Origin of the sequence: Vibrio sp. B7 (assembly GCF_963888765.1) — a bacterium.
Taxonomy (GTDB): domain Bacteria; phylum Pseudomonadota; class Gammaproteobacteria; order Enterobacterales; family Vibrionaceae; genus Vibrio; species Vibrio anguillarum.
The window spans coordinates 112663-159821 of record NZ_CAWPKR010000002.1; the positions used below are offsets into that span (position 1 = coordinate 112663).

Annotated in this window: 45 protein-coding genes and 1 riboswitch (1 of these 46 running past the window's edge); of the genes, 20 read left to right on the top strand and 25 right to left on the bottom strand. The window is 46.7% G+C overall.

Annotated features, from left to right (window positions below; genetic code table 11):
* The 3 genes in view from tamA to AACV32_RS01480 are tightly spaced (at most 10 nt apart) and all read left to right on the top strand, a layout consistent with a single transcriptional unit that may run on beyond the window.
* Positions 1–1422: the 3' portion of an autotransporter assembly complex protein TamA gene (tamA, locus tag AACV32_RS01470; RefSeq protein WP_013855954.1), read on the top strand. The gene continues 291 nt to the left of window position 1, outside the view; 1422 of the gene's 1713 nt are visible here — the last part of the coding sequence; the start codon falls outside the window, past its left edge; it ends in the stop codon at positions 1420–1422.
* A complete protein-coding gene (gene tamB, locus AACV32_RS01475; protein WP_170895591.1) occupies positions 1419–5216 on the top strand; it encodes an autotransporter assembly complex protein TamB in 3798 nt (1265 codons plus the stop codon). The genes tamA and tamB overlap by 4 nt, the downstream gene beginning before the upstream one ends.
* Before the next feature lie 10 nt (positions 5217–5226).
* Positions 5227–5574 (top strand): gamma-glutamylcyclotransferase family protein, encoded by a 348-nt coding sequence (locus AACV32_RS01480; protein WP_170895592.1) that lies wholly within the window; start codon positions 5227–5229, stop codon positions 5572–5574.
* 234 nt (positions 5575–5808) lie between these two features.
* Here AACV32_RS01480 and ppa read toward each other — a convergent pair whose 3' ends face one another.
* Together ppa and fbp are read right to left on the bottom strand one after the other, a co-directional pair.
* Entirely contained in the window at positions 5809–6336 is a 528-nt protein-coding gene (ppa, locus tag AACV32_RS01485) for an inorganic diphosphatase (RefSeq protein ID WP_010318803.1), read from the bottom strand.
* A 177-nt stretch (positions 6337–6513) separates the two neighbouring features.
* Entirely contained in the window at positions 6514–7524 is a 1011-nt protein-coding gene (gene fbp / locus AACV32_RS01490; protein WP_013855958.1) for a class 1 fructose-bisphosphatase, read from the bottom strand.
* A gap of 272 nt (positions 7525–7796) precedes the next feature.
* Between fbp and mpl the strand changes: the two genes are divergently transcribed.
* The 5 genes from mpl to thiQ all read left to right on the top strand — a co-directional run bounded on the left by mpl (position 7797) and on the right by thiQ (position 13329).
* Positions 7797–9155 carry a UDP-N-acetylmuramate:L-alanyl-gamma-D-glutamyl-meso-diaminopimelate ligase gene (mpl, locus tag AACV32_RS01495; RefSeq protein WP_047690476.1) on the top strand — a complete coding sequence of 453 codons (1359 nt, stop codon included), beginning with the start codon at positions 7797–7799 and terminating at the stop codon, positions 9153–9155.
* A gap of 29 nt (positions 9156–9184) precedes the next feature.
* Entirely contained in the window at positions 9185–9814 is a 630-nt protein-coding gene (locus AACV32_RS01500; protein ID WP_170895593.1) for a flavin prenyltransferase UbiX, read from the top strand.
* Between the two features lie 29 nt (positions 9815–9843).
* Positions 9844–9963, top strand: a riboswitch (TPP riboswitch).
* Positions 9964–10029: 66 nt separating this feature from the next.
* Positions 10030–11022, top strand: coding sequence for a thiamine ABC transporter substrate binding subunit (gene thiB / locus AACV32_RS01505; RefSeq protein WP_026028552.1), 993 nt, complete (start codon positions 10030–10032; stop codon positions 11020–11022).
* 13 nt (positions 11023–11035) lie between these two features.
* The gene (gene thiP, locus AACV32_RS01510) at positions 11036–12631 is read left to right on the top strand and encodes a thiamine/thiamine pyrophosphate ABC transporter permease ThiP (RefSeq protein ID WP_017049792.1); all 1596 of its coding nucleotides are present in this window, start codon (positions 11036–11038) and stop codon (positions 12629–12631) included.
* The gene (gene thiQ / locus AACV32_RS01515) at positions 12625–13329 is read left to right on the top strand and encodes a thiamine ABC transporter ATP-binding protein (RefSeq protein WP_013855963.1); all 705 of its coding nucleotides are present in this window, start codon (positions 12625–12627) and stop codon (positions 13327–13329) included. The genes thiP and thiQ overlap by 7 nt, the downstream gene beginning before the upstream one ends.
* Positions 13330–13384: 55 nt before the next feature.
* Here the strand turns inward: thiQ and yjgA are convergent, their stop codons facing one another.
* Positions 13385–13912 (bottom strand): ribosome biogenesis factor YjgA, encoded by a 528-nt coding sequence (yjgA, locus tag AACV32_RS01520; protein ID WP_010318810.1) that lies wholly within the window; start codon positions 13910–13912, stop codon positions 13385–13387.
* A 108-nt stretch (positions 13913–14020) separates the two neighbouring features.
* Between yjgA and pmbA the strand changes: the two genes are divergently transcribed.
* Positions 14021–15364: a metalloprotease PmbA gene (pmbA, locus tag AACV32_RS01525; protein ID WP_017049794.1), complete on the top strand. Its 1344-nt coding sequence runs from the start codon at positions 14021–14023 to the stop codon at positions 15362–15364.
* Between the two features lie 97 nt (positions 15365–15461).
* On the opposite strand, the gene mgtE is transcribed toward pmbA, so the two are convergent.
* The 12 genes from mgtE to AACV32_RS01585 all read right to left on the bottom strand — a co-directional run bounded on the left by mgtE (position 15462) and on the right by AACV32_RS01585 (position 24688).
* A complete protein-coding gene (mgtE, locus tag AACV32_RS01530) occupies positions 15462–16817 on the bottom strand; it encodes a magnesium transporter (RefSeq protein WP_013855966.1) in 1356 nt (451 codons plus the stop codon).
* Positions 16818–16968: 151 nt separating this feature from the next.
* On the bottom strand, positions 16969–17247 hold the full coding sequence (locus AACV32_RS01535) for an HPr family phosphocarrier protein (protein WP_013855967.1): 279 nt from the start codon (positions 17245–17247) through the stop codon (positions 16969–16971).
* 10 nt (positions 17248–17257) lie between these two features.
* Positions 17258–18115 carry an RNase adapter RapZ gene (gene rapZ, locus AACV32_RS01540; protein ID WP_010318814.1) on the bottom strand — a complete coding sequence of 286 codons (858 nt, stop codon included), beginning with the start codon at positions 18113–18115 and terminating at the stop codon, positions 17258–17260.
* 16 nt (positions 18116–18131) lie between these two features.
* Positions 18132–18578, bottom strand: a complete 447-nt coding sequence (ptsN, locus tag AACV32_RS01545; RefSeq protein WP_013855968.1) for a PTS IIA-like nitrogen regulatory protein PtsN — start codon at positions 18576–18578, stop codon at positions 18132–18134.
* A 2-nt stretch (positions 18579–18580) separates the two neighbouring features.
* Complete coding sequence (gene hpf / locus AACV32_RS01550) at positions 18581–18868, bottom strand: ribosome hibernation promoting factor (protein WP_013855969.1); 288 nt, start codon at positions 18866–18868, stop codon at positions 18581–18583.
* Positions 18869–18893: 25 nt separating this feature from the next.
* Positions 18894–20354, bottom strand: a complete 1461-nt coding sequence (locus AACV32_RS01555; protein ID WP_170895594.1) for an RNA polymerase factor sigma-54 — start codon at positions 20352–20354, stop codon at positions 18894–18896.
* A 51-nt stretch (positions 20355–20405) separates the two neighbouring features.
* Positions 20406–21131 carry an LPS export ABC transporter ATP-binding protein gene (gene lptB, locus AACV32_RS01560; protein ID WP_013855971.1) on the bottom strand — a complete coding sequence of 242 codons (726 nt, stop codon included), beginning with the start codon at positions 21129–21131 and terminating at the stop codon, positions 20406–20408.
* 2 nt (positions 21132–21133) lie between these two features.
* On the bottom strand, positions 21134–21634 hold the full coding sequence (lptA, locus tag AACV32_RS01565; protein WP_013855972.1) for a lipopolysaccharide transport periplasmic protein LptA: 501 nt from the start codon (positions 21632–21634) through the stop codon (positions 21134–21136).
* Entirely contained in the window at positions 21615–22178 is a 564-nt protein-coding gene (gene lptC, locus AACV32_RS01570) for an LPS export ABC transporter periplasmic protein LptC (protein ID WP_013855973.1), read from the bottom strand. Before lptC ends, lptA begins: the two co-directional genes overlap by 20 nt.
* Positions 22175–22732, bottom strand: coding sequence for a 3-deoxy-manno-octulosonate-8-phosphatase KdsC (gene kdsC / locus AACV32_RS01575; protein WP_013855974.1), 558 nt, complete (start codon positions 22730–22732; stop codon positions 22175–22177). The genes lptC and kdsC overlap by 4 nt, the downstream gene beginning before the upstream one ends.
* Positions 22729–23703 (bottom strand): arabinose-5-phosphate isomerase KdsD, encoded by a 975-nt coding sequence (kdsD, locus tag AACV32_RS01580; RefSeq protein ID WP_094164836.1) that lies wholly within the window; start codon positions 23701–23703, stop codon positions 22729–22731. Before kdsD ends, kdsC begins: the two co-directional genes overlap by 4 nt.
* A 19-nt stretch (positions 23704–23722) precedes the next feature.
* Positions 23723–24688, bottom strand: a complete 966-nt coding sequence (locus AACV32_RS01585; RefSeq protein WP_170895595.1) for a calcium/sodium antiporter — start codon at positions 24686–24688, stop codon at positions 23723–23725.
* A gap of 271 nt (positions 24689–24959) precedes the next feature.
* Between AACV32_RS01585 and mlaF the strand changes: the two genes are divergently transcribed.
* From mlaF to AACV32_RS01625, 8 genes are all read left to right on the top strand, one after another.
* Positions 24960–25757 carry a phospholipid ABC transporter ATP-binding protein MlaF gene (mlaF, locus tag AACV32_RS01590; RefSeq protein WP_026029128.1) on the top strand — a complete coding sequence of 266 codons (798 nt, stop codon included), beginning with the start codon at positions 24960–24962 and terminating at the stop codon, positions 25755–25757.
* Positions 25754–26545 (top strand): lipid asymmetry maintenance ABC transporter permease subunit MlaE, encoded by a 792-nt coding sequence (gene mlaE, locus AACV32_RS01595; protein WP_013855979.1) that lies wholly within the window; start codon positions 25754–25756, stop codon positions 26543–26545. The genes mlaF and mlaE overlap by 4 nt, the downstream gene beginning before the upstream one ends.
* Positions 26546–26547: 2 nt before the next feature.
* On the top strand, positions 26548–27039 hold the full coding sequence (gene mlaD, locus AACV32_RS01600) for an outer membrane lipid asymmetry maintenance protein MlaD (protein WP_010318826.1): 492 nt from the start codon (positions 26548–26550) through the stop codon (positions 27037–27039).
* A 35-nt stretch (positions 27040–27074) separates the two neighbouring features.
* A complete protein-coding gene (mlaC, locus tag AACV32_RS01605; RefSeq protein ID WP_029190030.1) occupies positions 27075–27713 on the top strand; it encodes a phospholipid-binding protein MlaC in 639 nt (212 codons plus the stop codon).
* Positions 27710–28018 (top strand): STAS domain-containing protein, encoded by a 309-nt coding sequence (locus tag AACV32_RS01610; protein WP_010318828.1) that lies wholly within the window; start codon positions 27710–27712, stop codon positions 28016–28018. Before mlaC ends, AACV32_RS01610 begins: the two co-directional genes overlap by 4 nt.
* Before the next feature lie 13 nt (positions 28019–28031).
* Positions 28032–28286: a BolA family iron metabolism protein IbaG gene (ibaG, locus tag AACV32_RS01615; RefSeq protein WP_013855981.1), complete on the top strand. Its 255-nt coding sequence runs from the start codon at positions 28032–28034 to the stop codon at positions 28284–28286.
* 9 nt (positions 28287–28295) lie between these two features.
* The gene (gene murA / locus AACV32_RS01620) at positions 28296–29561 is read left to right on the top strand and encodes a UDP-N-acetylglucosamine 1-carboxyvinyltransferase (protein ID WP_026029130.1); all 1266 of its coding nucleotides are present in this window, start codon (positions 28296–28298) and stop codon (positions 29559–29561) included.
* Between the two features lie 89 nt (positions 29562–29650).
* On the top strand, positions 29651–30397 hold the full coding sequence (locus AACV32_RS01625; protein WP_013855983.1) for a 1-acylglycerol-3-phosphate O-acyltransferase: 747 nt from the start codon (positions 29651–29653) through the stop codon (positions 30395–30397).
* 8 nt (positions 30398–30405) lie between these two features.
* Here AACV32_RS01625 and AACV32_RS01630 read toward each other — a convergent pair whose 3' ends face one another.
* From AACV32_RS01630 to AACV32_RS01660, 7 genes are all read right to left on the bottom strand, one after another.
* Positions 30406–31353, bottom strand: a complete 948-nt coding sequence (locus tag AACV32_RS01630; RefSeq protein WP_170895596.1) for a sensor histidine kinase — start codon at positions 31351–31353, stop codon at positions 30406–30408.
* Positions 31346–31897 (bottom strand): heme NO-binding domain-containing protein, encoded by a 552-nt coding sequence (locus AACV32_RS01635; RefSeq protein WP_094144715.1) that lies wholly within the window; start codon positions 31895–31897, stop codon positions 31346–31348. The genes AACV32_RS01630 and AACV32_RS01635 overlap by 8 nt, the downstream gene beginning before the upstream one ends.
* 190 nt (positions 31898–32087) lie before the next feature.
* Entirely contained in the window at positions 32088–32477 is a 390-nt protein-coding gene (locus tag AACV32_RS01640) for a RidA family protein (protein ID WP_013855986.1), read from the bottom strand.
* Positions 32478–32596: 119 nt separating this feature from the next.
* Entirely contained in the window at positions 32597–33064 is a 468-nt protein-coding gene (gene pyrI / locus AACV32_RS01645) for an aspartate carbamoyltransferase regulatory subunit (RefSeq protein WP_010318833.1), read from the bottom strand.
* A 16-nt stretch (positions 33065–33080) separates the two neighbouring features.
* Positions 33081–34010 carry an aspartate carbamoyltransferase gene (gene pyrB, locus AACV32_RS01650; protein ID WP_170895597.1) on the bottom strand — a complete coding sequence of 310 codons (930 nt, stop codon included), beginning with the start codon at positions 34008–34010 and terminating at the stop codon, positions 33081–33083.
* Positions 34011–34346: 336 nt separating this feature from the next.
* A complete protein-coding gene (gene argF, locus AACV32_RS01655; RefSeq protein ID WP_017049801.1) occupies positions 34347–35351 on the bottom strand; it encodes an ornithine carbamoyltransferase in 1005 nt (334 codons plus the stop codon).
* A 116-nt stretch (positions 35352–35467) separates the two neighbouring features.
* Positions 35468–36844 (bottom strand): PhoH family protein, encoded by a 1377-nt coding sequence (locus AACV32_RS01660; RefSeq protein ID WP_026028555.1) that lies wholly within the window; start codon positions 36842–36844, stop codon positions 35468–35470.
* A 434-nt stretch (positions 36845–37278) separates the two neighbouring features.
* Between AACV32_RS01660 and rapA the strand changes: the two genes are divergently transcribed.
* On the top strand, positions 37279–40188 hold the full coding sequence (gene rapA, locus AACV32_RS01665; RefSeq protein ID WP_013855992.1) for an RNA polymerase-associated protein RapA: 2910 nt from the start codon (positions 37279–37281) through the stop codon (positions 40186–40188).
* 76 nt (positions 40189–40264) lie between these two features.
* On the opposite strand, the gene AACV32_RS01670 is transcribed toward rapA, so the two are convergent.
* Entirely contained in the window at positions 40265–41536 is a 1272-nt protein-coding gene (locus AACV32_RS01670; RefSeq protein ID WP_170895598.1) for an NRAMP family divalent metal transporter, read from the bottom strand.
* A 248-nt stretch (positions 41537–41784) separates the two neighbouring features.
* Between AACV32_RS01670 and AACV32_RS01675 the strand changes: the two genes are divergently transcribed.
* Both AACV32_RS01675 and AACV32_RS01680 read left to right on the top strand, forming a co-directional pair.
* Entirely contained in the window at positions 41785–42522 is a 738-nt protein-coding gene (locus AACV32_RS01675; RefSeq protein ID WP_064625906.1) for an RluA family pseudouridine synthase, read from the top strand.
* Positions 42523–42551: 29 nt separating this feature from the next.
* Positions 42552–43514 (top strand): D-2-hydroxyacid dehydrogenase, encoded by a 963-nt coding sequence (locus AACV32_RS01680; protein ID WP_170895599.1) that lies wholly within the window; start codon positions 42552–42554, stop codon positions 43512–43514.
* A 66-nt stretch (positions 43515–43580) separates the two neighbouring features.
* Here AACV32_RS01680 and AACV32_RS01685 read toward each other — a convergent pair whose 3' ends face one another.
* Together AACV32_RS01685 and AACV32_RS01690 are read right to left on the bottom strand one after the other, a co-directional pair.
* Positions 43581–46442 (bottom strand): valine--tRNA ligase, encoded by a 2862-nt coding sequence (locus tag AACV32_RS01685; protein WP_170895600.1) that lies wholly within the window; start codon positions 46440–46442, stop codon positions 43581–43583.
* 94 nt (positions 46443–46536) lie between these two features.
* Complete coding sequence (locus AACV32_RS01690) at positions 46537–46986, bottom strand: DNA polymerase III subunit chi (protein WP_017043380.1); 450 nt, start codon at positions 46984–46986, stop codon at positions 46537–46539.
* Positions 46987–47159: the final 173 nt, after the last annotated feature.

Here is a 47159-nt window from a genome sequence, read left to right on the forward strand (position 1 = left end):
CTAACAACCATTAAAGAGATGGATGTGGTGATCAGCGGGGAAGCTGAATCTGATGCTGATTTTGCCAATCTCATTAACCGCAATGCCCTTAAAGTGGGCGCGGCCGTTAATCATGGCCAGTACGATGCTTTGAAATCGGGTATCCGTAACTTAGCGTTGCAAAAAGGTTATTTTAACGGGAATTTTGAATTAAGCCGTCTGGAAGTTGCGCCAGAGTTGAATGAAGCTTTCGTACGCCTTCATTTTAACAGTGGTATTCGTTACCATTTTGGTCCCTCGCTCATTACTGGCAGCCAAATTGAAGATCAGCGAGTTCGCTCACTTCAGCCCTATAAAACCAATGATCCTTACCTTGTTTCCAAGGTAGGGGAATATAACCAAAACTTATCCAATACCGATTGGTTTTCCTCTGTTTTTGTTGAACCCGATCTTAGCCAACTGGAGAACGGTCGCGAACTGCCGATGAAGGTTTCCCTTGCACCGCAAGCTCGAAATCAGCTTGAAACCGGTTTAGGTTACTCAACGGATGTGGGAGTGCGTGGTTCATTCAAGTGGAAGAAACCTTGGGTTAACAGCCTCGGCCACAGTTTTGATAGCAGTTTCTCCCTTTCTGCCCCAGAGCAGACTATTACCGCCGGCTACAAAATACCGCTAGAAGATGTGCGGCGTGAATATTATCGAATTCAGTATGGAATGAAGAATGTCGATAACCGTGATACGAAGAGTTTGGAGTCTAACTTATCGTTTGAACGCCACTGGCTGCGTGATGGTGGTTGGCATCGAACCCTATTCGTTCGTTATTTGATAGAAAACTACGAACAAGGTTTGCAAAGCGATGTCGGCCAGTTTGTATTACCGGGAGCGACCTATTCTCGTACGCGTGTTCGTGGTGGTTCAATGCCGATGTGGGGCGATAAACAGAGCATCACACTTGAGTATGGCGATCCTAATTTCGTCTCTGAAACGCGTGTGGTGCGGTTGTTGGCGGGCACTGCTTGGATACGCAGCGCTGGGCAAAACCACCGTGGTTTATTGCGTTTAGACGGCGGCGCAAACTTCAGTGAAGAGTTTGACAAACTCTCGCCTTCTCTGCGCTTCTTTGCTGGTGGCGATAACAATTTACGAGGGTATAGCTATCAATCTATCTCACCTAAAGATGCCAGCGGCGCACTGACTGGGGCCAAATACATCGCCACCAGTTCGTTGGAGTATCAATATCGCTTGGTTGGAAATTGGTGGGGCGCACTGTTTGTCGATTATGGCGATGCCTTTAATGACTCGCCGGATTGGAAAACTGGTGTGGGGGCTGGGATTCGCTGGGCTTCTCCGGTTGGACCGATCCGCTTAGATTTTGCATGGGGGCTTGACGCTAATCCCGGCGATGAATTTCAGCTGCATTTCACCTTGGGGCCTGAACTATGACCAAAGTGATGTTGAAGATAACCAAATGGGCATCGGCGATTTTATTCACCTTGTTGGGCGCGGTATTTATTGCACTCGCAGCCTTGTTGTTTACCAATACAGGGCTTAACGGTCTGTTGTGGGGAGCACAAAAAGCACTGCCACAACTGCAGGTTGCCAGCGCTCAAGGTGCAATTTTTCCACGTTTCACGCTCAACCAAGTCACCTTTTCCGATGAAGCATTAAAGCTCGATCTCGATGTGCAGCGCGTGACATTAGCCATAAGTGCTAGCTGCTTATTGGAGCCTTCAATTTGCTTAAATGAACTTGCGATCAGTGGATTAAGGCTGGCACTGCCAGAGCTTCCTCCTTCGACGCAAGGTGAGTCTTCGTCTGCCTCTGATCCCATTACGTCAATCTCTACACCGGTGCCAATTAAGGTTGGCCGTGTGGAGCTCAATGATATTCAGCTGGATATTTTGGGTAATACGCTGGCATGGAAGCAATTTTCTACTCATGCCTCATTTCAAGGTAATCGCTTACGAATTGGCAAAACCAGTTGGAGCGATATTCAACTGAAGCTTGCGACCAATGAAGATGTCGATTCAGCCTCAAGCGCACAATCCAAATCCACTCCATCCACAACCGTATCATCGACGGCGGCACCTGCGGTGAAAACGCCCATCACCTTGCCAGAGGTGATCATTCCGCTGCAATTGGAAGTGGAGCGTTTTGATATCAATCAGTTTACTCTTCAGCAAGCTGAGCCTTTGGTTGTCAAGCATCTTGGTTTGGTCGCCAATGCTTATCAGAGCAGTGTTTCATTAAAATCACTTGAGCTTGAGCTGCCACAATTGATTGCTAACCTAAAAGCTGATGCGCAGTTGAAGGGAGACTATCCGCTCAATCTCTCTTTAAAAAGCACGCTCAAAATGGCCGAAGCTCAGGGGCAAACACTGGCACTAGAGGCTTCGGGTAGCTTGGGTGATTTAACGCTCAACGCGAAACTGGGCGGGCTTGCGCAAGCAAACTTAAATGCGCAATTGGCGCTACTGCAACCTGAGATCCCGTTTGATATTTCGTTGGATGATGTTCAAGCACAGTGGCCATTGATTGGGCAAGGAGACTATTTTGTTCGCGTGCCGAGTTTAAAAACTCAAGGCTCACTCGACGGATATAGCGTGGCGCTCAATGGCCAACTGCAAGGTAAAGATCTGCCCGATGTGACGCTGGATGTTGCTGGTAAAGGCACTTTACAGCAAATCAACTTAGATTCTTTGCTCATCGATACCTTAGGGGGGCAAATTGCTGGCCAAGTGATGGCCAACTGGCAAGCCCCAATTCACTGGCAAGCGGCGCTGAATTTAGAGCAGATTCAGCCGGGATTACAGTGGCCGCAAGCCGAAGGCGTGATCAGCGGTAAGCTCGAAACTACGGGTGAGCTGACCGAGCAGGGCGGTTGGAACGTTGCGCTACCTATTTTGGATATTGAGGGTGTGTTGCGTGGCTACCCACTGAATATTGAAGGTCAATTAAACGCATCAGATATGACAGGGAAAGGCGCTTTTACTGTGTCGACCAGCGGCTTAACGTTAGCCCATGGACCCAACCAGATTACGGCCAAAGGTGAGCTGGATAAAGAGTGGCGTATGGGCTTATCGGTTGATTTTACGGATCTGGTGAAAAGTGTTCCTGATTTGCACGGCAAAGTGATTGGCGATATTTATCTGCGTGGTGATTTGCAGCAGCCACAAATCAAGCTGCGCCTCAATGCAAATGATCTTGCTTGGCAGCAACAAGCGACCTTAAAGCAGGTGACTTTAACTGGTGATGTTACGCCACTTCCTGTGCCACAAGCCGAAGTGAAATTGCAGGCGAGCCAGTTGGGCTACCAGCAGCAGTTAGTTGATAGTGTGGACTTGCGTTTTTCAGGTACGCAGGCGCAGCATCAACTGAGCTTAGACGTCATTTCAAATCTGATTTCAACCAGCTTGGCGATCAGCGGATCTTTTGAAGATAAGCCGACGATGCAGTGGCAAGGTGCGCTGGAACGAGTACAACTGTCCACAGAACAAGGGCCGTGGCTATTAAACCAAGCGACACCTGTTGCGGTTAATATCGAGAAACAACAAGCCACGATTGCCGCGCATTGTTGGCAGCAAGAGGGAGCATCGCTCTGCTTAGATAAAGACGCGACTGTGGGGCAAAGTGGTGCGGCCGAGCTCTCTCTCAATCATTTTGATTTTCAGCAAATCGCAATGTTTTTACCGCAAGAGACTCAACTTAAAGGCCAAGCCGATGTCAGTCTCACAGCTCAATGGGCGCCCAATGCCGCGCCTCAAGCGAAAGTGTCACTCAGCTTAAGCCAAGGTGCAGTCACGCAGCACATCGACCAAGCCATTACTTTAGGTTGGGATAGCGTCACTATTGAAAGTACGCTTGAACAGAACAAGCTGTTTGCTCGTTGGCTAGTGGATGTGACCGATAATGGCGATCTGTCGGGGCAAATCACCATTGCGGATCTAATGGCAAAAGAAAAAATGATGGATGGCGCATTAACGCTTTCCACTTTTAATATTGATTTTCTACAGCCGCTGCTTGGGGATTATAGCCAAGCGAAATCGAAGATTAGCAGTCAACTTGCCTTCAGTGGGCCGATGTTGCACCCGAAAGTGATGGGCAGCGTGGTGGTGGATGACATTGTCGTCAAAGGCGATATTTCGCCGCTTGATGTTACCTCGGGCCGAGTGGCGATGGACTTTAATGGTTACCAAGCCTTGCTCAATGCAGCGATTCAAACTGCGGATGGCGAGTTGAGTATCAAGGGGGATGCCGACTGGCAGAAAATGGAGCAGTGGCGTGCCAACCTGCGCGTGTTGGCCGATGAGCTATTGGTGGATCTGCCGCCTATCGTCAAGATTAAAGTTATCCCAGATATGAGCATCACACTAGAACCTCAACTGGCCACTGTGACAGGGAATATTAACCTGCCTTGGGGACGTATCGTGGTAGAAGAGTTGCCTCCGAGCGCGATTGGTGTCTCCAAAGATCAAGTGATATTGGACGCTGCTTTACAGCCTGTGAGCGAGCAAAGCGTCATGCCATTTAACGTTGAAACGAATGTAAACATCTCGATTGGTGATGATTTCCGGCTCAGTGCCTTTGGTTTGCAAGGCGGCTTGATTGGCCGCCTCAATGTGGCGCAAAAGGATAAAGGCCCTTTTATTACTGGAGAAGTAAATATCCAAAATGGTTCGTATCGATCCTTTGGACAAGATTTGCTGATCCAAGAAGGCAAAATTTTAATGAATGGACCGGTTGATCAACCTTATGTTTCGATTAAAGCGGTGCGCAACCCAGATAACACACAAGATGGCGTGATTGCAGGGGTAAAAGTGACCGGCTCTGCCGATGAACCCGCAGTCTCCATTTTTTCAGAACCCGCGATGCCACAAGCCAATGCACTTTCTTACCTACTTCGTGGTCAGAATATTGATGGCGAGGCGGGTGGCAATGCGATGACCACTGCACTGATTGGTTTGAGCTTGGCACAAAGCGGTAAGGTGGTGGGCGAAATTGGTCAAGCCTTCGGCGTGCAAGATCTGCAATTGGATACGGCTGGTTCCGGTGATGATTCACAAGTGACGGTAAGCGGCTATATTTTACCGGGGCTACAAGTGAAATATGGTGTTGGTATTTTCAGCTCGGTGGGCGAATTTACCGTGCGTTACCGCTTGATGAGGGATTTGTACGTTGAAGCGGTATCCGGCTTAGATAGCGCGGTGGATCTTTTGTATCAGTTTGAATTTAACTAGGGACAGTTATATGCAACATCTGGTTTTTGTCTACGGCACATTACGCCGTGGTGAAAGTAATGCGCATCTACTCGAAAAAAGCGAAATGTTAAGATCGTTCTACACGCCGGCTGACTACGCGCTGTATGATCTAGGTCCATATCCTGGCTTGGCTCAGGGACAGCAATCGATAGTCGGTGAGGTATATCGAGTGGATGAGCAGACACTAGCAAAACTCGATCTTTTAGAAGATATTCCCATCGAATATCGCCGTGAAACGATCGAAACCCCATTTGGCCGTGCGTGGATTTATCTCTATCAAGATCACAGCCGTCTTACTGCTGTGATTAATTCTGGAGACTGGTGCCAACGGGTTTAACGAACGGCGTTGAAAATGGAAATAAAAAAGCCACACCGCATATTAGCAGGATGTGGCTTTTTATTTATAACGACACTTATCCCCTTCCTACTTGAAGCTGCAGCGGTGTTGGCTACGTTCGTTCACCCCAATCACACAGTTTGCCTATGCTCATGGGGACTCACTCACTTGCCGCCTACCTGCAACTCCAAGTTGTTTGGGTATATAACTATCGTGACTGTTTAATGATGGTGACTACTTTTGAGCACGTTCAAATGAAGTCAGGATTTCAGCTCGCGCGGCAGCGGCATCTTCCCATCCATCGACTTTGACCCATTTGCCCGCTTCAAGCTCTTTATAGCGTTCAAAGAACTGTGTAATTTGCGCCTTCAGTAGTGCTGGCAGGTCATTTACGTCTTGAATGTGGTCGTACTCTTTGGTGAGCTTGGAGTGAGGAACCGCCACCACTTTGGCATCTTCACCAGACTCATCGGTCATCTTCAATACGCCAACTGGGCGGCAGCGAATCACCGAGCCTGGCATGAGCGGATAAGGCGTGGGCACCAACACATCGACAGGATCGCCATCGAGCGATAAGGTGTGATTCACATAACCGTAGTTGCATGGGTAGAACATAGGTGAAGACATGAAACGGTCCACAAATACCGCGCCAGATTCTTTGTCGACTTCGTATTTGATTGGGTCGGCGTTGGCTGGAATTTCAATCACCACGTAAATATCATCAGGCAGTGATTTTCCTGCCGGAACGTTGTTTAAGCTCATTTAGCATTTCCTTTTTCGTCGCTGGACTTGAATTGTTTTGGGTTGATTAACAGAACGTAAACGCTTGTGTTGCAACTTTAGCGGTAAATAGGAAACGGTGTAAACCGTAAAAAGAGAGTCTTGCCTCATATTTATCGATAAAAAAAGCGCCTAGAGTTAGGCGCTCATTGAGCTGATTTAATCGCGATTGAGTTCCAAGAACTCTTCCAATTTATGGACCATATTTTTTGAACCGCAGAAGAATGGCACACGTTGATGCAGTTCTGTCGGCTTAATATCCAACACGCGATTGACACCGTCAGAAGCAATACCGCCTGCTTGTTCAATCAAAAACGCCATAGGATTGCATTCATACAATAGACGCAGCTTGCCGTTTGGATGGCTTTGCGTGCTTGGGTATAGATAGATCCCACCTTTGAGCAGGTTACGGTGAAAATCCGCCACTAGCGAACCAATGTAACGTGAGGTGTAAGGGCGATTATCTTCAGGCACATTCTCTTGGCAGTATTTAATGTATTTTTTGACGCCAGTTGGGAAGCGGATGTAGTTACCTTCATTGATGGAGTAAATTTTACCATCATCGAAGGTCATCATATTGGGGTGTGAAAGATAGAAGGTGCCGAGTGACGGATCATAAGTAAAGCCATTCACGCCGTTGCCAGTGGTATACACCAACATGGTTGAAGAGCCGTAAATAACATAACCAGCCGCAACCTGTTTATTACCGGGTTGTAAGAAGTCTTCTTGTGTTGGTGGCGTGCCGACTGGCGATACGCGGCGATAAATAGAAAAAATCGTGCCGACAGAGACATTGACATCGATGTTGGATGAGCCGTCCAGCGGGTCCATCAACACCACGTATTTTGCGTTTTTGTTGAGCTCTTTGCTAAACGCAACCGCTTCATCTTCTTCTTCACTGGCGACACCACACACTTGATCGCGCGCTTCAAGCGCCGCTTTAAATTTTTCGTTGGCGTAGACATCGAGTTTTTGTTGTTCTTCGCCTTGAATATTATCCGTACCAACTGCACCGGTAATATCAGCAAGGCCTGCTTTGTTGATTTCTCTATTAACAATCTTTGCAGCAAGACGAATAGAGGACAACAGAGATGAAAGATCACCGCTTGCGTGGGGGAAGTCATGTTGTTTCTCAACAATAAACTCGCCAAGAGTGCGAATCTCAGACATGTTATTTCCTTAACATAGCTATATAGGGGGGAGTGATTGTTTCACAACGCATCCTCTTGTTGGGATGTCGGCCGAAACGAGTGACCCATTTGATAACGTTTGGGTAACACTGCGATTTTAGGGCTTAGATCTTTTTAATGGTAATGAAGTAACAGATTGAGATCTCAATTTGTTTGTCGACTTTTTAGAAGTTGCAAACATGCTCGCTTTTCTTAAATGGATGGTGATAATGGAGGCAATCACTCACAACGCCATGTGCGAGGCTAGGATTTATGCATATTCACATTCTTGGGATTTGCGGTACGTTTATGGGCGGTGTTGCCGTTTTAGCGCGGCAATTAGGTCATAAAGTTACCGGCAGCGACGCCAACGTTTACCCACCGATGAGTACGTTATTGGAGTCTCAAGGGATCGAGATTATCGAAGGTTTTGACCCTGCTCAATTAGAGCCCAAGCCTGATTTGGTGGTGATTGGCAACGCCATGAGTCGCGGCAATCCGTGTGTTGAATATGTGCTGAACCACAACTTGCGTTACACCTCTGGCCCGCAATGGTTGCAAGAGTTCCTGTTGCATGACCGCTGGGTTCTTGCGGTGGCTGGTACACACGGTAAAACCACCACGTCGAGCATGTTGGCGTGGATCTTAGAAGATTGCGGTTACCAACCGGGCTTTTTGGTGGGAGGCGTACTTGGCAACTTTGGCATTTCTGCGCGTTTGGGCGAAAGCATGTTTTTTGTGGTTGAAGCCGATGAATATGACAGTGCTTTTTTCGATAAGCGTTCTAAGTTTGTCCATTATCATCCACGCACTTTAGTGTTGAATAATTTAGAGTTTGATCATGCGGACATTTTTGACGATCTTGAAGCGATTAAGCGCCAATTTCATCATCTAGTGCGTACTGTTCCGGGCAATGGTCGTATTTTTGCTCCGCAAAAAGAGCGCGCATTAGCGGATGTTCTCGCACGTGGCTGCTGGAGCGAAACCGAGTTTACCGGCGAGCAAGTGCAGTGGAAAGCTGAAAAAATCACGCGTGATGGTTCGCAATTTGATGTGTTCTTTGACAATGAACGCGTGGGGCGCGTGACTTGGGATTTGGTTGGCGATCATAATGTCGATAACGCCTTAATGGCGATTGGCGCGGCGCGTCACGTGGGGGTCACACCAGATTTAGCCTGTCAAGCTTTGGGCAAATTTATCAATACCAAACGTCGTTTAGAGCTCAAAGGCGAAGTGAACGGTATTACGTTGTATGACGATTTTGCTCATCATCCAACGGCCATTGAACTTACTTTGGGTGGTTTACGTAACAAGGTAGGCGATCAGAAAATTATCGCGGTTTTAGAGCCTCGTTCGGCTACGATGAAGTTGGGCGTACATAAGCAAACTTTAGCGGCGTCATTACAGCAAGCCGATTCAGTTTATCTCTATCAGCCTAACAATCTTGCTTGGTCGGTGCAGGATGTAGCTGATCAATGCTCACAACCAGCGCAAGTGAATGATGATATTGATGCTTTCGTCGCGCAAATTGCGCAGGAAGCCCAGCCGGGCGATCACATTTTGGTGATGAGCAATGGTGGCTTTGAAGGTATTCATAACAAGCTCCTACTTGCATTAAATCAAGCCATGTAATGCCAGCGACACAAACGAAATAGAGAGTTATGACAACACAACAGAAAGACATCACTTTAGCCTTTACTGGCGCTTCAGGTGCTCCTTACGGACTTCGTCTGTTGGAGTGTTTATTGGCTGCAGATTACCGAGTGTATCTGCTGATCTCTTCGGCCGCGCGCGTTGTGCTTGCAACCGAGCACGGTTTGAAGTTGCCCAGTGGGACTGAAGCAGCCAAAGCAGCGTTGGTGGAACATTTACACTGCGATGCCTCACAGCTTGTCGTGTGCGGCAAAGAAGAGTGGTTCTCTCCAGTGGCTTCGGGCTCTGCTGCGCCAAAACAGATGGTGGTGTGCCCATGTTCGGCAGGTAGCGTTGCGGCGATTGCCCATGGCATGTCCGATAATTTGATCGAACGTGCTGCCGATGTAGTGATGAAAGAGCGTGGCCAACTGGTGTTAGTGGTGCGCGAAACTCCGTTTTCCACCTTACATTTAGAAAACATGCTCAAGTTGTCGCAAATGGGCGTCACCATTATGCCCGCAGCCCCCGGTTTTTATCATCAGCCGCAGTCAATTGAAGACTTGGTCGATTTTATGGTGGCGCGTATTTTGGACCATTTAGGCGTTGAACAAGGGCTTGTGCCACGTTGGGGATATGACTCACGCCCAACGGTGTAGCTTATTGCGTTAATTCCAATTACAATCCACCTCACTCAACGGGGAGCAAATCATTCATCTCAATGAATGCTGCTGAGATCAAGCGTGAGCTTGGGACCCGTAAACCTGAACCAGATAATGCTGGCGTAGGAATTGGGTTAGGATCTCAGAATAGGAATAATGGAATATTCTCATCCTCCTCAAGCCTGTGCCGCTCAACCAAGGAGAGCGACCAGTTGAACACCACTCTTAATACCATTGCACTTGCCACCATCACCTCTTTTTCAGTGCATGCCGCTGACAATATCCTTACCGTTTATACCTATGACTCGTTCGCATCAGAATGGGGCCCGGGACCGGCGATTGAAAAAGCATTCGAAGCACAATGCGCTTGCGATCTTCAGTTTGTGGCACTCGATGATGGGGTATCGATCCTAAACCGTTTGCGTCTTGAAGGTAATAACAGTAAAGCAGACATCGTACTCGGTTTAGATAACAACTTAATGGCCGAGGCCAAACAGACTGGCTTATTGGCAGATCATAATGTCGAGACGGGCCAAGTCACGCTACCCGGTGGTTGGAGTGATGAAACATTTGTTCCTTATGATTACGGCTATTTTGCCTTTGTTTACAATAAAGAGAAATTAGCAAACCCACCGAAAAGCTTAAAAGAGTTGGTAGAAAAGCGAGATGATCTTAAAGTGATTTATCAAGATCCGCGTACTTCAACACCCGGTCAAGGCTTACTGCTGTGGATGAAATCTGTCTATGGTGAGAAAGCCAATTTGGCATGGCAACAGCTCGCCAATAAGACGGTGACAGTCACCAAAGGTTGGTCAGAAGCCTATGCGATGTTTTTAAAAGGTGAGTCCGATCTGGTGCTCTCTTACACTACCTCTCCAGCCTATCATTTGATTGCGGAAAATGACGCTAAGTACGCGGCTGCCGATTTTGCCGAAGGACACTACATGCAAGTGGAAGTGGCTGCGAAAGTAAAACACAGTGATAACGGCAAATTGGCCGATGAGTTCATGCACTTTATTTTAAGTGATCAATTTCAGTCGGTGATGCCAACCGGAAACTGGATGTATCCTGTGACGTCTGTCGCGCTACCGAAAGGTTTTGAAACGCTGGCTGTGCCACCAAAGGCGCTTACCTTTAGCGCACAAGAGGTGTCTGAGATGCGTAAAGCGTGGATCCGTGAGTGGCAAACCGCCTTAACGTTTTAAGGTGCGATAAAGTTTGAATGCTATTCCTAAAATAGGCATTGGGGTTGCGATGCTTGTCGCGACCTTTGTCATCAGTGCGTTGGTGGCGTTACTGTTACAAGCACCCAGCTTAAATGTGATGCACGTATGGCAAGACCCGTATTATCGCCATGTTACTCAATTTAGTTTTTACCAAGCCAGCTTGTCGATGCTGCTCAGTGTTGGTTTCGCGGTTCCTGTTGCTCACGCACTTTACCGTCGTCGATTTTGCGGACGTGCGCTGCTGATCAAATTGTTTGCAACGACCTTAGTGCTTCCGGTGCTGGTGGGCGTATTTGGTTTGTTGGCCATTTATGGTAATAGCGGTCTGCTCGCCTCGCTGCTCGCGTGGTTTGATAGCAAACTGCCGTTTTCCATTTACGGATTAAACGGTATTTTACTGGCGCATCTGTTTTTTAATCTCCCGTATGCCAGCCGTTTATTGCTGCAAGCGTTAGAGTCGATCCCGGCTGAACAACATAAGTTATGCGCGCATCTTGGCATGAGTCATTGGCACAAATTTCGTTGGGTTGAATGGCCGCGTTTGCGTCAGCAGCTTCCTCATGTCTGTGGTTTGGTGTTCATGCTCTGTTTTACCAGTTTTGCCACTGTGATGGCACTTGGCGGCGGGCCTAAATCAACCACGATTGAGCTGGCGATTTATCAGGCGATCAAATTTGATTTTGATTTACAAGCCGGCGCGCTGCTTGCGCTGTGGCAGATGCTGTTATGCGGGCTGTTGTCTCTATCCATTTCACGCTTAGCGAAGCCGTTAGCCATCACCACAGGGCGTCAAGCGAGTGATTATGTGGTTAGTCGAGACAATCGAAAAGCGCAATGTTGGGACGGCGTATGGATCTTCCTTGCGTTGCTGTTAGTACTTCCGCCGCTGGTGATGGTCATCTTGAGCGGTTTAAATTCGCAGCTTTTTCACGTCTTGAGTGATGAGCAATTCTGGCGTGCGCTTTGGGCTTCACTGCAAGTGGCGTTATTGGCAAGCGTGGTTGCTGTTTCGGCTGGGGTTGCCATACTGATCACGACTCGCGCTTGGCGCCTGCAGCAGCACAACCGTAAGGCGGACCAACTAGAGTTGATTGGCGCGATTATTTTGGTCACGCCAGGGCTTGTTATCAGCACCGGGCTTTTTCTGTTGCTGCGTATCTGGACCGATGCATTTAGCCTAGCGTATTGGGTGGTTTTTTTCGTCAATGGCTTAATGGCATTGCCGTATGTGTTGAAAACATTGGCGCAACCTATGCTGCATATCGCGCAGCAATATCAATGGTTATGTGCCAGCCTTGGCATTAAAGGGTGGCAGCGTTTGCAAGTGATTGAGCTGCGTGCGTTGCGTAAACCCTTAGCGCATGCCTTTGCGATCAGCTTTTTGCTCTCAATGGGGGATTTAAGTGCGATTGCTCTATTTGGTAGCCAAGAGTTTAGAACCTTACCGCTTTACCTGTTCCAACTGCTGGGCAGTTACCAAATGCAAGCGGCGGCGGTGGTTTCTCTTACGCTGTTGTTACTCAGTGTGGGTTGTTTTGCCCTCATTGAGCGGTTATTTCACTCATATTCAAAGGTAAAGCAATGTTAGAACTCAAGGCCGTACACTATGAGTATCAACAGGAGTGGTTTGAATTTTCGCTCTCTGTACCGCGAGGGGCGATTCTCTCTTTGATGGGGCCAAGTGGCGCGGGCAAGTCAACTTTACTGAGCTTAGTTGCGGGCTTTATTGCACCGAAAAGCGGCGATATCCAAGTGCAAGGGCAATCCTTACTTGGGCAGGAGCCACACTTGCGTCCTTTTTCGATGCTGTTTCAAGAGCACAATCTTTTTGCCCATCTCACTGTGCGTGAAAATATTAGCCTTGGGTTACATCCGGGGCTGAAATTAACCACTTCGCAAAAGGCGTTAGTGGAGTGCGCCGCGCAGCAAGTGGGTTTGGCTGCGCTACTTGATCGCTTGCCTGAGCAGCTCTCAGGGGGGCAGCGTCAACGAGTTGCTCTGGCGCGCTGTTTTGTACAACCACATCCTATCTGGCTGCTGGATGAGCCCTTTTCCGCCTTGGATCCGCTGCTCAGAGAAGAGATGCTGCTTTTGGTTAAGCAGTTAGCCGCAGAAAGAGAGATCACTGTAGTGATGGTGACGCACCACATCAGTGATGCCAAAGCGATTGCGAGCCATTTTGCGTTTATGGCTCAAGGACATGTGTTAGTGAGTGATCGCATTGAGGCACTTTCTGCGCAACACGCAGACGCGCAGCTCAGTGATTTTGTGCGTGCAGGGGAATAAAAAAAACCTCACACGTTTAGGTGAGGTTTTTGCGTCTAATCAGCACTATGACAGGTTACACTGACTTATCGTTATGCTCTCTGAGCACTTGGAAAATCTCTCGTGATGCTCTTGGTGGTTTGCTGTTGGCTTTCTCTTTATTTGCTTGACGCGCTAATTGGCGCAGACGTTGACGATCCATCTCTGGATAGAGTGCCATCGCATCTTCAATCGCGCTGTCACCTTTCTCCACAATACGATCACGCATCTGTTCGAGCTTGTGCAGCATGGCGGTATTTTGTGAGTGCTTGTTACGCAGTTTATCCAATGCCGCTTGAATTGGTTCGGCATCGATGGTACGCATCATTTTTCCAATGTATTGCAGTTGGCGGCGTCTGGCTTCCATGCTAAAACGCTGAGCATCTTTGATGGCATCCATCAAATCTTCAGACATCGGGATTTTTGCTAACTGAGACGGCTTCAGAGCAACCAGCTCTTCACCCAGTTTTTGTAGCTCAGTCATGTCGTTTTTCATTTCGGTTTTGCTAACCCAAATGATCTCCTCTTCTTCTTCCCAAGGAGCTTTTTGATTCTTACGCGCCATTTTCTTCATCTATTGAGTTATGTATGTCAGCTATTTTAGCAAGAATCGTGGGGAGAAAGCGAAATTCTTGTTATCCTAATGACATTGTTTGCTAATAATTGATGAGATATGGACGTAAAACAACAAGTTGCTCAGCAGCGCATCGAACTTGAAGCGGCGGTTGCTAAGGCATTAGAGATGGCTGCGCTCAGTTCTGATGCTGCCGAAGTGGCGATCACCAAAAGTACCGGCCTGAGTGTTTCGACGCGAATGTGTGAAGTTGAAAACGTAGAATTTAACAGTGATGGGGCGTTAGGCATCACCGTGTATCGTGGGCAACGTAAAGGCAGTGCGTCGACGTCAGATCTCAGTGAAAAAGCAATTGCGCAGACGGTCGCAGCAGCGCTTGATATTGCGCTTTACACTTCTGAAGATCCTTATGCAGGCCCTGCACCTCAAGAGCTAATGGTGCGAAATATTCCTGATTTAGATCTCTTCCATCCCGATGAACCTAACCCGGACATGGCCGCTAAAATTGCCATTGCTGCAGAAGAGAAAGCGTTAGCTTACAGCAACAAGATCAAACAAAGTGATGGCGCAAGTTATGACAGCCATTACGGTGTGAAAGTGTATGGTAATAGCCATGGTTTGCTCGCGAGTTATGCCTCTAGCCGTCATAGCATTAGCTGCTGCGTGATCGGTGAGGGTAAAAATGGTGAGATGGAGCGTGATTATAGCTATACCGTTGCACGTCACCGCGACGATTTATGGTCGCCAGAGCTGGTCGGGCAACAAGCTGCAGAAAAAACCATCAGCCGTTTAGATGCAAAAAAACTGAAGACGGGCAAAGTTCCGGTGATGTTTGCCGCAGATGTAGCGACAGGTTTGATTGGCCATTTGGTGATGGCGATCAGTGGTGGCAGCTTGTATCGTAAATCTTCCTTTTTACTTGATAAGTTAGGCGAGAAAATTTTACCCGATTGGTTCAATATTGCCGAAAAACCCCATGTATTACGTGGGTTGGCATCAAGCCCATTTGATAGTGAAGGGGTATTTACTCAAGACCGCCAAATCATTACCGATGGCGTGCTCTCGACTTATCTTCTGAGCAGCTATGCCGCTCGTAAAATGAAGATGACTCCAACTGGTCATGCGGGTGGCATCCATAACTGGTATGTTCAATCCACAGGACAAAATTTTGAACAGATGCTTAAAGCGTTAGGCACAGGCTTGTTAGTCACTGAAGTGATGGGCCAAGGTGTTAATGCAGTGACAGGTGATTATTCGCGTGGCGCCGCTGGTTTCTGGGTTGAAAACGGTGTGATTCAATACCCTGTATCTGAGATTACTATCGCGGGTAATTTGAAAGATATGTTCCAGCAGATGGTGGCGGTAGGGAGTGATGTCGAAACACGCTCGCAAATCCAAACCGGGTCTATTTTACTTGAATCGATGAAAATTGCGGGCGAATAATCGCTTAAACTGAATATGAAAAAGCTTGGTATAACAACCAAGCTTTTTTTATGGGTGGTTTGGGTATGTATCACTATAGGGTTACATCAAAATAGGGCTACATCAAAATGGTCGCCAAGCCGAGAAAGACAGAAAGCCCAACCACATCGGTGACGGTTGTTAACGCCATTCCGCCAGCAAGAGCCGGGTCGATTTTCATTTTTTTCAGTAAAATTGGGATGGTGACGCCGGCGATCCCGGCAATGAGTAGGTTGGCCATCATTGCTGCGGAAATGATGCCGCCAAGCATCCAATTGCCTTTCCATGCCACCACAATGCCACCAATGATGGTGGCCCACATGATGCCATTTAAAAAACCGATTGCCGCTTCTTTGAATAGCAATTCGCGTTGGTTACTGTCACCGATATGTCCCAATGCTAAACCACGAATGACCAAGGCCACGGTTTGGTTACCTGCGACACCACCCATTGAGGGCACAATGGTCATTAGCACGGCAATGGCAGCCATTTGATCCAGTGTCGCTTCAAACATGTTGGAAACAGAGGCGGCGGCTAGGGCGGCCAAAACATTTGCCCCAAGCCAGATGGTCCGTTTACGAGCGGATTTGACTACCGGAGCAAAGGTATCTTCGTCATCGTTCATACCAGCCATACTCATCATTGAGTGTTCGGCATCTTCACGAATGATGTCAACGACGTCATCAATGGTGATCCGACCGACCAAGTGTTGGTTTTCATCCACCACAGGCGCGGACACCCAGTTGCGACGTTCAAACAGGCTGGCAACATCGGAGTCGCTGGTGGTGACCAAAATCGCCTCATCGGCATCATCCATGACTTCACTTACTGGAATATCCGGTTGCGTGGTCAGCAAGGTGGTGAGTGAGAGATGCCCAATCAGCTTACTTTCATCGTCAATCACGTAAAGTGCATCGGTTGCTTCGGGCAGATCGCCGCGCATGCGTAAATAGCGTAAAACCACGTCAATATCAACGTCACCACGAATGGTGATCACGTCGGTATTCATGATCCCGCCGGCTGTTTCCTCTGAATAGGAGAGCGCGGTTTCAACGCGCTGGCGATCAGCGCTGTCCATCTGCGAAAGCACTTCGCGTGACACGTCATCTGGCAAGCTACGCAGTACATAGGCCACGTCATCGGTGTCCATGCCTTCGGTCGCTTCTGCCAGTTTTTCGGGTGCCATTTTGGAAACTAGGGCATCTTTGACGTCTTCGTTGAGTTCATCAAGGATTTCACCGTAGTCTTCTGGGTCGGTGAGTTGCCATAACACCTCCCGACTTTTACGTGGAGAGGCTTCTAAGAGGTGAGCAATATCTTCTGGCTCCATGTCCTGCAATTGGCGACGGACATGGACAAAACGACCATTTTCTAAAGCTTCGCTGACTTCTTGGAGGGTTAGGTGAGCTTGATCAAATTCAATTTGCTCGGCCATGGTTTCCCCCTACTTAGGATTCTTACAATGTGTTGAATAGTAACTTAATTCTAGGCCTTATTTAATAAGTTCTTATTAAGCACTGAATTTATTTTGACTATCAGGGGCGCGCATGCGCTGTCTGTAGGAGAGTGGAGTGTAAGCCTTGTGCTTACTCATCTTCATCGAATTTATGTTCAATCAGCGAACTAACCGCTTGCAAAGCGGGCTCTGCTTGTGAGCCTTCAGCATTGATGGTGATGTATTGACCTTGTGCGGATTCGAGCATCAACAAACCCATCACACTGTCTGCAGTGGCTTCTTTTCCTTCTTCACTTTGAATGGTGACCACCGCATCAAAAGATTGCGACAGTTCAACCAGCTTAACGGCTGCACGAGCATGAAGGCCCAAGCGATTTTGGATTAAAACCGTTTTACTTAATAGTGGCATACCATCGCTCCTATTGCTGTTTTTCTAATGATGTATGGCGTATCTGTACTTGGTGACCTAATTGAGCAAAGTACTCGCCAAGCTGTTGAGTCAGGTAAACGGAGCGGTGCTTACCACCGGTGCAACCAATCGCAATTGTGAGATAACTGCGGTTGTTTTTTTCGAGCATCGGCAGCCAGTATTCAACAAACTTTTGAATTTGTTGTTTAAGTTCAATTACTTCACTATGGCGTTCAAGAAACGACTTAATTGGTGCATCCAGGCCAGTCAATGGGCGAAGATCGGGTTCCCAATGTGGGTTGGGTAAAAAACGCACATCAAACACGTAGTCTGCATCGCTGGGTAGTCCATATTTGAAGCCAAAAGACTGAAAGACCATCACCAGATCTTTACGCTCACGTCCTTCAATTCGCATGCGTACGGTTTCGCTCAACTCATGCAACGATTGATTACTGCTATCGAGCACTAAATCGGCTTGCTCTTTGAGCGGAGCAAGCAGCGACTTTTCCAATTCAATCGCTTGCGCAAGCGAAGGTTTATCGGCGTTTAATGAGAGAGGATGGATACGACGCGTTTCGCTGTAGCGCTTGAGTAGTGTCTCTTTACTGGCATCGAGAAACAGCACACTAACGTCGTTATTCTGTTTTAGCTGCTCTAAAACATCCGCAACCAAACTAGGCTCTTGGGGCAAGTTACGGATATCAATACTCACCGCGACATTTTGTTTACTGCCTTGGACAGATTGAATAAACGCATCCAACAAGTTGACGGGAAGGTTATCGACACAATAGTAGCCGAGATCCTCCAGTACTCGTAAAGCAACGCTTTTCCCTGCGCCTGATTGACCACTCACAACGATTAAACGCATAGTTTCGGCTCGGTGGCTATTGGTTAGTCATGATGTCGTACAGCTCTTGATCGCTTTGTGCACTTCGAAGCTGTTTTAAAACTTGTTTGTCATTGAGGCGCTCGGCCATACAAGCGAGCGTTTTTAAATGCTCTTTGCACTGCTCTTCAGGAACGAGCAACGCAAATAGTAGATCGACAGGTCGATTATCAATAGCATCAAACTCAATCGGTTCTTCACACTGCAGCAAAACGGCAATGGCACGATCACTGTTGGTCATTCTTGCATGAGGAATGGCGATGCCATTACCAATACCAGTACTGCCCATTTTTTCTCGGCTGAGCATGCATTCAAACAGCTCGGTGGAATTTTGACCTGAATACTCAGCAGCGATTTCGCTAATGATTTCTAGGGCTCTTTTTTTACTGGTGCATTGGACCGCACTTTTCGTGCAGTCCAATGAGAGTACTTCGCTTAATTGCATGATTAATGACTACTTAGCTTTTCTTTATGCTTGTTGAGTTGTCTTACGAGTTTATCCACTAAACTGTCAATGGCAGCATACATATTTTCATTGTCGGCCACGGCGTGGATATCACCTTGATTTATGTGGAGCGTAGCTTCAGCGATCTGTTGTACTTTTTCAACACGTAAAACAACCTGTACGTTATTGATATGGTCAAAAAATCGCTCAAGTTTTTGAAACTTCGAGTTTACATAGTCTTGCATTGAATCGGTCAGATCAATGTGATGGGCATTAATGTTGATTTGCATAGACTTTCCTTCTCTGTTTTATGCCTTACAGTAGGCGTTTGCGCTGACTCGATGGAGCAATGCCCAACGATTCACGGTATTTAGCTATCGTCCGTCTAGCTACCTGAATCCCTTGGTCAGCCAGTAGATCTGCAATTTTACTGTCACTTAATGGTTTGGCTGTATTTTCAGCGGCCACCAGTTTTTTAATCAGTGCTCGTATTGCAGTCGATGAACACTCTCCCCCGCTGTCGGTACTGACATGGCTGGAGAAGAAGTATTTCAATTCGAAAATACCACGCGGAGTATGCATGTACTTCTGCGTTGTCACCCTTGATATGGTGGATTCATGCATTTCTACCGCTAAAGCAACGTCATTGAGTACCATTGGCTTCATCGCCTCTTCACCATACTCAAAGAAATCACGTTGATGTTCAACAATACACTTGGCAACTTTGAGCAGTGTCTCGTTTCTACTTTCTAAACTCTTAATAAGCCATTTTGCTTCTTGCAAATTGCTGCGAATGTAGTTGCTATCGGCACTGTTACCTTTGCCTAATGCTGCATATTGTTGATTTATCTTAAGTTTTGGTACGCTATCTGGGTTTATTGTTACCACCCATTTGCCGTGATCTTTGTAAACAGACACGTCAGGCACAACGTATTCGGCGTGCTCGGTTGAAATATTATTTCCCGGTCTTGGGTCAAGTTGTTGAATGAGATGCAATACCTCTCGCAGATCTTCTTCTTTTAACTTGGTTTCTTTGATGATCAACTTGTAGTCACGGTTGCCGAGCAGATCAATGTGTTGGATCAGCAGCTGTTTAGCTTCTTCTAACCAAGGGGTACTGGCAGGGTAGGTCGCTAATTGTAAAAGCAGGCAGTCTTGAAGGTTGACTGAAGCCACACCGAGGGGATCAAACTGCTGAACACGTTTACGAACGGCTTCAATTTCATCAAGCTCGATATTTTCATCGGCAAAGCTTTCTAAAATATCATCCAAAGAAACGGTGAGATAACCGTAGTCATCGATGGCGTCAATCAAGGCAAGAGCAATGCTGCGGTCGGTGTCGCTAAACGGCGTAAGATCTAATTGCCACAGTAGATAATCTTGCAGGGTTTGCGTTGTTTCACCTTGGTACACGGGCATGTCATCATCAAGGGCGATCCCTGTGCTGCCTGTGTTCGCGCTGTAGACATCATCCCATGTGGTGTCGATCTCAAGCTCGCTGCTGATTTCGGATTTTTCAATTAAGTCAGAGCTGTCTTGTGGCTCAATATCTAACACCTCAGCACTGGCTTCTTTCTCCTCATTGATGCTATGAACATCAGCGGTGGCATTCTCTTCATAGGCCTCTTCAACATCCAATAATGGATTAGACTCTAGAGCCTCTTGGATCTCTTGCTGGAGTTCCAATGTGGAGAGTTGCAACAAACGAATGGCTTGTTGTAACTGCGGTGTCATCGCTAATTGTTGGCCGAGCTTCAGTTGTAATGAGGGTTTCATTCAGTGCCAGTTACCTTATTATTTTTAGAATTGATGTCACTCTCTACTTAATCATAGACGGAATTGTTCACCGAGATAAACTTGTTTTACCTCTTCATTATTGAGCACGTCATGTGGTGTACCTTCTGCGATCAAACGACCCTGGCTTACAATATAGGCTTTTTCACAGACGTCCAATGTTTCTCGAACGTTGTGGTCTGTGATTAAAACGCCTAAGCCACGATCTCGCAGGTGTTGGATGATCTTTTTAATGTCGATAACGGAAATGGGGTCGACCCCTGCAAAGGGTTCATCAAGCAAAATAAATTGTGGGTTTGCGGCAAGAGCGCGGGCAATTTCAACTCGACGACGTTCACCACCCGATAGCGCCATCCCCGCACTATGGCGGATATGTTGAATGTGAAATTCTTCTAGTAGATCTTCGAGTTTATCTTGGCGCTCTTCACGGGTCATCGATTCACGGGTTTCAAGTACCGCCATGATGTTATCTTCGACCGATAATTTTCGGAAAATAGACGCTTCTTGAGGTAAGTAGCCGATCCCTAAGCGTGAGCGACTGTGCATGGGTAAAATGCTGATGTCGTGATCATCAATGCTGATCTTACCTTCATCACGAGCGACAAGACCGACGATCATGTAAAACGATGTGGTTTTTCCTGCGCCGTTAGGACCGAGTAAGCCAACAATCTGCCCCGATTCTACTTGCAAGCTGACGTCAGAGACAACTTTGCGTTTTTTATAGCTTTTTGCTAAATGTTCTGCTTTAAGTATGGCCATAATTATTCTTGTGTCGTAGTGGCTTGCGGTTGAAGCACAGTCGATACTCGCTCGTTAGAGTTACCATCAGCCATCAGCTTCTGTGACGAAATTTTGTAGCGAATTTTCGTACCACGGATGATGCTATCATCTTGTGACAACATGGCTTGATCGATCATCGTCAACTGATCATCGGCCAATTTGTAATAGAGCTCTTTCGCCTCACCATACAAGGTTTTGCCATCGTCGGTTAATTGCGAAAAAGTGGCGAGGTTGCCATATCCTTCAATTTCTTGAATGGAGCCATCTTTTGCATCACGGGTTACAATCACTTTGTCGGCGTTGATACTGATACTGCCTTGTTTGAGTTTGACATCACCAAGGAAAGTCACTTTGTTGCTTTTCATGTCGAGCTGTTGGCTGTCAGAATCGATGTAAACCGGTTGAGCATTATCGGTGGACAATGCCAATGCGTGACCAGAAATCGCTAAACAAGCAATAAGACTAAGGTGTGAGAGTTTCATATCTACCTTGTACATGGTTATAAAGAATAGCGGTATTGTCGGCAAAGTTGCCTTTCATCGCTTGTCCTTGTGTTTCGAATTGTGGCCCAACCAAATCGACCTGATTATCGGCCCAAAAATCGCGATTATTGAGTTGAATGCTCATCTTAATGGTTGAAAGCGTATCAAAACCAGAATCTGCTAATAGGTTTTTTGCCAGTACGTCGTCATACAGTGTGAGTACTTGCTCTTCATCGAGTACGCCGCGTTTAGCGGTAATCTCCCACTCTTGCAAAATACCATCACGGAAGACTTTGAGTATCGGGTACTCGAAAATGGTGTCGCCACTTTTTGCGTAATGATCCAGATGCGTCGATTGAATGATGTAGCTGCGGATACCTTGCTCGTTATAGGTGGTGTTGTCGAGATTTTTTCCACTAAACGACGGTAACTCCAAGTTCGGAGCAACTTGTATATCGGTATTTTGTTCTTTATCGAACAAGTAATAGGCTGACCACGATGCGATAAAAATCAGTATCACATAGAGGACACGAGATAAACTCATACACTTAAGCCTTTGTGCACATCTAACTCACCGCGAGCTTGCAAAATCAAATCACACACTTCGCGTACAGCGCCATGCCCACCTTTTATATGGGTCACGTAGTTTGCGCGTTTAACTAATAGCGGGTGACCATCCGCGACACAGACTCTCAGCGCGACTTTTTCCATTACTGGCCAATCAATCAAGTCATCACCGATATACCCCGTGTGTTCTGGGGCAATATTGAGTTGGCGACAAATGTCGTTATAGGCTTTGACCTTGTCATCCTGACCTTGATAAACCAGTGTAATGCCTAATACGGCCATACGGTTTTCGACAATTTTTGACTGCCTACCTGTGATGATCGCCACTTCAATGCCAGCATTCATCAATGATTTTATGCCGTAGCCATCTCGAGTGTGGAAGGTTTTTAGCTCTTCGCCTTGATTGCCCATATAAACTAAGCCATCAGAGAAGACGCCATCCACATCGCAGATCAGCAGTTTTATCTGCTTAGCTATGTCGAGAATAGGCAGTGAGACCGGGCCGTAGAGTGTATCAATCATGGTCATCACATCACTCCTGCTTTGAGCAAATCGTGCATGTTTAATGCACCGACCAATGTGCCATTTTCGCACAGCATCAAGCCATTGATTCGTTTATCTTGCATTAGGTTTAACCCTTCGACCGCGAGCATGTTAGGGGTTGCTACCGTTGGGTTTTGCGTCATCACCTCGCTGATTGCTGCGCTGTGAATATCGATTCGTTTGTCTAAGATGCGGCGTAAATCGCCATCAGTAAAGATGCCAATAAGCTGCATGTTGCTGTCAACTACCGCGGTCATCCCCAAGCCTTTTTGACTGATCTCAAGTAAGGCATCGCGGATCAATGCATTTGGTTGCACGGTTGGTAGTGCATCGCCAATGTGCATGATATCAGAGAGCTTGAGCAACAATTTTCGACCTAAAGCCCCACCGGGATGAGACAGCGCAAAATCTTCAGCGGTAAAGCCGCGTGCTTGCAAGAGTGCGACGGCTAACGCATCGCCCATCACTAGCGTTGCGGTGGTGCTGGAGGTTGGCGCAAGGCCAAGCGGGCATGCCTCTTGTGGGACTGTGATTTGCAAATGAAGATCGGCCAACTTTGCCATATTCGATGACGGGTTGCCTGTCATGCTGATGATGCGAATATTGAGCCGTTTTAGCACAGTAAACAGTGATAAAATTTCCGAGGATTCGCCAGAGTTTGAAATAGCAATTACGATGTCGCCACGCTCGATCATACCAAGATCACCATGCGCTGCTTCTCCTGGATGTACGAAAAATGCCGAAGTGCCAGTACTGGCTAAGGTCGCGGCAATTTTTTTACCGATATGGCCTGATTTACCCATACCCATCACCACCACTTTGCCGTGATCATTGGCAATGATCATTTCACACGCTTGGCAAAATGAGTCGTCAAAGTATTGCTCTAGCTGCTGTAAAGCCGCCATTTCGGTGGCGAGAACTTGCTGTGCAACACTGCGATAATCAAACTGATTCGACATTCGATACTCCGAGTTTGGGTTAAGCGATCATATTCATAAGTAGATAAGCTTGGTATCCGATAAAAGCGAGGAAGAGCACGCCTCCCTCAATGCGGTTAATACTACGCGATTTCCCTAAAGCCATGGCAACCAGTAGCAGAGATACGCCAAGCATTACCCAAAAATCGCGTCCCATCGCATGCTCACTGAGTATCGATGGATTAAGAATGCCGGGTAAGCCCATCACGGCAAGAATATTGAATACGTTCGAGCCAATAATGTTGCCCACAGCCATATCATCTTCGCCTTTCAACACACTTGTGAGTGAGGCGGCCAATTCTGGCAAGCTGGTCCCAACAGCGATGATCGTCAGGCCAATTACCAAGTCGCTCATGCCAAAAAACTTAGCGATAATGACGGCGTTATCGACTAACACGCTGGCAGAAATCGGCAGAATGATAAGCCCAATCACTACCCAAATAGCCGCTTTTGCGTTGCTTACGCCCTGCGGTATTTCAGATTCCTGCTCGGTAAGCAGCGCGTCACCATGTTTTTGCTCGTTACGGCTAATGCGGAGCATCGCGATGATAAACACGGCGAAAAGTGCAAACAGCAACACACCTTCATAGAATCCTAAGTGGTTATCCCACAATAACGCACCAGCAAGTAGTGTGACCGCAATCATCAGCGGCAGTTCACGGCGGAGTACCGCAGAACTGACGGAAAGCGGTTTGATGAGTGCTGTAATACCCAAGATCAAAGCAATGTTAGCGATGTTAGAACCGAGCACGTTACCGACGGCAGTATCGGTTTTCCCATCCAAAGCGGCCGTTGCCGATACCATCATCTCTGGTGCTGATGATCCCATTGCTAAAATAGTCATGCCGATCACTAATGGCGAGATGCCGAAGTTGCGAGCAAGCGCGGCAGAACCAAAGACTAACTTGTCAGCGCTCCAGACTAAAAACACCAAACCTACAATGAGAAACGCTACCGCTTCGATCATGATGATACCTAATTAATGAAATGAGTGAAAAAATGATGCAATTAACCGCTAATTTTGACGTGTTGGTTGCGAAAAGGGAAGCTGAAGATCCAATTAATTACGTTCAATTCATGGTTTAGTTATCTATCCATCAATAAATGACCGGAAGATTGTTTTGGCGAAAGATGATGCTTTACTTTAGGATGTAATTGAACAGTGCTTTTAATTTTAGAACGTTATGCTTATGATTGCCCATCATTTTGGGGCGGACAACAATAGTGAAACACTCATGATGCCAATCAACGATCTTGTCACAATCAAGAATTTAACCTTCTCCCGTTCAGGACGGAAGATTTTCGATGACGTGAGTCTCAGCGTTCCGCAAGGAAAAATTACCGCCATTATGGGGCCATCGGGTATTGGTAAAACCACTTTGCTACGTCTTATTGGCGGACAACTGTTTCCTGAACAAGGTGAGATTTGGTTCGACAAACAAAACATCCCGATGCTCAGTCGCAAAAAGCTGTATCAAGCTCGTAAAAAAATGAGCATGTTGTTTCAGTCGGGCGCGTTATTCACCGATTTAAATGTGTTCGATAATGTGGCTTTCCCTTTACGTGAACATACTCAATTAGATGAATCGCTGATTAAGACATTAGTTTTATTAAAATTAGAAGCGGTTGGTCTGCGCGGTGCCGCCTTGCTCATGCCGAGCGAATTATCCGGTGGTATGGCAAGAAGGGCTGCATTAGCGCGCGCGATTGCGCTGGATCCGGAACTGATCATGTATGATGAGCCGTTTGTGGGGCAAGACCCGATCACCATGGGCGTGCTGGTGGAATTGATCCGCAATTTGAATCAAGCTTTGGGGGTGACCTCGATAGTGGTCTCTCATGATGTTCCTGAAGTGATGAGCATTGCCGATTGGGTTTATTTGCTGGCTGACGGCAAAGTGATTGCCAAAGGAACGCCAAACGATCTTTATCAAAATAGCGATCCTCGCGTACAACAATTTTTACAAGGCGAGGCTGATGGCCCAGTACCATTTCGCTTTCCAGCGCAAAGCCTAGAAAAGGATTTATTCTCATGATGTCTACATTGACTGACTGGATTGAAGGGCTCGGTCGCCGTACGCTCGAATTTTGCCAAGCCTTTGGCAAAGCGAGCTTGATGCTGTTTGGCGCATTAGTGAGCCGCCCACGGCCTATTCAGAATTTTCCATTGTTAGTGAAGCAGCTCTACAGTGTTGGTGTTCAGTCGCTGGCGATTATTGTCGTTTCTGGCTTGTTCATTGGCATGGTGTTGAGCCTGCAAGGCTATGTGATTTTGGTCGATTACGGCGCGGAAGGTAGCCTTGGGCAGATGGTTGCGCTCTCTTTATTGCGTGAACTTGGGCCCGTGGTGACTGCGCTGCTGTTTGCTGGGCGTGCTGGTTCTGCACTTACCGCTGAGATCGGCCTGATGAAAGCCACCGAGCAGCTTTCCAGTTTAGAGATGATGGCGGTTGATCCGCTCAAACGTATTATCGCTCCTCGCTTTTGGGCTGGGCTAATATCAATGCCGTTGCTAGCGATGATTTTTATGGCGGTCGGCATTTGGGGAGGCCAGCTTGTTGGCGTGGATTGGAAAGGGATTGATCACGGCAGTTTTTGGTCTGCGATGCAGTCATCGGTAGAGCTAGGACAAGATATTGGCAACAGTATGATCAAGTGCGTGATGTTTGCCATCACAGTGACTTGGATTGCACTGTTTAACGGTTACGATGCTATTCCAACCTCGGAAGGTATTAGCCGTGCCACCACAAGAACCGTAGTGCATTCATCTTTAGCTGTATTAGGGCTAGACTTTGTACTCACCGCATTGATGTTTGGGAATTAATCATGCAGCAAACACGAAAAATAGAACTTTGGGTCGGTAGCTTTGTCCTTGCTGGAATTTGCGCAATTCTGGTGATGATTTTTCAGGTCGCTGACGTAAAAGGGTTGGGTTCCAACCATACTTACCAACTGAAAGCTGAATTTGACAATATCGGTAGTTTAAAAGTGCGCTCGCCAGTCAAAGTGGGTGGTGTAGTCGTTGGGCGAGTGGCCGAGATTAAACTCGATAGAGAGAGCTTGCTGCCTGTGGTTACTATGGCTATTAACAGTCAATATGATCAATTTCCAGAAACGTCGAGTGTACAAATTCTAACTTCTGGATTGATTGGTGAGCAGTACATTGGGCTTGTGCCCGGGTTTGTCTTTGAAGATGAACAGATGTTAAAAGAGGGCGACTTAATTGAAGACACAAAATCCGCTCTCGTATTAGAAGATTTGATTGGCCAAGTGCTGTATAGCGTCGGTGGTGGCTCACAAGAAAAAGGTAAGGAGTAACAACAGTGTTTATAACAACAGAGTTTATAAAAACAGTGTTTAAACGGACGTTGATTTTTGTATTTACCCTCGTTGCCGCTATGTTTGTGCAAGCGGCCAATGTGGATAAAACCCAGCCCTATACCATGATGAAGCAGGTGTCTGAAACGGCATTTACTCGTTTGAAAGCCGAACAAGAAGCGATTCACCACCATCCTGAATATTTGAAAGAAATCGTGGAACAGGAGCTGATGCCTTACGTCAATGAGCAGTATGCGGCACTGAAGTTATTGGGCCCAAACTTAAAAGGGGCCAAGCGTGAAGATGTCGCCACTTTCATCACCGCATTTCGTGCCTATCTTGTCAGTGCATATGCGCAAGTATTGACTCAGTACAGTAACCAAATTATTGAGTTCGAGCCTGAACAGGCGGTGTCGGATGATAAACGCATTACCAGCGTGAAGGTGGATATTATTGATACGCCACGACCGAACATCAAGCTTGAGTTTAAATTGCGCAAAGAGAAAAATGGCGAATGGCAAGTCTTTGATATGATTGCAGAAGGAGTGAGTTTGCTCTCCAGTAAGCAATCTGAATGGAGCGGTAAAATTCGCCAAGATGGTATCTTAGCGGTTGCCAATGAACTGCAACAATTGGCGGATCAGCCGATCCGTTTTGAAGGTAAAGCGCAATGATTCATCCGCAGTGGCATCAAACTGATATGCCGATTGCGGCTTTGTCGGGCGCATTAGACAGAGAGCATGTGCCTGATTTATGGGCGTTTATCCAAAAATGGAACCCGGTGAGTACACAGTTTGAGATTGAACTGAAAAACGTTGAGCGCATAGACTCTGCCGGAATGGTGATGTTAATCCACCTAATAGAGCATGCAAAAAAACGAAACTGTCATATAATGCTCAGTTTCGTGCCAGAGCAACTGCGCACACTATTCCAATTGAGCAACATTGATCGTTTAATGGCTCAACATATAAAGAATTAAGCAGGGGAACATTGTGGATAGCGCAAAAGTACAACAGTTATTAGAACAAGCACTAAACCTTGAAGAGATCCACGTCAAAGGTGAAGGTAGCCACTATGAAGTTATCGCTGTTGATGCTTGTTTTGCAGGGATGAGTCGCGTTAAAAAACAACAACTTATTTATGCTCCACTGATGGAGTACATTCAAAGAAACGACATTCATGCCCTTTCTATTAAAGCGTTCACACCAACAGAGTGGGCTCGTGATAAAAAGTTGATGTCGCTGTAAGGTTTATTGATGGAAAAGTTTCGAGTTATTGGGTCAACACAACCTCTTCAAGGTGAAGTGACCATTTCAGGTGCCAAAAACGCTGCACTGCCTATTTTATTTGCGTCTATTTTGGCCTCTGAGCCAGTAGAAGTGGCCAATGTGCCACACCTTCGCGATATTGATACCACAATGGAACTGCTCAAACGTTTAGGCGCTAAAGTCGAACGTAATGGCTCAGTTCATGTCGATCCTAGTCAAATTGATGAATATTGCGCGCCGTATGATTTAGTCAAAACCATGCGTGCTTCTATTTGGGCTCTCGGTCCATTAGTGGCTCGTTTTGGTTATGGCCAAGTTTCGCTACCTGGAGGCTGTGCCATTGGCGCTCGTCCTGTCGATCTGCATATTCACGGTTTAGAGCAGCTTGGTGCCACCATCACCTTAGAAGATGGCTACGTGAAAGCCAGTGTCGAAGGTCGTCTACAAGGTGCACACATCGTCATGGATAAAGTGAGCGTGGGTGCCACCATTACCATTATGTGCGCCGCAACCCTTGCCGAAGGCACAACCGTACTCGACAACGCTGCGCGTGAGCCTGAAATTGTCGATACCGCACTGTTTTTGAATAAGCTGGGTGCAAAAGTATCCGGTGCAGGCACCGATACCATTACCATTGAAGGTGTTGAACGTTTGGGTGGTGGTAAACACGCTGTTGTGGCTGATCGCATTGAAACGGGCACGTTTTTAGTCGCGGCGGCTGTTTCTCGCGGAAAAATTGTTTGCCACAACACTCACTCGCATTTGTTAGAGGCCGTGTTAGCAAAACTGGAAGAAGCGGGCGCTGAGATTGAAACGGGTGAGGGCTGGATAAGCCTTGATATGACCGGAAAAGAGCTTAAGGCGGTTTCGATTCGCACTGCGCCTCATCCTGGCTTTCCAACCGATATGCAAGCACAATTTACCCTACTCAATATGATGGCAAAAGGTGGTGGCAAGATCACTGAAACCATCTTTGAAAACCGTTTTATGCACGTTCCTGAACTGATGCGTATGGGAGCAAAAGCGGAGATTGAAGGGAATACCGTGATTTGTGGTGATGTGGAATCGTTGAGTGGCGCGCAGGTGATGGCGACCGATCTACGTGCCTCAGCCAGCCTAGTGATTGCCGGTTGTATCGCAAAAGGTGAAACCATCGTCGATCGCATCTACCATATCGATCGCGGTTACGAAAGAATTGAAGATAAACTGTCGGCTCTTGGCGCTAATATTGAGCGCATTCAAGTCAGCAGTTAAACTCTCGCTCATGCAATGGAGCCGAAATCTCTGGGTTTCGGCTTTTTTATCCTTGCTCATTTTTTATCTTTGTTCCATGGAGAACTGAAATGATTGCTCTTTTGCGTCTATTGGCAGTCGCACTGTTTGCCATTGTGATGTTTGTTTTTGGATGTGGCTACTGTTTACTTAGCCCACGCAATCCCAAACATGTATTTACGTTTGGGCGTTTATTCGCCCGTATGTCAAAATTGATGGGTATTAAATTAGAACTGCGTATCCCAGAAGATGCTTATCAACGCGGCCAGCACATCTACATTGCGAATCATCAAAATAACTGGGATCTGTGTACTGTTGCTGCGGCTGTAACGCCGAAAGTCGTGACAGTAGGGAAAAAAAGTTTAGTTTGGACACCTGTGTTTGGTCAGTTGTATTGGTTAGCAGGGAATATTTTAATTGATAGATCCAATCGCAATAAAGCCAAAGGGACCATTGATCAAGTTGTCGATAGCATAAAAACCAGTGATGTGTCTGTGTGGATGTTTCCAGAAGGTACTCGCTCGCGTGGCCGTGGCATGCTGCCCTTTAAAATGGGTGCATTTCATGCGGCAATTGGCGCAGGTGTACCGATTATCCCCATCGTTTGTAGCTCAACTAATGATATTAAGCTGAACCGTTGGGACAATGGTCATGTGATTGTTGAGATGCTGCCACCGATCAGTATTGAAGGATATGGAAAAGAAAATTTACGGGAATTAGCGACATTATGCCGTGAGCAGATGATGGCCAAATTAGCGCAGCTGGATGAAGAAGTGGCGATGCTTGATGGTAAGAAAGTCACATCACGCAGCCAGTAACCGCTTTACTAAATGGTGGGAAAAAGAAGTATGAAGGTTGTGCCTTGTCCCACTTCAGATTCGACCTGCATTTTCCCACCATGCTTTTCAACAATACTGTATGAAATCGATAAACCCAAACCCGTCCCTACGCCGACAGGTTTGGTGGTGAAGAAAGGATCAAACACCTTGTTGATGATGTCTTGATTCATGCCATGCCCATTATCCGCCACAGTCACCCTCACCCAGCGTTTCCCTTTTTCGACCACAGAATCTGTGCTAATCGTTAACTTTCCTTGTGCTTCGCAAGCGTGAGAGGCGTTAATAAATAGGTTCATAAACACTTGTTGTAGCTCTGCTGATATCCCATTGATTTTCGGCAAAGTCTCATCCAGTCGCTGCTCGACCTCCATCGTATATTTAAATTGGTTCCAGACCATGTGTAGTGTTGATTCAATACACGAATTTAACTCACACTCGACAAATCGGCCATCACTGGAGTGAGAAACGCTTTGTAGGCTAGTGACAATGTCTTTTACGCGGAGCAATCCACCCGAAGTCTCTTGAAGCATGTCAGTTAAATCACTTTCGACAAAACCAATATCATGGCGTTGATAATAATCTTGATAATTGCGGTAGAAATCCGTGTTAGCAATTTCGGCTTTGTGCTGTGCTACCAAAGCGACAATTCCTATATAGGTGTGAGAGTAATCACGCAGCGTATTTAAATTACTCAGACAAAAACCGATTGGGTTATTGATCTCGTGAGCAACGCCAGCTGCCAGCAGACCGACGGAGGCCATTTTTTCTGATTGTACAAGCTGTGCTTGCGCGCTATGAAGTTGATCTAGAGTCTCTTGCAGCTCTAAAATTTTATCGTAGAGCTCGCGGCTTTTTTCTTGCAGTAACCGCTCTGCCAGCAAACGAGCCTGACGCTCACGCTCATAAATGCGTTGATATTGCTCTATTTCACTCATGTTTGCCCTTAAAGATGACAACAATTTCACAAAATGAAGCACCATGATGCATGCATTGGGGCTGCTCGATTTCGACTTCTTCACCAAATTGTTCTGAAGCGCCGATGATGAGTCCTTCCGCCGCAGCGCACAATTTTCTTTTCGAGGTGTAATACATGGTTAATCGATCGCCCTCGCTTTTACATTGAAATTGCGGCAAATAGGCATCGGGGTAGAGCCGCTTCACTTCTTTATGGATCACTTGATCGACCGAAATCAAAAACTCTAATAAGTTGTTTTTATTTGGATAATTTTCAGGAAGGCTGTTGTACAGGCGAGAAAATAGGTATTGCCCATAAAGCCGGACTAAATCATCGGTGGGGATGTTTTTCTGCTTGCTCAAATAAGCCACCATTGCAAGCAGTTCGTCATCGGAGTATTGCTCTCCAGCGGTGTAGATGCCTTGAGAGCTAGGTTTTAAATCCTCCAGCATTTGATCCCAAAACAGTGCGCCAAATTTTTCGATGACTAAATCAGAAAGAACGGTATAGATAATCCCTTGCATCTCACTACCTCGAACGGTTCAAAAGTACGATAAGTGTTGGTGACTAACCCTAAAGTAGCAAGTATGAGGTGTAAAAATTGATTTTTTGGATTAAACAAAAACCTCGAACGGGGTTCGAGGTTTGAAAAAGCACATTCACGTCAGAGTGGCATGCTGGTGGTGCTTACACTGTGCTGATTATGAGCAATGCTTACTTACGTACCGCAATCGCTTCAATTTCAATACCCACATCTTTAGGTAAGCGAGCGACTTCTACGCATGAACGCGCAGGGTAGTTTGCCACGTTATGCTCATCAAAAAATTTACCGTAGACTTCATTCACCGTGCCAAAATCATTCAGATCTTTAACAAATACAGTCATTTTTACGATGTCAGAAACTGTTAAGCCAGAAGACTCCACCACGGCTTTTACGTTGTCGAGAGATTGACGAGCCTGCACTGCGATATCTGCTGACACTTCGCCGGTGACTGGGTTGACTGGAATTTGCCCTGAAGTTAGCACCATATTGCCAAGATCGACACCTTGTACATAAGGGCCAATTGCGGCAGGAGCGGATTCGGTATGAAGTACTTTAGTCATGATTGTGTTCCATCTGTTTTTATGGGAAGGGTAGGCGTCAGTTTGCCTTTAAAGAAACGGCAGGTAAAGTGCAAAATGCCCCACTAAAGTGAGGCATCGATAGACTTAAACGGGGTTAATTATGACTCGCGTTCGGTCACAATCTCACGTGAGTAAACTTTCTCACAATACTTACATTTCAAACGAATATCGTTTTTCTTTTCGAAAACCTTAAAGCTGCTTTCGACCGGTTCATTGTGGGAAATACAGTTGCTGTTTGGGCAGGCAAAAACATCATTGATCTGCTCAGGCAGTGTCAACGCTAGCTTTTTCACCACTTGGTAGTTTTCGATTTGGTTGACAGTCGCATGCGGTGCATAAAGTGCTAATTTATTGGCTTGGGCTTCATTAATGAACACATTTTCAATCTTCAGCAGATCTTTTGCGCCCAGCGCGGAAGAGGGTAAATTTAAGCCAATCGTGACACGTTGATGAGAATTGTGCATATCGAATAACTTTAATACTTTAATACCGATTTGCGCAGGAATGTGGTCGATAACCGTGCCGTTTTTAATGGCTTCAACCTGCAATTGAGTCTCTTTAGTCATAGTTGGGGCTCCTTTATTACAGGGTTTCGTTTAACACAAGCGCCAGCAAAGCTTCACGGGCGTAGACCCCGTTTTCTGCTTGTTGGAAGAAGTAAGCGTGCTTCGTTTTGTCCACATCAACGGTGATTTCATCCACGCGCGGAAGCGGATGCAGCACTTTTAAGTTATCGCGCGCACCTTCAAGCATGGTGGCTGTTAAAATATACGCCGATTTTATGTGCGCGTACTCTGATTCATCAAAGCGCTCTTTTTGGACGCGCGTCATATACAGAATATCTAACTGTGGAATAACGCTTTCCATATCGGTGTGCAGGCTGTACTCAATGCCTGCATCATCTAACTCTTCGCAAATATAGTCAGGCATAGCCAGCGCATCCGGCGCAACAAAGAAGAAGCGAATGTGGTTAAATTTAGCCAAAGCTTGGGTTAAAGAATGGACGGTACGGCCATATTTCAAGTCGCCAACAAAGGCGATATTAATGTTATCTAAACGGCCTTGTGTTTCGGCAATGGTGAACAAATCGAGCAGTGTTTGGGTTGGGTGCTGGTTGGCACCGTCGCCAGCGTTAATCACAGGAACGCCGTTTGAAAATTCAGAGGCTAAACGTGCTGCGCCTTCTTGGGGGTGGCGCATCACAAACGCATCCACATAAGAGGAGATCACTTGTACTGAATCGGCCAGTGTTTCGCCTTTTTTCGCCAGTGACGTATTGCCACCATTATCAAAGCCAATCACGCTGCCGCCGATGCGTTGAATAGCAGTTTCAAAAGACAAACGAGTACGAGTCGACGGCTCAAAAAAGCAGCTTGCCACCACTTTGTGCTTAATCAGCTCTGGTTTTGGTTCCGCTTTGAGTTGGCCTGCGGTTTTCACAATCAATTCCAGCTCGTCACGAGAGAGCTCCGGAATCGAAATAATGTGCTTTTGATAAAGCGAATTCACCATGGTCGTCTTCCCTATAATTTTCTAGTAGCCATAAAAAAGCCCCCCAATAGGGAGGCTTTAAAAATCAAGAGAGGGGAAAAATAACGCGCCCAGTAAGTCAGCACGCTGACCTACATTGAATCGAATTGCGTTGTAGATGTGAATAACAACGTCCGTTTTCATAGCTACCCCTCAGACAAATTGCTGGGAATTATACGCTTTCGTTGTGTGAGCGCAAGCGATTACCTAACAATCCTCTTCATCATTGGCACTGTCGCGGCGTTAGCTGCTTTCACTCACCCGAATCACTTACTCATGTAAGCTCATCGGGCTTCGATCCATTGTTGCCTTGTTTTTTTAAGCGCCGAGAGTCGCGACCATCACAGCTTTGATGGTGTGCATGCGGTTTTCAGCTTCATCAAACACAATCGAATATTCAGACTCAAACACCTCTTCGGTGACTTCCAAACCTTTCATACCATATTTTTCCGCCACCTCTTTACCTACAGTGGTTTCGTCGTTATGAAACGCAGGCAAGCAGTGCATAAATTTTACCTGTGGATTACCAGTTTGCTTAATCACATTCATATTGATTTGGTAAGGTGTCATTAAGGCCACGCGTTCATCCCATGCATCGGCTGATTCGCCCATGGAAACCCAAACGTCGGTATAGAGAAAATCGCATCCTTGCACGCCTTCTTGTATATTTTCAGTGAGCGTGATTTTGGCTCCCGTCTGTTTGGCAATTTCTTGGCAAGTGATGACGAGTGATGCTTCTGGCCAAAACTGTTTGGGTGCGACGAGGCGAATATCCATGCCCATTTTTGCTGCGCCCACCATCAGTGAATTGCCCATGTTATTGCGTGCATCGCCTAGATAAGCCAGTGACACTTGGTGCAACTGCTTACCACGGCCATGCTCAATCATGGTTAAAAAGTCAGCTAAAATCTGTGTTGGGTGGAACTCGTTGGTGAGCCCGTTCCATACAGGAACGCCAGCATGTGCGCCAAGCTCTTCGACAATTTCTTGTCCAAAACCGCGATATTGGATGCCATCGTACATTCTTCCGAGTACGCGCGCGGTGTCTTTCATCGACTCTTTATGACCAATTTGCGACCCTGATGGCCCGATGTAAGAGACTTGAGCGCCTTGATCAAACGCGGCCACTTCAAATGCACATCGCGTCCGTGTTGAGGCTTTCTCAAAAATCAGCGCAATATTTTTACCCGCTAATCTTTTCTGTTCTGATCCGGCGTATTTCGCTTTTTTGAGATCAGCAGAGAGATCGAGCAGAAATTGGATCTCTTTCGGCGTGAAATCGAGCAGTTTGAGAAAGTTGCGGTTGCGTAAATTGAAAGCCATATCCCAGTCCTAAACGGTGAATGATGAATGGCCTTAGTAAAACATATAAATGCTAAGTTTGTGAATAATTATTTTAAAATAAAGGCGAGATATTGATAATATCTCGCCTAATGTGATTATAAATTCTCTTCAGCGAATTCGGCCAAGCGGCTGCGAACGACGCCGTTTAAGTGAATGTTGGCGCTGCCTTCAAAGTTTTTAAAGCGCTCAACCATGTAGGTCAAACCTGAGGTCACAGGGGTTAAGTAGTGGGAGTCAATCTGTGCTAAGTTACCAGAACAGACAATTTTAGTGCCCTCACCACAGCGCGTGATGATAGTTTTGATTTGAGAAGCGGTTAAATTTTGACACTCATCGAGTAGCACAAAGGCATTTTGGATTGAGCGCCCACGCATAAAGTTGATCGATTTAAACTGGATATTGGCTTTATCGCAGATGTATTTGAGTGAACCTTCGGTGCAGTGATCGTTTTTGTGCAAGGCTTCCAATGTATCCGTAACCGCCGCCAGCCACGGCATCATTTTCTCTTCCTCTGTTCCGGGTAAGAAGCCGATCGATTCTCCGATATCTGGTGTGTTACGGGTGACGATAATCTTATCGAACATCTTCTTCTCAATGGTTTGTTCAAGAGCGGCGGCCATAGCGAGCAGCGTTTTCCCGCTACCAGCGGCTCCGGTTAAAATCACCAAATCAATGCTTGGATCAAGCAAGGCATCAAGAGCCATCGCTTGGTAGATATTTTTCGGAGTGATGTCCCACGCTTTGCGGTGCATCATTCTCTCGCGGCCAATATCAAGCAGCGTAATTCTGTCTGTGTTGATTTCATGCACGCGCGCCGAAAAATCGCTTTCTTCATCAATGACATATTGATTAATAAAGGTCGGGTCAAACGGCGCCTTATCTAGCGTATGGAAGGCTTTTCCGCCGACGGTTCTACTCTCAACTTCATCGACGTTGTTCCAAAAGTTTCCTTCACGAACTTGGAAGCCCTTGGTCAGGTACTGCACATCATCAATCAGTTGGTCTGTGCGGTAATCCTCAACATAGCGCACGCCTGCACCTTTAGCGCGCAATCGCATGTTGATGTCTTTGGTGATGAGAACCACAGCGCGTGGCGCTCGTTTCGCTTGCAGGTAAAGAACAGCATTGAGGATACGGTTGTCGCCAGCTTTGTCAGCAAAGGCTTTGACGGTTTCTTGCAACTCAAAGTCGGCAAGGATCGAGATAGTTCCCGTCTTGCTGGCCTCTTTAGAAAATGGAATACCTTCGGTAATTTCGTCTGGGGTGGCATCGTGGAATAAGTGCTCTAAAGCACGAATTGCGACCCGCGCATCTCGTGCAACATCGCGTTTACTGTCTTTGATCCGGTCAAGTTCTTCAAGAACGGTCATCGGAATGACCACATCATGCTCTTGGAAGGAGTATATGGCTAAAGGTTCATGAAGCAGGATGTTGGTATCAAGTACAAACAGTTTCCGATCGGTATCGCCCATAAGCGTCTCCTTGCTGCTGTGCAGCGTGCTTAACAAAAGATGCCAGCAAGTAGAGGTTATCGATCAATGGATGCCGGTAGTGACTCGATTGCTCGATGACTTACTGCAAGCCTGTGTTGATACTCATTGTCTGTTTGGTCCGCATGCTTCGTGCCAGAGTCATCCTTTTGACTGGCAAAGCAAGCATCGTTACAACAAGTATAGCAACCTTGTTTACTACAAATGCCACCGATTTCTTACAGTTTGATGTCAACCAAAAGTTGAAGAAAAAAATCTTGGTTATCCTTCGCTTTACACGTGACCTGTATCACGCCATCAAGTAAGATTAGCGACCTTTTTCTGCACCACACTCCAACAACAATCATAATTAGGAGTTGCCTTCACGTGGTAGCAGAACGATACAATCCATTCCAAATAAATAAGGTAGTCGATTCATGAGTTTTGCTTTGGGGCAACGCTGGATAAGCGATACAGAAAGTGATCTTGGTTTAGGTACTGTAGTAGCGCTTGATGCGCGTACTGTGACCTTGATGTTTGCTGCATCAGAAGAAAACCGCGTTTATGCACGCAGTGACGCCCCGGTAACACGAGTGACGTTCAATAGCGGCGATGTGGTTGAAAGCCAAGAAGGCTGGTCGCTACGCGTTGAGCAAGTTGTTGAAGAACAAGGACTACTCACTTATCTCGGCACGCGCGAAGACAACGATGAAAGCGGCGTGGCGCTACGTGAAATTTTCTTAAGCCACCAAATCCGTTTCAACAAACCGCAAGATAAATTGTTCGCAGGTCAAATTGATCGCATGGATAATTTTGTGTTGCGTTATCGCGCCCTCACTAACCAATATCAACAACACAAAAGCCCAATGCGTGGTTTATGTGGCATGCGCGCGGGCCTGATTCCTCATCAGCTTTATATCGCACATGAGGTTGGCCGTCGCCATGCGCCCCGCGTGTTATTAGCCGATGAAGTGGGGTTAGGTAAAACCATTGAAGCGGGGATGATCATTCATCAACAAGTGCTTTCTGGCCGCGCGGAACGTATTTTAATTGTGGTGCCGGAAACCTTGCAGCACCAATGGTTGGTGGAGATGATGCGTCGCTTTAATCTTCATTTCTCCATTTTTGATGAGGAGCGCTGTGTTGAAGCGTTCGCTGAAGCACACAACCCTTTTGATACTCAGCAATATGTGCTTTGTTCGCTCGATTTTCTGCGTAAAAGTCGTCAACGTTTTGAACAAGCACTTGAGGCGGAGTGGGATCTATTGGTGGTGGATGAAGCGCACCATCTAGAATGGAGCCAAGATAAACCAAGCCGCGAATACCAAGTGGTCGAAGGGCTAGCGCAAAACACCCCAGCGGTATTGCTGCTAACGGCAACGCCGGAGCAATTGGGCCGTGAAAGTCATTTTGCGCGTTTGCGTTTGCTCGATCCCGATCGTTTTTACGATTACGAGGCGTTCGTTGAAGAAGAAGAGCAATATGCGCCTGTAGCCGATTCCGTCAGTGCCCTGTTTTCGGGTGAGAAGTTGCAAAACGAAGCCAAAAACCAAATCACTGAGCTACTTTCAGAGCAAGATGTTGAGCCGCTGTTTCGCATTATTGAAAGCGATGCCGATGAAGAGAGCAAAGCCTCTGCTCGCCAAGAGCTGATTGATAATCTGATGGATCGCCATGGTACAGGCCGCGTGCTGTTTAGAAACACCCGCGCTGCGATTAAAGGATTCCCTGTGCGTAATGTGCACTTGATGCCGATGGAAATCCCCGCGCAATACACGACCTCGATGCGAGTGGCTGGCATGATCGGCGGTAAGCTCAGTGCTCAGGCTCGCGCGATGAAAATGCTCTACCCCGAAGAGATTTTCCAAGAGTTTGAAGGCGATGATGCAAGTTGGTGGCAGTTCGATTCTCGCGTGAATTGGCTGCTTGAAAAAGTGAAAGAAAAACGCAGCGAAAAGATTTTAGTGATCGCTTCTCGCGCTAGCACCGCGTTACAACTGGAGCAAGCACTGCGTGAGCGTGAAGGCATTCGCGCGACCGTTTTTCATGAAGGTATGTCGATTTTAGAACGTGATAAAGCCGCCGCTTATTTCGCACAAGAAGAGGGTGGCGCGCAAGTGCTTATCTGTAGTGAAATCGGCTCTGAAGGGCGTAACTTCCAATTTGCTAACCAGCTGGTGATGTTTGATCTGCCGTTTAACCCAGATCTTTTAGAGCAACGCATTGGCCGTTTGGATCGTATTGGTCAACACCGTGATATCGATATCCATGTGCCGTACCTTAAAGGCACATCGCAAGCGATTTTGGCGCGTTGGTTTGATGAAGGCTTGAATGCATTTGCTGAAACCTGCCCAACAGGCCGCGCTGTGTATGATAAATATGCCGATGATCTGATTGACATGCTGGCTTCGGGAAATATCGATACGTTGGATGAGATCATTGAACAGTCGGCAACGCTCAACAAAACGTTGAAGGCTCAGCTTGAACAAGGGCGTGACCGATTGCTTGAAATGCATTCAAACGGTGGCGAAAAAGCATTGAAAATCGTCGAAAGTATAGCATCAACGGATGGCGATACTAACTTGGTTACTTTCGCTTTGAGCTTATTTGATGCGATCGGTTTAAACCAAGATGATCGGGGTGAAAACGCGCTGGTGGTCACACCATCAGAGCACATGATGGTGCCAAGCTACCCCGGTTTGCCGTATGAAGGAGCGACCATCACTTTTGATCGTGATACGGCATTATCGCGTGAAGATATGAATTTCATCAGTTGGGAACACCCGATGATTCAAGGCGGGATTGACCTACTGATGAGCGAAGGCGTGGGAACATCGGCGGTTTCTCTGCTGAAAAATAAAGCTCTGCCTGTTGGGACTTTGCTACTTGAGTTGATCTATGTGGTGGATGCACAAGCGCCAAAACGCAGTGGTATCAGCCGCTTCCTTCCTCAAACACCGATCCGTTTGATGATGGATGCGCGTGGTAATGATCTCTCCGCGCAAGTTGAGTTTGAAAGCTTCAACCGCCAATTAAGCCCAGTGAATCGTCATTTGGCCAGCAAGCTCGTTACGTCGGTACAAAATGATGTACATAGCTTAATTGCTGCCAGTGAAAGCCAAGTTGTGAGCCGTGTTGAAGCGATTCGTGAACAAGCGCAGAAAGAGATGCAGTCGAGCTTAAACGGTGAACTGGAGCGCTTATTGGCGCTTAAAGCAGTCAACCCGAACATTCGTGATGAAGAGATCAGCGCGATTGAAGAGCAGATCAACGAGTTAAGCGGTTACATCGGTAAAGCGCAATTCCAACTGGATTCGTTGCGTTTAATCGTTGTGACGCATAACTGATCCCTTTACTTGGCCCTTGTGGCGGACATTAAAAACAACAAAGGCCTTTTTCATAAGGCCTTTGTTTTATCTGCTGTTACATAAGCCACTTCCACCAAATAAACAGCGCTAAAAAGCCAAACAGATAAACAAGCCCTACGATAGACAGCGCTTTGAGTTTTTTTCCTACTGCGAGTTCAGCCGGTAAAGGTGTTTTAGTCACCAGAATATAGTTGAGCAGCGCAAAAATTGGCGTGGTCATAAATGCCATGATCATCGCAAAATTCAGCATTGGCATCAGTGCTGAAGCCCAAAAGGCAATGATGGCTAGCGCTAAAGCCGATACCACGATGACCCAAGCTTGGTAGCAACGTGGGCTTTGGCTCTCTTTGTTTTGCAAAAGACGTTGTGATTCTGCAATCACTCGTGAATAGCCATCAATAACGGTGATGGTGCTACCAAAAATACAGAAAAAGGCGATCACTGCAATCAAATAACGTGACCACTCACCTATGGTTGAAGCGTACAATCCGACCAATTGATGCGAAAAGCCGACGCCAGATTTCGAGAGCTCAACGCCTGTTCCGTGTAGTACTAAGGCACCAAGCGCCAAAAATACAATCGCCAAGATTGCAGTACCGATATAGCCCACATTGAAATCAAATAGTGCGGATTGCGGCGTCACTTGCTGCTCTTGGCATTGACGCTTGAGCCACACCGAAGTGATGCTCGAAATCTCAATGGGTGCGGGCATCCAGCCCATTGTCACCACCAAAAAACCGATCGCGGCGAGTGTCCAAGGTGAAGGCGAAATGGTTTCTACCACTATCTGCGTTGGGGTTGCGACGGCAATCACCACGGCGAGTAAGGTGGCGATTGTCAGTACTGCCATAATAATTTTAGAAAGTGAGTCGAGCGCGCGAAAGTGGCCTGCAAAAAGGATCAGCAAACAAGTGGTCAGCACAATCACGGAAAGAACAATATTGCCTAGCTCAAAAGGGACAAAATAGGCCAGTAAGCTGGCGCTAAACAGCAGTAACGCGGCGGTGTTTATAATGGCCGATACCACGCTTAAGAGGGCAAAAACCCATAAGTAAGCGCGCCCGAGATGAGCATAGCCTTGTACTAAACTTTTGCCTGTCCCCATGGTGTATTGAATGCCAGCCTTAAAAAAGGGGTATTTTAATAAGTTGACCAGCAAAATGAGGCCTGCGAGTTGCCAGCCATAAATTGCACCTGCTTGAGTTGACGCGACGAGATGAGAGCCGCCGACGGCGGCTGCCGCCATCATAATGCCCGGCCCGAGTGAACGAAGCAGTTGTGGCAGGGTTAAACGTTTGGCCGATTGATAAGGGACGCTGTGTTCCATTCTTGTTCCTTAGACTTGATGTTGTGTTATTTATAATTTTTGCTTTTGAAGCTGACTTTAATGTCAAGCTCATCAATCAATATCACACCCAGTCAATCTGTCAATTTTAAGTTACATTTCAAGTGATATTTCTAAGCAAGGCTAACTTACTGACGATTTCATGATTTAACGAAACTAAGATGACTCTTCTCTATTGGCTTAGCGGAGAGGTTGGTATAATGCGCCTATTTTTTTAGGAGAAACCTTCGATGGCTATGCTTGAATACACGCCGCCCACAGATCCTTGGATTGATATTGTCTATGAAGATGATCAGATTCTCGCGGTGAATAAACCTTCAGGTCTGCTGTCGGTTCCAGGACGCTTGCCTGAGCATCACGACAGCATGTGGAGTCGTTTGGCTGAGCAATATCCAGAGATCCAAGTTGTGCATCGTTTGGATATGTCGACTTCTGGCTTGATGGTGCTGGCAAAAAATAAATACGCGGAAGGGGCATTGAAAAAGCAGTTTCAATACCGTTTAACGCATAAAATTTATTATGCTCGCGTGTGGGGCGTAATGGAGCTTGATGAAGGGGTGGTTGAGTTACCCCTGATTTGCGATTGGCCAAATCGGCCTAAACAGAAAGTCTGCTTTGAAGATGGAAAACCATCGAAAACTTTATATCAAGTAGCGAAAAGAGAAGAAAAAACGACAATTGTACGTCTTCTTCCTGTAACTGGCCGTTCGCACCAATTACGTGTTCACATGCAAGCTTTGGGTTATCCGATTGTGGGTGATGAGTTTTATGCCCCGCAAGAAGCGCAAGATTTTTCCGATCGCTTAGCATTGCATGCCGCAGAGCTCAGTTTTTATCATCCAAAGAGTCATTGGCTGCGCAATATTTTTGTCGGCTGTGATTTTTATCCCGAAGCACAAGAGCAAATTTTGCAACACTTTGATCCTGAACGAAAATTACCAGATTACAAAACGTTGCCCCGACCTTAGTGTGATGTGGGTGGCGACAAGGAGCTAATATGTCACTACCCACGGTTGTCTTTCTCGATAGGTCCACAATCCCTGCTTATATTCGATTGCCAAGCTTACCTTTTGCTCATCATTGGCTTGAGTTTGACTTTACTTCTGCCGAACAAGCGCTCGATCGCCTATCTCAAGCCGATATCGTAATCACCAATAAAGTGGTGCTGGATAGAGCGTTACTCTCACAATGTCCGAAATTGCGCTTGATTGCTGTGTCGGCCACAGGCGTCAATAATGTCGATGTCGATTACTGTCGTGAAGCAGGCATCGCACTGGTGAATGTTCAAGGCTATGCCACCCGTTCTGTTCCGGAACATGTCGTTGGGATGATTTATGCCTTAAGGCGTAACTTGTTTGCTTATCATCAAGATATTGCCAATGGCGAGTGGCAGCGCAATCAACAATTTTGCTTTTTTACTCATCCGATAGGGGATGTTGCAGGTTCAACGCTTGGTATTGTGGGGAGTGGCGCGCTCGGACAGGCAACTACAACGTTAGCACGAGCGATAGGCATGCAGGTGATATTTTCTGAACGAAAGGGGGCCAAGTTATACCGACAAGGTTTTATGCCCTTTGAACAAATGTTAGCGGAGGCGGATGTTGTGAGCTTACATTGCCCATTGAGCGAGCAAACCCGAAACCTGATAGGTGAGAACGAATTAAAGATGATGAAGCCTAATGCATTGTTGATTAACGCAGGCCGTGGTGGTTTGGTTGATGAGCAAGCACTTGTGACAGCATTGAAATCTGGGCAAATTGCTGGCGCTGGAGTGGATGTATTCAGTCGTGAGCCAGCAGATAAAACGAATCCCTTACTAGCCAATATGGATTTGCCAAATTTGTTGCTTACACCACATGTGGCATGGGGTAGTGACTCAGCTATTTCACAATTGGCAACGATTTTGATGGATAACATTGCCGCGTTTGAGCGTGGAGAGCACAAAAATCGCGTCTGCTGATGGCGTGAATAAATAAAAAAGGTCGGCATTTTCACACCGACCTTTTTAATGGTAACGCAATCGCGATTATAGCGCGGCTATGGTCGCTTTCTGTTCTTCCAGTTTAACCAAGGTATCTTGATAGCCATTCAGCTTTTGACGCTCGATAGCGACAACGGCTTCGGGTGCTTTAGCGACGAACCCTTGGTTATTGAGTTTGCCTTCAATGCGTTTGATTTCACCTTGAGTTTTAGCAATCTCTTTTGCTAAGCGCTCTAGCTCCGCATCTTTATCAATCAAACCAGCCATTGGGATCATCAGCTCAGATTGACCAACCAGCGCCGTTGCACAAGCGGGAGTCTCTTCACCCTCTTCAAGAACGCGTAGTGCCTCCAGTTTAGCCAGTGACAACAGTACCGCTTTGTTCGTTTCTAAACGTGCCACTTCTTGCTTGTTGGCGGCTTTTAGCATCACGTTAAGAGGTTTGCCTGGGTTGATATCGTACTCGGCACGCAGGTTGCGAATGCTAGTAATAAAGGCTTTCACCCATTCGATATCATCCAGCGCTGCTTGGTTGAAGTTCGTTTCATCGTACTGAGGCAGCGCTTGCAGCATGATGGTGTCACCTTCAACGCCGTCCACTAATGGCTTAATGCTTTGCCAAATAGTTTCAGTGATATACGGGATCACTGGGTGCGCGAGGCGTAATGTTTTCTCTAATACCGTAATTAATGTACGTCGCGTTGCGCGTTGCTGCGCTTCACTGCCTTTCCACAATACGGGTTTAGTCAGCTCTAAGTACCAGTCACAGAATTGGTTCCAGATGAATTCGTAAAGGGTATTTGCCGCCATATCTAAACGGAAGTTGTTGATATGGTTGTTGAACTCTTTAGCCGTCAATTCAAATTGAGACTCGATCCATTTATCGGCTAACGAATACTCAAGCTCGCTACCTGCGTTAAAGCCACAATCGAGATCTTCGGTATTCATCAACACGTAACGGCTCGCGTTCCAGAGTTTGTTACAGAAGTTGCGGTAACCTTCTAGGCGTTTCATGTCCCAGTTGATATCACGACCGGTTGAAGCCATCGCTGCTAGCGTGAAACGCAGTGCGTCGGTTCCATAAGGTTCGATACCATTTTCAAAGGTTTTACGTGTATTTTTCTCGATCTTGGCTGCAAGCTGTGGCTGCATCATGTTGCCACAACGCTTTTCAACCAGAGATTCAAGATCAATACCATCGATCATGTCGATAGGATCAAGCACGTTGCCTTTAGATTTTGACATTTTGTCGCCGTTTTCATCACGGATAAGGCCTGTGACATAAACAGTTTTAAATGGCACTTGTGGTTTACCATTCTCATCTTTACAGAAGTGCATGGTCATCATGATCATGCGTGCAACCCAGAAGAAGATGATGTCGAAACCAGTAACAAGAACGTCAGACGGGTGGAATGTTTTTAGTGCCTCAGTGTTTTCTGGCCAGCCTTGTGTACCAAAAGTCCAAAGAGCGGATGAGAACCAAGTGTCCAATACATCATCATCTTGGCGCAGTACCACCACTGGGGCTAGGTTGTTTTGTTCGCGCACTTCTTCTTCGCTACGGCCGACATAAACGTTGCCGTCGTTGTCATACCAAGCAGGAATACGATGACCCCACCAAAGTTGGCGTGAGATACACCAATCTTGCACGTCACGCATCCATGAGAAGTACATGTTTTCGTACTGCTTAGGCACAAATTGAATCTCGCCATCTTCAACGGCTTTGGTTGCGACTTCCGCTAGTGGCGCTGTGCGTACGTACCATTGGTCGGTCAGCATTGGTTCGATCACCACACCACCACGGTCACCGTAAGGAATGGTGAGGTCGTGATCTTTGATTTCTTCAAGCAGGCCGAGAGCTTCAAATTCAGCTACGATGGCTTTACGTGCCGCAAAGCGCTCCATGCCTTGGTACTTAGCAGGTAGATCGCTGCTGTAAGCGTCACTTGGTTCACCATTGGTATTGAACACTTCGGCGGCGTCACGAATATTGGCATCAAAGGTGAAAATGTTGATCATCGGCAGTTGGTGGCGCTTACCGACTTCATAGTCATTGAAATCGTGAGCAGGGGTGATCTTCACACAGCCTGTGCCTTTTTCCATGTCTGCGTGCTCATCGCCCACGATAGAAATGCGACGATTGACGATTGGCAGAATGATCTCTTTGCCGATCAGAGCTTGGTAGCGTGGATCTTCAGGGTTAACCGCTACGCCTGTGTCACCCAGCATGGTTTCAGGACGAGTGGTCGCAACAACAATGTAGTCTTTACCGTCTGCTGTTTTTACGCCGTCAGCCAGTGGGTAACGGAAGTGCCACATGTGACCTTTGACGTCTTTGTTTTCTACTTCTAGATCAGAAATTGCAGTGTGCAGTTTTGGATCCCAGTTCACAAGACGTTTACCACGGTAGAGTAAATCTTCTTGGTAAAGGCGAACAAACACTTCTTGAACGGCATTGGATAGGCCTGCATCCATAGTGAAGCGTTCACGATCCCAGTCTACCGATGCGCCAAGGCGGCGAAGCTGTTTAGTGATGGTGCCACCTGATTCGCCTTTCCATTCCCAAATTTTGTCGATGAAGGCATCACGGCCGTAATCGTGTTTGGTTTTGCCTTCTTCTGCGGCAATTTTACGTTCAACCACCATTTGGGTAGCAATACCGGCGTGGTCTGTACCCACTTGCCATAAGGTATTTTTGCCTTTCATGCGTTCGCAGCGGATCAAAGTATCCATAATGGTGTCTTGGAATGCGTGACCCATATGAAGGCTACCAGTGACGTTCGGCGGTGGGATCATGATGCTGTACGCTTCTTTTGATGTATCACCGTGAGGCTTAAAGTAGCCGTTCTCTTCCCAAGTCTGATACAGAGCTTGTTCGATTGCTGTTGGGTTATATGTCTTTTCCATAGTGCTCTTAAATGGATACTGTGAATGGTTAATCTTAGTCAAACTTCATAAGTGAAGGATCTTGTTAAAGATCGCCTTAACTATAAGGTTTGACCTATGGATGTTGGATCTCGATTGTTTGCAATTGGTAGCCAGCTTGACGGTAGATTTTATACCTTTCGCGTGCTCGTTGCTTTGCTTTTTCTTCGCAGGGGACGAAGTCTACCACCTCAGCAAAGGCGTTCGCAAAGGTTGTATGATTATCCGCCACATTTATTACCAGTTGACGATTCCAATTGGGTTTGACGTTGGGGTAGCCAATCTCGATATGAGTAGAGTATTTCGGGCCTTCACCCACCAGATTGTGCGCGACAAACTGTTCAGCAGGTACTTGCCATAAATGTTCGGCAAACTGTTCAGCGTGAGTTTTATCATCACAATGCAGATAAATTTTTGCCCCTTGTTTGGCGAAGTGATGAGCCAGAAATAGGACATATTGCTCAAAGCCTGCTAGCGTTGCTTGAGGGCTTTCTTCGTTCACAATGTAAAAGGTGGCTCGCTGCATGTTGTCACCTACTATCTAATCGCTCATCAACAAAAAAGGGCCTTGCGGCTAATGCCGATCAGTTAAGGCCAAAGTGATCGGTTGAACGATCCTTCAGAGCTGTCAAAATCCAAGTGTATTTAATGCACTTGGATTTTTTTATGGATGTTTCTCAAGCTCTAAACATAATTAAT

Coding starts and splice junctions, on each gene's coding strand:
- argF (WP_017049801.1), bottom strand. CDS start 35,351: ATGGCTTTCAATTTACGCAACCGCAACTTTCTCAAACTGCTCGATTTC.
- AACV32_RS01585 (WP_170895595.1), bottom strand. CDS start 24,688: ATGATCGAAGCGGTAGCGTTTCTCATTGTAGGTTTGGTGTTTTTAGTC.
- mlaF (WP_026029128.1), top strand. CDS start 24,960: ATGCCAATCAACGATCTTGTCACAATCAAGAATTTAACCTTCTCCCGT.
- mlaE (WP_013855979.1), top strand. CDS start 25,754: ATGATGTCTACATTGACTGACTGGATTGAAGGGCTCGGTCGCCGTACG.
- rapA (WP_013855992.1), top strand. CDS start 37,279: ATGAGTTTTGCTTTGGGGCAACGCTGGATAAGCGATACAGAAAGTGAT.
- mlaD (WP_010318826.1), top strand. CDS start 26,548: ATGCAGCAAACACGAAAAATAGAACTTTGGGTCGGTAGCTTTGTCCTT.
- murA (WP_026029130.1), top strand. CDS start 28,296: ATGGAAAAGTTTCGAGTTATTGGGTCAACACAACCTCTTCAAGGTGAA.
- AACV32_RS01610 (WP_010318828.1), top strand. CDS start 27,710: ATGATTCATCCGCAGTGGCATCAAACTGATATGCCGATTGCGGCTTTG.
- pyrI (WP_010318833.1), bottom strand. CDS start 33,064: ATGACTAAAGAGACTCAATTGCAGGTTGAAGCCATTAAAAACGGCACG.
- pyrB (WP_170895597.1), bottom strand. CDS start 34,010: ATGGTGAATTCGCTTTATCAAAAGCACATTATTTCGATTCCGGAGCTC.
- tamB (WP_170895591.1), top strand. CDS start 1,419: ATGACCAAAGTGATGTTGAAGATAACCAAATGGGCATCGGCGATTTTA.
- mpl (WP_047690476.1), top strand. CDS start 7,797: ATGCATATTCACATTCTTGGGATTTGCGGTACGTTTATGGGCGGTGTT.
- AACV32_RS01680 (WP_170895599.1), top strand. CDS start 42,552: ATGTCACTACCCACGGTTGTCTTTCTCGATAGGTCCACAATCCCTGCT.
- AACV32_RS01640 (WP_013855986.1), bottom strand. CDS start 32,477: ATGACTAAAGTACTTCATACCGAATCCGCTCCTGCCGCAATTGGCCCT.
- AACV32_RS01675 (WP_064625906.1), top strand. CDS start 41,785: ATGGCTATGCTTGAATACACGCCGCCCACAGATCCTTGGATTGATATT.
- AACV32_RS01535 (WP_013855967.1), bottom strand. CDS start 17,247: ATGCCACTATTAAGTAAAACGGTTTTAATCCAAAATCGCTTGGGCCTT.
- ptsN (WP_013855968.1), bottom strand. CDS start 18,578: ATGCAATTAAGCGAAGTACTCTCATTGGACTGCACGAAAAGTGCGGTC.
- fbp (WP_013855958.1), bottom strand. CDS start 7,524: ATGTCTGAGATTCGCACTCTTGGCGAGTTTATTGTTGAGAAACAACAT.
- thiQ (WP_013855963.1), top strand. CDS start 12,625: ATGTTAGAACTCAAGGCCGTACACTATGAGTATCAACAGGAGTGGTTT.
- AACV32_RS01660 (WP_026028555.1), bottom strand. CDS start 36,844: ATGGGCGATACCGATCGGAAACTGTTTGTACTTGATACCAACATCCTG.
- AACV32_RS01555 (WP_170895594.1), bottom strand. CDS start 20,354: ATGAAACCCTCATTACAACTGAAGCTCGGCCAACAATTAGCGATGACA.
- AACV32_RS01670 (WP_170895598.1), bottom strand. CDS start 41,536: ATGGAACACAGCGTCCCTTATCAATCGGCCAAACGTTTAACCCTGCCA.
- pmbA (WP_017049794.1), top strand. CDS start 14,021: ATGGACGTAAAACAACAAGTTGCTCAGCAGCGCATCGAACTTGAAGCG.
- AACV32_RS01625 (WP_013855983.1), top strand. CDS start 29,651: ATGATTGCTCTTTTGCGTCTATTGGCAGTCGCACTGTTTGCCATTGTG.
- AACV32_RS01500 (WP_170895593.1), top strand. CDS start 9,185: ATGACAACACAACAGAAAGACATCACTTTAGCCTTTACTGGCGCTTCA.
- AACV32_RS01690 (WP_017043380.1), bottom strand. CDS start 46,986: ATGCAGCGAGCCACCTTTTACATTGTGAACGAAGAAAGCCCTCAAGCA.
- rapZ (WP_010318814.1), bottom strand. CDS start 18,115: ATGCGTTTAATCGTTGTGAGTGGTCAATCAGGCGCAGGGAAAAGCGTT.
- ppa (WP_010318803.1), bottom strand. CDS start 6,336: ATGAGCTTAAACAACGTTCCGGCAGGAAAATCACTGCCTGATGATATT.
- lptA (WP_013855972.1), bottom strand. CDS start 21,634: ATGAAACTCTCACACCTTAGTCTTATTGCTTGTTTAGCGATTTCTGGT.
- AACV32_RS01685 (WP_170895600.1), bottom strand. CDS start 46,442: ATGGAAAAGACATATAACCCAACAGCAATCGAACAAGCTCTGTATCAG.
- AACV32_RS01635 (WP_094144715.1), bottom strand. CDS start 31,897: ATGCAAGGGATTATCTATACCGTTCTTTCTGATTTAGTCATCGAAAAA.
- lptB (WP_013855971.1), bottom strand. CDS start 21,131: ATGGCCATACTTAAAGCAGAACATTTAGCAAAAAGCTATAAAAAACGC.
- mgtE (WP_013855966.1), bottom strand. CDS start 16,817: ATGGCCGAGCAAATTGAATTTGATCAAGCTCACCTAACCCTCCAAGAA.
- yjgA (WP_010318810.1), bottom strand. CDS start 13,912: ATGGCGCGTAAGAATCAAAAAGCTCCTTGGGAAGAAGAAGAGGAGATC.
- lptC (WP_013855973.1), bottom strand. CDS start 22,178: ATGAGTTTATCTCGTGTCCTCTATGTGATACTGATTTTTATCGCATCG.
- AACV32_RS01630 (WP_170895596.1), bottom strand. CDS start 31,353: ATGAGTGAAATAGAGCAATATCAACGCATTTATGAGCGTGAGCGTCAG.
- hpf (WP_013855969.1), bottom strand. CDS start 18,868: ATGCAAATCAACATTAATGCCCATCACATTGATCTGACCGATTCAATG.
- kdsD (WP_094164836.1), bottom strand. CDS start 23,703: ATGTCGAATCAGTTTGATTATCGCAGTGTTGCACAGCAAGTTCTCGCC.
- AACV32_RS01480 (WP_170895592.1), top strand. CDS start 5,227: ATGCAACATCTGGTTTTTGTCTACGGCACATTACGCCGTGGTGAAAGT.